58 protein-coding genes, 4 tRNA genes and 1 rRNA gene (1 of these 63 running past the window's edge) are annotated in these 50,940 nt (G+C 56.8%); 55 read left to right on the top strand and 8 right to left on the bottom strand.

Features of this window, described 5'->3' with window-relative positions; translation table 11 throughout:
- The first annotated feature begins 1 nt into the window (after position 1).
- From rrf to bfr, 50 genes are all read left to right on the top strand, one after another.
- A 5S ribosomal RNA gene (gene rrf / locus AACW30_RS28680) occupies positions 2-117 on the top strand.
- A 231-nt stretch (positions 118-348) separates the two neighbouring features.
- Positions 349-1,308 (top strand): bifunctional biotin--[acetyl-CoA-carboxylase] ligase/biotin operon repressor BirA, encoded by a 960-nt coding sequence (gene birA, locus AACW30_RS28675; protein WP_124418574.1) that lies wholly within the window; start codon positions 349-351, stop codon positions 1,306-1,308.
- Positions 1,298-2,047 (top strand): pantothenate kinase, encoded by a 750-nt coding sequence (locus AACW30_RS28670; protein ID WP_200623972.1) that lies wholly within the window; start codon positions 1,298-1,300, stop codon positions 2,045-2,047. The genes birA and AACW30_RS28670 overlap by 11 nt, the downstream gene beginning before the upstream one ends.
- An 8-nt stretch (positions 2,048-2,055) precedes the next feature.
- A complete protein-coding gene (locus tag AACW30_RS28665) occupies positions 2,056-2,502 on the top strand; it encodes a hypothetical protein (RefSeq protein ID WP_200623971.1) in 447 nt (148 codons plus the stop codon).
- A gap of 142 nt (positions 2,503-2,644) precedes the next feature.
- Positions 2,645-2,729 (top strand) — tRNA-Tyr (locus tag AACW30_RS28660).
- A 24-nt stretch (positions 2,730-2,753) separates the two neighbouring features.
- A tRNA-Gly gene (locus AACW30_RS28655) sits at positions 2,754-2,827 on the top strand.
- A gap of 26 nt (positions 2,828-2,853) precedes the next feature.
- Positions 2,854-2,929: transfer RNA gene (locus AACW30_RS28650), tRNA-Thr, on the top strand.
- 161 nt (positions 2,930-3,090) lie between these two features.
- Positions 3,091-3,166: transfer RNA gene (locus AACW30_RS28645), tRNA-Trp, on the top strand.
- Positions 3,167-3,211: 45 nt separating this feature from the next.
- Positions 3,212-3,580: a preprotein translocase subunit SecE gene (gene secE / locus AACW30_RS28640; RefSeq protein ID WP_003194658.1), complete on the top strand. Its 369-nt coding sequence runs from the start codon at positions 3,212-3,214 to the stop codon at positions 3,578-3,580.
- A 9-nt stretch (positions 3,581-3,589) separates the two neighbouring features.
- Positions 3,590-4,123: a transcription termination/antitermination protein NusG gene (nusG, locus tag AACW30_RS28635; protein WP_003176436.1), complete on the top strand. Its 534-nt coding sequence runs from the start codon at positions 3,590-3,592 to the stop codon at positions 4,121-4,123.
- 117 nt (positions 4,124-4,240) lie between these two features.
- Entirely contained in the window at positions 4,241-4,672 is a 432-nt protein-coding gene (rplK, locus tag AACW30_RS28630; RefSeq protein WP_003176435.1) for a 50S ribosomal protein L11, read from the top strand.
- Positions 4,672-5,367, top strand: a complete 696-nt coding sequence (gene rplA / locus AACW30_RS28625; protein ID WP_003232403.1) for a 50S ribosomal protein L1 — start codon at positions 4,672-4,674, stop codon at positions 5,365-5,367. Before rplK ends, rplA begins: the two co-directional genes overlap by 1 nt.
- A 199-nt stretch (positions 5,368-5,566) precedes the next feature.
- Positions 5,567-6,067, top strand: a complete 501-nt coding sequence (gene rplJ, locus AACW30_RS28620; protein ID WP_010174464.1) for a 50S ribosomal protein L10 — start codon at positions 5,567-5,569, stop codon at positions 6,065-6,067.
- Positions 6,068-6,145: 78 nt separating this feature from the next.
- Positions 6,146-6,511, top strand: coding sequence for a 50S ribosomal protein L7/L12 (rplL, locus tag AACW30_RS28615; RefSeq protein WP_010566858.1), 366 nt, complete (start codon positions 6,146-6,148; stop codon positions 6,509-6,511).
- 220 nt (positions 6,512-6,731) lie between these two features.
- The gene (rpoB, locus tag AACW30_RS28610; protein ID WP_053258275.1) at positions 6,732-10,805 is read left to right on the top strand and encodes a DNA-directed RNA polymerase subunit beta; all 4,074 of its coding nucleotides are present in this window, start codon (positions 6,732-6,734) and stop codon (positions 10,803-10,805) included.
- Positions 10,806-10,869: 64 nt separating this feature from the next.
- Positions 10,870-15,069, top strand: coding sequence for a DNA-directed RNA polymerase subunit beta' (gene rpoC / locus AACW30_RS28605; RefSeq protein WP_015886137.1), 4,200 nt, complete (start codon positions 10,870-10,872; stop codon positions 15,067-15,069).
- Positions 15,070-15,286: 217 nt separating this feature from the next.
- On the top strand, positions 15,287-15,658 hold the full coding sequence (gene rpsL, locus AACW30_RS28600; protein WP_002555494.1) for a 30S ribosomal protein S12: 372 nt from the start codon (positions 15,287-15,289) through the stop codon (positions 15,656-15,658).
- A gap of 118 nt (positions 15,659-15,776) precedes the next feature.
- Complete coding sequence (rpsG, locus tag AACW30_RS28595; RefSeq protein ID WP_002555493.1) at positions 15,777-16,247, top strand: 30S ribosomal protein S7; 471 nt, start codon at positions 15,777-15,779, stop codon at positions 16,245-16,247.
- 30 nt (positions 16,248-16,277) lie between these two features.
- Complete coding sequence (fusA, locus tag AACW30_RS28590; RefSeq protein WP_106580215.1) at positions 16,278-18,383, top strand: elongation factor G; 2,106 nt, start codon at positions 16,278-16,280, stop codon at positions 18,381-18,383.
- Positions 18,384-18,413: 30 nt separating this feature from the next.
- Positions 18,414-19,607 carry an elongation factor Tu gene (gene tuf / locus AACW30_RS28585; protein ID WP_003176426.1) on the top strand — a complete coding sequence of 398 codons (1,194 nt, stop codon included), beginning with the start codon at positions 18,414-18,416 and terminating at the stop codon, positions 19,605-19,607.
- Positions 19,608-19,766: 159 nt separating this feature from the next.
- Positions 19,767-20,078 (top strand): 30S ribosomal protein S10, encoded by a 312-nt coding sequence (gene rpsJ, locus AACW30_RS28580; protein ID WP_003186070.1) that lies wholly within the window; start codon positions 19,767-19,769, stop codon positions 20,076-20,078.
- An 81-nt stretch (positions 20,079-20,159) separates the two neighbouring features.
- Complete coding sequence (gene rplC / locus AACW30_RS28575; RefSeq protein WP_003194649.1) at positions 20,160-20,795, top strand: 50S ribosomal protein L3; 636 nt, start codon at positions 20,160-20,162, stop codon at positions 20,793-20,795.
- A 12-nt stretch (positions 20,796-20,807) separates the two neighbouring features.
- On the top strand, positions 20,808-21,410 hold the full coding sequence (rplD, locus tag AACW30_RS28570) for a 50S ribosomal protein L4 (RefSeq protein ID WP_017135963.1): 603 nt from the start codon (positions 20,808-20,810) through the stop codon (positions 21,408-21,410).
- Positions 21,407-21,706, top strand: a complete 300-nt coding sequence (gene rplW, locus AACW30_RS28565) for a 50S ribosomal protein L23 (protein WP_002555488.1) — start codon at positions 21,407-21,409, stop codon at positions 21,704-21,706. The genes rplD and rplW overlap by 4 nt, the downstream gene beginning before the upstream one ends.
- 14 nt (positions 21,707-21,720) lie before the next feature.
- Positions 21,721-22,545: a 50S ribosomal protein L2 gene (gene rplB / locus AACW30_RS28560; protein WP_003210080.1), complete on the top strand. Its 825-nt coding sequence runs from the start codon at positions 21,721-21,723 to the stop codon at positions 22,543-22,545.
- A 16-nt stretch (positions 22,546-22,561) separates the two neighbouring features.
- Positions 22,562-22,837, top strand: coding sequence for a 30S ribosomal protein S19 (gene rpsS, locus AACW30_RS28555; protein WP_002555486.1), 276 nt, complete (start codon positions 22,562-22,564; stop codon positions 22,835-22,837).
- Between the two features lie 11 nt (positions 22,838-22,848).
- Positions 22,849-23,181 (top strand): 50S ribosomal protein L22, encoded by a 333-nt coding sequence (gene rplV / locus AACW30_RS28550; RefSeq protein ID WP_003103908.1) that lies wholly within the window; start codon positions 22,849-22,851, stop codon positions 23,179-23,181.
- A gap of 13 nt (positions 23,182-23,194) precedes the next feature.
- Entirely contained in the window at positions 23,195-23,881 is a 687-nt protein-coding gene (gene rpsC / locus AACW30_RS28545; RefSeq protein ID WP_003176422.1) for a 30S ribosomal protein S3, read from the top strand.
- A 12-nt stretch (positions 23,882-23,893) separates the two neighbouring features.
- Entirely contained in the window at positions 23,894-24,307 is a 414-nt protein-coding gene (gene rplP, locus AACW30_RS28540) for a 50S ribosomal protein L16 (RefSeq protein WP_003232424.1), read from the top strand.
- Positions 24,307-24,498: a 50S ribosomal protein L29 gene (rpmC, locus tag AACW30_RS28535; protein ID WP_002555481.1), complete on the top strand. Its 192-nt coding sequence runs from the start codon at positions 24,307-24,309 to the stop codon at positions 24,496-24,498. The genes rplP and rpmC overlap by 1 nt, the downstream gene beginning before the upstream one ends.
- Before the next feature lie 2 nt (positions 24,499-24,500).
- Positions 24,501-24,767: a 30S ribosomal protein S17 gene (gene rpsQ, locus AACW30_RS28530; protein WP_003176419.1), complete on the top strand. Its 267-nt coding sequence runs from the start codon at positions 24,501-24,503 to the stop codon at positions 24,765-24,767.
- A gap of 23 nt (positions 24,768-24,790) precedes the next feature.
- Positions 24,791-25,159 (top strand): 50S ribosomal protein L14, encoded by a 369-nt coding sequence (gene rplN / locus AACW30_RS28525; protein WP_002555479.1) that lies wholly within the window; start codon positions 24,791-24,793, stop codon positions 25,157-25,159.
- Positions 25,160-25,170: 11 nt separating this feature from the next.
- Complete coding sequence (rplX, locus tag AACW30_RS28520) at positions 25,171-25,485, top strand: 50S ribosomal protein L24 (RefSeq protein WP_007896770.1); 315 nt, start codon at positions 25,171-25,173, stop codon at positions 25,483-25,485.
- Positions 25,486-25,507: 22 nt separating this feature from the next.
- Positions 25,508-26,047: a 50S ribosomal protein L5 gene (rplE, locus tag AACW30_RS28515; protein WP_003194642.1), complete on the top strand. Its 540-nt coding sequence runs from the start codon at positions 25,508-25,510 to the stop codon at positions 26,045-26,047.
- Between the two features lie 13 nt (positions 26,048-26,060).
- Entirely contained in the window at positions 26,061-26,366 is a 306-nt protein-coding gene (gene rpsN, locus AACW30_RS28510) for a 30S ribosomal protein S14 (RefSeq protein WP_003176414.1), read from the top strand.
- A gap of 208 nt (positions 26,367-26,574) precedes the next feature.
- Positions 26,575-26,967, top strand: a complete 393-nt coding sequence (rpsH, locus tag AACW30_RS28505; RefSeq protein WP_010566853.1) for a 30S ribosomal protein S8 — start codon at positions 26,575-26,577, stop codon at positions 26,965-26,967.
- Positions 26,968-26,979: 12 nt separating this feature from the next.
- Positions 26,980-27,513 (top strand): 50S ribosomal protein L6, encoded by a 534-nt coding sequence (gene rplF / locus AACW30_RS28500; protein WP_003176412.1) that lies wholly within the window; start codon positions 26,980-26,982, stop codon positions 27,511-27,513.
- A 10-nt stretch (positions 27,514-27,523) separates the two neighbouring features.
- The gene (gene rplR, locus AACW30_RS28495) at positions 27,524-27,874 is read left to right on the top strand and encodes a 50S ribosomal protein L18 (protein ID WP_003186037.1); all 351 of its coding nucleotides are present in this window, start codon (positions 27,524-27,526) and stop codon (positions 27,872-27,874) included.
- A 3-nt stretch (positions 27,875-27,877) separates the two neighbouring features.
- Positions 27,878-28,378 carry a 30S ribosomal protein S5 gene (gene rpsE, locus AACW30_RS28490; RefSeq protein ID WP_003176409.1) on the top strand — a complete coding sequence of 167 codons (501 nt, stop codon included), beginning with the start codon at positions 27,878-27,880 and terminating at the stop codon, positions 28,376-28,378.
- Between the two features lie 2 nt (positions 28,379-28,380).
- On the top strand, positions 28,381-28,557 hold the full coding sequence (rpmD, locus tag AACW30_RS28485; RefSeq protein ID WP_003176408.1) for a 50S ribosomal protein L30: 177 nt from the start codon (positions 28,381-28,383) through the stop codon (positions 28,555-28,557).
- Positions 28,558-28,560: 3 nt separating this feature from the next.
- Complete coding sequence (rplO, locus tag AACW30_RS28480; protein ID WP_003176407.1) at positions 28,561-28,998, top strand: 50S ribosomal protein L15; 438 nt, start codon at positions 28,561-28,563, stop codon at positions 28,996-28,998.
- Positions 28,999-30,327, top strand: coding sequence for a preprotein translocase subunit SecY (gene secY, locus AACW30_RS28475; RefSeq protein WP_016969470.1), 1,329 nt, complete (start codon positions 28,999-29,001; stop codon positions 30,325-30,327).
- A 27-nt stretch (positions 30,328-30,354) separates the two neighbouring features.
- Positions 30,355-30,471 (top strand): 50S ribosomal protein L36, encoded by a 117-nt coding sequence (gene rpmJ, locus AACW30_RS28470; RefSeq protein WP_002555468.1) that lies wholly within the window; start codon positions 30,355-30,357, stop codon positions 30,469-30,471.
- A gap of 129 nt (positions 30,472-30,600) precedes the next feature.
- The gene (gene rpsM / locus AACW30_RS28465; RefSeq protein WP_024077676.1) at positions 30,601-30,957 is read left to right on the top strand and encodes a 30S ribosomal protein S13; all 357 of its coding nucleotides are present in this window, start codon (positions 30,601-30,603) and stop codon (positions 30,955-30,957) included.
- Positions 30,958-30,987: 30 nt separating this feature from the next.
- Complete coding sequence (rpsK, locus tag AACW30_RS28460) at positions 30,988-31,377, top strand: 30S ribosomal protein S11 (protein ID WP_002555466.1); 390 nt, start codon at positions 30,988-30,990, stop codon at positions 31,375-31,377.
- An 18-nt stretch (positions 31,378-31,395) separates the two neighbouring features.
- Positions 31,396-32,016, top strand: a complete 621-nt coding sequence (gene rpsD / locus AACW30_RS28455) for a 30S ribosomal protein S4 (RefSeq protein ID WP_003210056.1) — start codon at positions 31,396-31,398, stop codon at positions 32,014-32,016.
- Positions 32,017-32,038: 22 nt separating this feature from the next.
- Positions 32,039-33,040 (top strand): DNA-directed RNA polymerase subunit alpha, encoded by a 1,002-nt coding sequence (locus AACW30_RS28450; RefSeq protein ID WP_003176403.1) that lies wholly within the window; start codon positions 32,039-32,041, stop codon positions 33,038-33,040.
- 41 nt (positions 33,041-33,081) lie between these two features.
- Complete coding sequence (gene rplQ / locus AACW30_RS28445; RefSeq protein ID WP_003176402.1) at positions 33,082-33,468, top strand: 50S ribosomal protein L17; 387 nt, start codon at positions 33,082-33,084, stop codon at positions 33,466-33,468.
- 240 nt (positions 33,469-33,708) lie between these two features.
- A complete protein-coding gene (locus tag AACW30_RS28440) occupies positions 33,709-35,157 on the top strand; it encodes a catalase (protein ID WP_200623970.1) in 1,449 nt (482 codons plus the stop codon).
- A 155-nt stretch (positions 35,158-35,312) separates the two neighbouring features.
- Positions 35,313-35,777: a bacterioferritin gene (gene bfr, locus AACW30_RS28435; RefSeq protein WP_015886133.1), complete on the top strand. Its 465-nt coding sequence runs from the start codon at positions 35,313-35,315 to the stop codon at positions 35,775-35,777.
- A 65-nt stretch (positions 35,778-35,842) separates the two neighbouring features.
- Here the strand turns inward: bfr and uvrA are convergent, their stop codons facing one another.
- Positions 35,843-38,677: an excinuclease ABC subunit UvrA gene (gene uvrA / locus AACW30_RS28430; protein ID WP_119742783.1), complete on the bottom strand. Its 2,835-nt coding sequence runs from the start codon at positions 38,675-38,677 to the stop codon at positions 35,843-35,845.
- 178 nt (positions 38,678-38,855) lie between these two features.
- On the opposite strand from uvrA, the gene AACW30_RS28425 reads away from it, so the two are divergent.
- Positions 38,856-40,250 carry an MFS transporter gene (locus AACW30_RS28425; protein ID WP_106580217.1) on the top strand — a complete coding sequence of 465 codons (1,395 nt, stop codon included), beginning with the start codon at positions 38,856-38,858 and terminating at the stop codon, positions 40,248-40,250.
- Between the two features lie 9 nt (positions 40,251-40,259).
- Entirely contained in the window at positions 40,260-40,787 is a 528-nt protein-coding gene (locus AACW30_RS28420; RefSeq protein ID WP_010467282.1) for a single-stranded DNA-binding protein, read from the top strand.
- 412 nt (positions 40,788-41,199) lie between these two features.
- Here the strand turns inward: AACW30_RS28420 and AACW30_RS28415 are convergent, their stop codons facing one another.
- Complete coding sequence (locus AACW30_RS28415) at positions 41,200-42,108, bottom strand: LysR family transcriptional regulator (protein ID WP_200623969.1); 909 nt, start codon at positions 42,106-42,108, stop codon at positions 41,200-41,202.
- 102 nt (positions 42,109-42,210) lie between these two features.
- Here AACW30_RS28415 and tam point away from each other — a divergent pair, with 102 nt between their 5' ends.
- On the top strand, positions 42,211-42,972 hold the full coding sequence (gene tam, locus AACW30_RS28410) for a trans-aconitate 2-methyltransferase (protein ID WP_200623968.1): 762 nt from the start codon (positions 42,211-42,213) through the stop codon (positions 42,970-42,972).
- A gap of 21 nt (positions 42,973-42,993) precedes the next feature.
- Here the strand turns inward: tam and AACW30_RS28405 are convergent, their stop codons facing one another.
- Positions 42,994-43,557 (bottom strand): cysteine hydrolase family protein, encoded by a 564-nt coding sequence (locus AACW30_RS28405; protein ID WP_200623967.1) that lies wholly within the window; start codon positions 43,555-43,557, stop codon positions 42,994-42,996.
- Positions 43,558-43,796: 239 nt separating this feature from the next.
- Here AACW30_RS28405 and AACW30_RS28400 point away from each other — a divergent pair, with 239 nt between their 5' ends.
- The gene (locus AACW30_RS28400; RefSeq protein ID WP_200623966.1) at positions 43,797-44,906 is read left to right on the top strand and encodes a DUF3182 family protein; all 1,110 of its coding nucleotides are present in this window, start codon (positions 43,797-43,799) and stop codon (positions 44,904-44,906) included.
- On the top strand, positions 44,896-45,651 hold the full coding sequence (locus tag AACW30_RS28395) for an alpha/beta hydrolase family protein (RefSeq protein ID WP_106580222.1): 756 nt from the start codon (positions 44,896-44,898) through the stop codon (positions 45,649-45,651). Before AACW30_RS28400 ends, AACW30_RS28395 begins: the two co-directional genes overlap by 11 nt.
- A gap of 110 nt (positions 45,652-45,761) precedes the next feature.
- Here AACW30_RS28395 and AACW30_RS28390 read toward each other — a convergent pair whose 3' ends face one another.
- The 5 genes from AACW30_RS28390 to AACW30_RS28370 all read right to left on the bottom strand — a co-directional run.
- Positions 45,762-46,718: a lysylphosphatidylglycerol synthase domain-containing protein gene (locus tag AACW30_RS28390; protein WP_106580223.1), complete on the bottom strand. Its 957-nt coding sequence runs from the start codon at positions 46,716-46,718 to the stop codon at positions 45,762-45,764.
- A complete protein-coding gene (clsB, locus tag AACW30_RS28385; RefSeq protein ID WP_200623965.1) occupies positions 46,708-47,970 on the bottom strand; it encodes a cardiolipin synthase ClsB in 1,263 nt (420 codons plus the stop codon). The genes AACW30_RS28390 and clsB overlap by 11 nt, the downstream gene beginning before the upstream one ends.
- Positions 47,967-48,743 (bottom strand): endonuclease/exonuclease/phosphatase family protein, encoded by a 777-nt coding sequence (locus AACW30_RS28380; protein ID WP_169367705.1) that lies wholly within the window; start codon positions 48,741-48,743, stop codon positions 47,967-47,969. The genes clsB and AACW30_RS28380 overlap by 4 nt, the downstream gene beginning before the upstream one ends.
- Positions 48,740-49,666 carry a DUF72 domain-containing protein gene (locus AACW30_RS28375; protein WP_200623964.1) on the bottom strand — a complete coding sequence of 309 codons (927 nt, stop codon included), beginning with the start codon at positions 49,664-49,666 and terminating at the stop codon, positions 48,740-48,742. Before AACW30_RS28375 ends, AACW30_RS28380 begins: the two co-directional genes overlap by 4 nt.
- Positions 49,667-49,878: 212 nt before the next feature.
- A protein-coding gene (locus AACW30_RS28370) for an MFS transporter (protein ID WP_119741382.1) crosses the window boundary here: on the bottom strand, positions 49,879-50,940 show its 3' portion. It continues 141 nt past the right edge of the window; the window shows 1,062 of its 1,203 coding nt (coding positions 142-1,203); its start codon lies off the right edge, out of view; the stop codon is at positions 49,879-49,881.

The raw sequence follows: 50,940 nt of genomic DNA, 5'->3' as shown, positions 1-50,940 counted from the left end.
TCTTGACGACCATAGAGCATTGGAACCACCTGATCCCATCCCGAACTCAGCAGTGAAACGATGCATCGCCGATGGTAGTGTGGGGTTTCCCCATGTGAGAGTAGGTCATCGTCAAGATTAAATTCCAGAGCCCCTGTTTGCTAACGCAAACAGGGGCTTTGTTTTTGGCGGTCGAAAAGTGCAGGTATGAAGGCATCGCGATGCGCCAACGATAATGTGTGCTTTCCTGATAGGCCCAGCTCCCAAGCTCCCCGCTACCTCCGGGCCATGGGCGCTAAATCCCGGCCTTTCTATGCAATGGCCTTGCGCATGGCTATCATGCGTGCCTCATTGTGAGGCGATACTTGCATGCTGACGTTGTTAGAACTTCTGAAAGATGGCCGATTTCATTCCGGAGAAGCGCTGGGTGCCGCCCTGGGTGTCAGCCGCAGTGCTGTTTGGAAGCAGCTCCAGCACCTTGAGGCAGAGCTGAATTTGCCCATTCATAAAATTCGCGGCAAGGGGTACCAGTTGGCTTCGCCGCTGGTGTTTCTGAGCAAGGAAGAGATTGCGGTGAATGCCGCTTCTTTGGCATGGCCCGTCCACATCTCTGACTCTATCGACTCCACTAATGCTGAAGCCTTGCGTCTTGTCGACGCAGGTGTTGCTGCGCCATTTCTGGTGCTTGCTGAGCAGCAGACGGCCGGCAGGGGGAGGCGGGGCCGCACGTGGGTGAGTCCATTCGCTCAGAATGTCTACTACAGCCTTGTATTGCGCATCGAGGGTGGGCTGCGGCAGCTGGAGGGTCTTAGTCTTGTAGTGGGATTGGCGGTCATGCAAGCGCTGCGTGATTCTGGTGTGCAGGGCGCGGCCCTGAAGTGGCCAAACGACGTCCTTGTAGGGCGCAAGAAAATTGCCGGCATCTTGCTTGAGTTGGTGGGTGACCCTGCAGACATCTGTCACGTGGTGATCGGGATAGGCATTAACGTGAACATGCAGCAAGCTGCCGAGGTAGATCAGCAGTGGACCTCAGTGCAATTGGAAACAGGTGCGCCCGTCGATCGTAATTACTTGGTTGCGCAGCTAAGCCTGCAGCTGCAAAGCCACTTGGAGCGCCATAAGGCCTTTGGCTTTAGTGCGTTGCAGGAGGAGTGGGAGCGAAATCATTTGTGGCAGGGTAGGGCTGTGACTCTCATTGCAGGCGTCAATCAGATTGATGGGATTGTGCTGGGGATTGATCACCAGGGCGCGCTGCGTCTGAATGTCGATGGTGTTGAGAAAATATATAGCGGTGGTGAGTTAAGCCTGAGGCTGCGCGATGATTCTTGAGCTCGACTGTGGAAATAGCTTTATCAAGTGGCGGGTGCTCGATGCGCGGAGCATTAGCGCCTGCGCAGAGGGTGTTGTCGGTTCAGATCTCGCATTAATAGAAAGTCTGACCGCAATTCCGGGTCTGCTGCTCACGCGATGCCGTCTGGTGAGCGTTCGTGCTTCAGAGGAAACGGGAAAGTTGGTTGAGGCATTGCAGGAGGCATTTGGTGTCACAGTGGCCTGCGCTGCCTCAGCGAGAGAAATGGCGGGAGTGCGCAACGGTTATGAAGAGTACGAGCGCCTCGGGCTTGATCGCTGGTTAGCAATGCTTGGCGGTTTCAAGTTGGCGCCGGGTGCTTGCTTGGTGCTCGACTTCGGTACCGCCGCGACTGCGGACTTTATCGCTGCTGACGGTGAGCATCTAGGAGGCTTTATATGCCCTGGAATGCCCCTGATGCGCAGTCAGCTGCGAACACACACCCGCAAGATTCGCTACGACGATGCCGCAGCAGAGCAGGCCATGGAGCATCTTTCCCCAGGTCGAACCACCGTTGAGGCCGTTGAGCGTGGCTGCACGCTCATGCTTCGGGGGTTTGTATTAACCCAGCTTGAGTTGGCTCGGCGTTATTGGGGGGAAGATTTCACCGTCTTCCTGACGGGCGGGGATGCTGACCTGGTCTCGGATGCCGTACCACAGGCTCGCTTTGTTCCGGATCTGGTCTTTGTGGGACTGGCGATGGCGTGCCCTTTGTACTGAGGTTTTTTATGCGTTGGCTGTTTTTGCTCTTGCTCGTTCTCAATGCCTTCTATTACATCTGGCATCAACAAGAGGCGCCGTTGCGCGCTAAGGACGTTACGCCTCTGAGCCTCTATCGCGGCTCTCAGCAGGACATCCGGCTGTTGAGTGAGTCTTCTGATTCGGTTGTCCGCCGTGACCGGGCAAGCGCCCCTGAGCCGCAAAATACATGCTTGTACATAGGTGGCTTTGCTGATCAGCGACAAGCGCAGTTGCTTGAGCAGCGTCTCATGAGCCTGGATATAAAGGTCAAGGTGCAACTGCTCAATGTACCTGGCACTACCGGCTATTGGCTGCGCGTGTCCCCTGAAAGCAGGCGACTGGCCGATGATCTGCCCTTTGAAAACCTTGCTAAGGAATTCAATGAGTTAAAACATAAAATAATGTTGTGCGAAGGCGTTGCAAGTGTCGAATAGTTTGCATAGAATGGCGCCCGCTTCGCAGTGAAGACCTTCACGGTCTACAGCGTGAAGCGAAGGTCAACGCAGCTAACCTCATATTTTTAATGAGAAAATGCTTGACAGAAGGCCGGCGTGATGTAGAATGCCGGCTCGCTTAGGAGGGGTTCCCGAGCGGCCAAAGGGATCAGACTGTAAATCTGACGTCTACGACTTCGAAGGTTCGAATCCTTCCCCCTCCACCATTTTTAGCGTGAGCTGCAAGCTCCGCGGGTATAGTTTAGTGGTAGAACCTCAGCCTTCCAAGCTGATGATGCGGGTTCGATTCCCGCTACCCGCTCCAAGTTTGCAGGTTGTGCACGGTGTTTTGCTCTTGTAGCTCAGTTGGTAGAGCACACCCTTGGTAAGGGTGAGGTCAGCGGTTCAAATCCGCTCAAGAGCTCCATATAACAAGGCAGATATGAAAATATCTGCCTTTGTTTTAACAGCTGACTCGGCTTGATAGTGTTCTGCCTGGCGTGAATGTCGGGTGATTTCAAGTCTCTAGGGGTTGGTTGTTGTAAAGTCTTTTTCAGGCCTGCATAATGGTCGGCCTGATTTTGTTTTAGGTCAGTAGCTCAATTGGCAGAGCGACGGTCTCCAAAACCGTAGGTTGGGGGTTCGATTCCCTCCTGACCTGCCAGATTCACGTGGTGTGTCTGGCTTTCTTTTCACAGGATCTTCATAGATGACTCCTAAGGCTGAAGCTCAAAGCTCTCGTTTCGATCTGGTCAAGTGGCTTGCTGTAGTCGCATTGGTGGTCGTAGGCGTTGTTGGCAATCAGTACTATTCTGCTTCGCCGATCCTGTACCGCGTACTCGCTTTGCTTGCCCTTGCTGCTGTAGCTGCCTTTGTAGGCCTGCAGACTGCCAAAGGCAAGTCTTTCGCAGTCCTGGTAAAGGAAGCTCGCACAGAAATCCGTAAAGTCGTTTGGCCGACTCGCCAAGAAACCACGCAGACCACGTTGATTGTTGTGGCTGTTGTTCTGGTTATGGCGTTGCTGTTGTGGGGGCTTGATTCCCTGCTCGGCTGGCTTGTTTCCTTGATTGTTGGCTAAGGGTGTCCCGTGGCTAAGCGTTGGTACGTTGTGCATGCTTACTCGGGTTACGAGAAGCATGTCATGCGCTCTTTGCTAGAGCGCGTAAAGCTGGCAGGCATGGAAGATGGCTTCGGCGAAATTCTGGTTCCCACTGAAGAAGTGGTTGAAATGCGGAATGGCCAAAAGCGTAAAAGCGAACGCAAGTTCTTCCCTGGCTACGTGCTGGTTCAGATGGACATGAATGAAGGTACTTGGCACTTGGTCAAGGACACTCCTCGTGTCATGGGTTTCATCGGCGGTACTGCTGATAAGCCTGCTCCGATCACCGACAAAGAAGCAGAAGCGATTCTGCGTCGTGTTGCTGACGGCAGCGACAAACCTAAGCCGAAGACGTTGTTCGAGCCGGGTGAGGTTGTTCGTGTCACAGATGGTCCGTTTGCTGATTTCAACGGCACTGTCGAAGAAGTTAACTACGAAAAGAGCCGGATCCAAGTGGCGGTGCTCATTTTCGGTCGCTCTACTCCGGTAGAGCTGGAGTTCAGCCAGGTCGAAAAGGTCTAGCTGAGCAAGCATCCCAACCCCGCAGCCATAGGCTGTGGGGTTTTGTCGTCACTGGGATAAACGCGCAAGTAACCGGGGAGCCTTTCGAGGCGTTTGAACCCGTAATTGGAGTGCCTCATGGCCAAGAAGATTACCGCTTACATCAAGCTGCAAGTGAAGGCCGCTCAGGCCAACCCAAGTCCACCTGTCGGCCCGGCTCTGGGTCAGCACGGCGTGAACATCATGGAATTCTGCAAGGCCTTCAACGCCCGTACTCAGGGTCTTGAGCCAGGTCTGCCGACTCCAGTGATCATCACTGTATACAGCGACCGTAGCTTCACTTTCGAAACCAAGTCGACCCCGGCTTCGGTTTTGCTGAAGAAGGCTGCAGGTCTGACTAGCGGTTCCGCTCGTCCTAACACCGTTAAGGTTGGCACCGTAACTCGTGCTCAGCTGGAAGAAATCGCGAAAACCAAAAACGCGGATCTGACTGCAGCTGATATGGATGCAGCCGTGCGTACCATCGCCGGTTCTGCTCGTAGCATGGGCCTTAACGTGGAGGGTGTGTAATGGCTAAGCTGACCAAGCGCCAAAAGGCTATCGCCGGCAAAATCGAAGCAGGCAAGGCCTACAACTTTGTAGACGCTGCTGCCCTGCTGACCGAGCTGTCGACTGTCAAGTTCAGCGAGTCCGTTGACGTTGCTGTAAACCTGGGTGTTGACCCACGTAAATCCGACCAGGTCGTTCGTAGCGCTACTGTGCTGCCACACGGTACTGGCAAGACTGTACGTGTTGCTGTCTTCACCCAAGGCCCGGCAGCTGAAGCTGCTCTGGCCGCCGGCGCCGACCGCGTTGGCATGGACGACCTGGCTGCCGAAATGAAAGGCGGCGACCTGAACTACGACGTAGTTATTGCCTCCCCGGATGCAATGCGCGTTGTAGGTCAGTTGGGTCAGATCCTCGGTCCACGTGGTCTGATGCCTAACCCTAAAGTCGGCACCGTAACGCCAGACGTAGCTACCGCGGTTAAAAACGCCAAGGCTGGTCAGGTTCGTTATCGCACCGACAAAAACGGCATCATTCACACCTCCGTTGGCAAAGTCGGCTTCGATGCCGTCAAGCTGAAGGAAAACGTTGAAGCCCTGATCGCTGATCTGAAGCGTATCAAGCCAGCTTCCTCGAAAGGTATCTACGTTAAGCGCGTTACCCTGAGCACCACTATGGGCCCAGGTCTGGTCATCGACCAAGGCTCGCTGGACGTATAAGACACAAGTTGGCGCGAGCGATCGCGCTGATTGAAAAAATTGGGGTCCCTGCCTGGCGGGGGCTATCCAAGACCGTAGGCGGCGCAAGTCTTAAACCACAAGCCTACGCAGATGGTGCTCCCGGTTCCTTACCGAATCAGACACCAAAACGACATCCGGCTTCGGCCAGATGAAACGGTAACAAGCAGGAGTTAAACCCGTGGCAATTAATCTCGAAGACAAGAAGGCCATCGTCGCTGAAGTCAACGAGGCTGCCAAAGCTGCTCTGTCCGCTGTCGTGGCTGATGCCCGTGGTGTGACAGTAGGCGCTATGACCGGACTCCGTAAAGAGGCTCGTGAAGCTGGCGTATACGTACGTGTTGTACGTAACACCCTGCTCAAGCGCGCTGTTGCTGACACTGAATACAGTGTCCTCAACGACGTGTTCACCGGCCCGACTCTGATCGCGTTCTCCAAAGAACATCCAGGCGCTGCTGCCCGTTTGTTCAAGGAATTCGCCAAGAGTCAGGATAAGTTCGAGATCAAGGCAGCTGCGTTCGAGGGCAAGTTCCTCGCAGCTAACCAAATCGACGTACTGGCAACACTGCCGACCCGTAACGAAGCTATTTCGCAGCTGATGAGCGTGATTCAAGGCGCTACCAGCAAGCTGGCTCGTACTCTGGCTGCAGTTCGCGAGCAAAAAGAAGCTGCCGCAGCCTAAGGCTGAGCACCTCCTTTCGCGTATTTTTGTTTATTTCGATGGCCGCGTAGGCCGTCCCCCAATTTAGGAAATACAGTAATGTCTATCTCCCAAGAAGATATCCTCAACGCCGTAGCTGAAATGTCGGTTCTGCAGGTTGTTGAGCTGATCAAAGCTTTCGAAGAAAAATTCGGCGTTTCCGCTGCCGCTGCTTCCGCTGGCCCAGCTGTTGCTGCTGTTGCTGCTGAAGAGCAAACCGAATTCAACGTCATGCTGCTGGAAGCTGGCGAGAAGAAAGTAAACGTGATCAAGGCAGTTCGTGAACTGACCGGTCTGGGCCTGAAAGAAGCCAAGGCTGTAGTTGACGGCGCTCCTGCCCAGGTTCTGGAAGCAGTGTCCAAAGACGCAGCTGACAAAGCCAAAGCAGTGCTGGAAGAAGCAGGCGCTAAAGTCGAGCTGAAGTAAGCATCGACCTTGCGTCTCCAGCCCAAGCGTTAAGCTGAAGGCTGATGGCTGGTGGCTCTTGCCACCGGCCTTTTTCCGTTCTTGGCTGTCGACTCGGTCGCCGCCACTAACGCGCTGTAGCCACCCGATGCGGTGGTGCAAACCATGGGGTTTGCGAGATTTTCTGGCTGCTCCCGTCGGGAGGGGCCAAACAAGCAGGTGACCAAGCTGGGGAACGCTGATGGCTTACTCATATACTGAGAAAAAACGTATCCGCAAGGACTTTAGCAAGTTGCCGGACGTCATGGATGTCCCGTACCTTCTGGCTATCCAGCTGGATTCGTATCGTGAATTCTTGCAAGCGGGAGCGACTAAAGATCAGTTCCGCGACGTGGGCCTGCATGCGGCCTTCAAATCCGTTTTCCCGATCATCAGCTACTCCGGCAATGCTGCGCTGGAGTACGTCGGTTATCGCCTGGGCGAACCGGCATTTGATGTCAAAGAATGCGTGTTGCGCGGTGTTACGTACGCCGTACCTTTGCGGGTAAAAGTCCGTCTGATCATTTTCGACAAAGAATCGTCGAACAAAGCGATCAAGGACATCAAAGAGCAAGAAGTCTACATGGGCGAAATCCCATTGATGACTGAAAACGGTACCTTCGTTATTAACGGTACCGAGCGCGTTATCGTTTCCCAGCTGCACCGTTCCCCGGGCGTGTTCTTTGACCACGACCGCGGCAAGACGCACAGCTCCGGTAAGCTCCTGTACTCCGCGCGGATCATTCCGTACCGCGGTTCGTGGTTGGACTTCGAGTTCGACCCGAAAGACTGCGTGTTCGTGCGTATCGACCGTCGTCGCAAGCTGCCGGCCTCGGTACTGCTGCGCGCGCTCGGCTATACCACCGAGCAAGTGCTGGATGCCTTCTACACCACCAACGTGTTCAGCCTGAAGGATGAAACCCTCAGCCTGGAACTGATTGCTTCGCGTCTGCGTGGTGAAATTGCTGTCCTGGATATCCAGGATGAAAACGGCAAGGTCATCGTTGAAGCCGGCCGCCGTATTACTGCGCGCCACATCAACCAGATCGAAAAAGCCGGTATCAAGTCGCTGGACGTGCCTTTGGACTACGTCCTGGGTCGCACCACCGCCAAGGTCATCGTTCACCCGGCGACAGGTGAAATCCTGGCTGAGTGCAACACCGAGCTGAACACCGAGATCCTGGCAAAAATCGCCAAGGCCCAGGTTGTTCGCATCGAGACGCTGTACACCAACGACATCGACTGCGGTCCGTTCATCTCCGACACACTGAAGATCGACTCCACCAGCAACCAATTGGAAGCGCTGGTCGAGATCTATCGCATGATGCGTCCTGGTGAGCCACCAACCAAAGACGCTGCCGAGACCCTGTTCAACAACCTGTTCTTCAGCCCTGAGCGCTATGACCTGTCTGCGGTCGGCCGGATGAAGTTCAACCGTCGTATCGGTCGTACCGAGATCGAAGGTTCGGGCGTGTTGTGCAAGGAAGACATCGTCGCGGTACTGAAGACTCTGGTCGACATCCGTAACGGTAAAGGCATCGTCGATGACATCGACCACCTGGGTAACCGTCGTGTTCGCTGCGTAGGCGAAATGGCTGAGAACCAGTTCCGCGTTGGCCTGGTACGTGTAGAGCGTGCGGTCAAAGAGCGTCTGTCGATGGCTGAAAGCGAAGGCCTGATGCCGCAAGACCTGATCAACGCCAAGCCAGTGGCTGCGGCGGTGAAAGAGTTCTTCGGTTCCAGCCAGCTCTCGCAGTTCATGGACCAGAACAACCCGCTCTCCGAGATCACCCACAAGCGCCGTGTTTCCGCACTGGGCCCGGGCGGTTTGACGCGTGAGCGTGCAGGCTTTGAAGTTCGTGACGTTCACCCGACGCACTACGGTCGTGTTTGCCCGATCGAAACGCCGGAAGGTCCGAACATCGGTCTGATCAACTCCCTGGCCGCTTATGCGCGCACTAACCAGTACGGTTTCCTCGAGAGCCCGTACCGCGTAGTGAAAGACGCTCTGGTCACCGACGAGATCGTGTTCCTGTCCGCCATCGAAGAAGCTGATCACGTGATCGCTCAGGCTTCGGCCACGATGAACGACAAGAAAGTCCTGATCGACGAGCTGGTAGCTGTTCGTCACTTGAACGAGTTCACCGTTAAGGCGCCGGAAGACGTCACCTTGATGGACGTTTCGCCCAAGCAGGTAGTTTCTGTTGCAGCGTCGCTGATCCCGTTCCTGGAACACGATGACGCCAACCGTGCGTTGATGGGTTCCAACATGCAGCGTCAAGCTGTACCGACTCTGCGTGCTGACAAGCCGCTGGTAGGTACCGGCATGGAGCGTAACGTAGCGCGTGACTCCGGCGTTTGCGTCGTGGCTCGTCGTGGCGGCGTGATTGACTCTGTTGATGCCAGCCGTATCGTGGTTCGTGTTGCCGATGACGAAGTTGAAACTGGCGAAGCCGGTGTCGACATCTACAACCTGACCAAATACACCCGCTCGAACCAGAACACCTGCATCAACCAGCGTCCGCTGGTGAGCAAGGGTGATCGCGTTCAGCGTAGCGACATCATGGCCGACGGCCCGTCCACCGACATGGGTGAACTGGCTCTGGGTCAGAACATGCGCATCGCGTTCATGGCATGGAACGGCTTCAACTTCGAAGACTCCATCTGCCTGTCCGAGCGTGTTGTTCAAGAAGACCGTTTCACCACGATCCACATTCAGGAACTGACCTGTGTGGCACGTGACACCAAGCTTGGGCCAGAGGAAATCACTGCAGACATCCCGAACGTGGGTGAAGCTGCACTGAACAAACTGGACGAAGCCGGTATCGTTTACGTAGGTGCTGAAGTTGGCGCAGGCGACATCCTGGTCGGTAAGGTCACTCCGAAAGGCGAGACCCAACTGACGCCGGAAGAGAAGCTGTTGCGTGCCATCTTCGGTGAAAAAGCCAGCGACGTTAAAGACACCTCCCTGCGTGTACCTACCGGTACCAAGGGTACTGTCATCGACGTACAGGTCTTCACCCGTGACGGCGTCGAGCGTGATGCTCGTGCACTGTCTATCGAGAAGACTCAACTCGACGAGATCCGCAAGGATCTGAACGAAGAGTTCCGTATCGTTGAAGGCGCGACCTTCGAACGTCTGCGTTCCGCTCTGGTAGGCCACAAGGCCGAAGGCGGCGCAGGTCTGAAGAAAGGTCAGGACATCACCGACGAAATCCTCGACGGTCTTGAGCACGGCCAGTGGTTCAAACTGCGCATGGCTGAAGATGCTCTGAACGAGCAGCTCGAGAAGGCTCAGGCCTACATCGTTGATCGTCGCCGTCTGCTGGACGACAAGTTCGAAGACAAGAAGCGCAAACTGCAGCAGGGCGATGACCTGGCTCCAGGCGTGCTGAAAATCGTCAAGGTTTACCTGGCAATCCGTCGCCGCATCCAGCCGGGCGACAAGATGGCCGGTCGTCACGGTAACAAAGGTGTGGTCTCCGTGATCATGCCGGTTGAAGACATGCCGCACGATGCCAATGGCACCCCGGTCGACGTCGTCCTCAACCCGTTGGGCGTACCTTCGCGTATGAACGTTGGTCAGATCCTTGAAACCCACCTGGGCCTCGCGGCCAAAGGTCTGGGCGAGAAGATCAACCGTATGATCGAAGAGCAGCGCAAGGTCGCAGACCTGCGTAAGTTCCTGCACGAGATCTACAACGAGATCGGCGGTCGCAACGAAGAGCTGGACACCTTCTCCGACCAGGAAATCCTGGACCTGGCGAAGAACCTGCGCGGCGGCGTTCCAATGGCTACCCCGGTGTTCGACGGTGCCAAGGAAAGCGAAATCAAGGCCATGCTGAAACTGGCAGACCTGCCAGAAAGCGGCCAGATGCAGCTGTTCGACGGCCGTACCGGCAATAAGTTTGAGCGCCCGGTTACTGTTGGCTACATGTACATGCTGAAGCTGAACCACTTGGTAGACGACAAGATGCACGCTCGTTCTACCGGTTCGTACAGCCTGGTTACCCAGCAGCCGCTGGGTGGTAAGGCTCAGTTCGGTGGTCAGCGTTTCGGGGAGATGGAGGTCTGGGCACTGGAAGCATACGGTGCTGCTTACACTCTGCAAGAAATGCTCACAGTGAAGTCGGACGATGTGAACGGTCGGACCAAGATGTACAAAAACATCGTGGACGGCGATCACCGTATGGAGCCGGGCATGCCCGAGTCCTTCAACGTGTTGATCAAAGAAATTCGTTCCCTCGGCATCGATATCGATCTGGAAACCGAATAACACGTGACGCGAATCGAGAGCGGGGCTGTTTAGCCCGCTCTCTGCTCCGCCAGGAGGAAAGGCCTTGAAAGACCTACTGAATTTGCTGAAAAACCAGGGTCAAGTCGAAGAGTTCGACGCCATCCGTATTGGATTGGCATCGCCTGAGATGATCCGTTCGTGGTCGTTCGGTGAAGTTAAAAAGCCGGAAACCATTAACTACCGTACGTTCAAACCTGAGCGTGACGGCCTGTTCTGCGCCAAGATCTTTGGCCCGGTAAAGGATTACGAGTGCCTGTGCGGTAAGTACAAGCGCTTGAAGCACCGTGGTGTGATCTGCGAGAAGTGCGGCGTTGAAGTTGCGCTGGCTAAAGTTCGTCGTGAGCGCATGGCGCACATCGAGCTGGCGTCGCCGGTTGCCCACATCTGGTTCCTGAAATCGCTGCCGTCCCGTATCGGCTTGCTGATGGACATGACCCTGCGTGATATCGAACGCGTTCTCTATTTCGAGAGCTATGTCGTTATCGATCCAGGCATGACCACCCTTGAAAAAGGTCAGCTGCTGAACGACGAGCAGTACTTCGAAGCGCTGGAAGAGTTCGGCGACGATTTCGATGCCCGCATGGGTGCCGAAGCTGTCCGTGAACTGCTGCACGCGATCGACCTGGAACACGAGATTGGCCGTCTGCGTGAAGAAATTCCGCAAACCAACTCCGAAACCAAAATCAAGAAACTGTCCAAGCGTCTGAAGTTGATGGAAGCCTTCCAGGGTTCCGGCAACTTGCCAGAATGGATGGTGCTGACCGTTCTGCCGGTTCTGCCGCCAGACCTGCGTCCGCTGGTACCGTTGGATGGCGGTCGCTTCGCGACTTCCGACCTCAACGACCTGTACCGCCGTGTGATCAACCGTAACAACCGCTTGAAGCGTTTGCTCGATCTGTCCGCTCCGGACATCATCGTGCGCAACGAAAAGCGTATGTTGCAAGAAGCTGTCGACGCCTTGCTCGACAACGGTCGTCGTGGCCGCGCTATCACCGGTTCGAACAAGCGTCCTCTGAAATCCTTGGCTGACATGATCAAGGGTAAGCAAGGTCGTTTCCGTCAGAACTTGCTCGGTAAGCGTGTTGACTACTCCGGTCGTTCGGTAATTACCGTAGGCCCGACCCTGCGTCTGCACCAGTGCGGTCTGCCTAAGAAGATGGCACTTGAACTGTTCAAGCCATTCATCTTCGGCAAGCTGGAAATGCGCGGTCTCGCGACCACCATCAAAGCGGCCAAGAAAATGGTCGAGCGCGAACTGCCAGAGGTTTGGGACGTTCTCGCTGAAGTGATCCGCGAACACCCGGTTCTCCTCAACCGTGCACCGACCCTTCACCGTCTGGGTATCCAGGCGTTTGAACCGGTACTGATCGAAGGTAAGGCTATCCAGCTGCACCCTCTGGTCTGTGCTGCGTACAACGCCGACTTCGACGGCGACCAAATGGCCGTGCACGTACCGCTGACACTGGAAGCTCAGTTGGAAGCGCGTGCGTTGATGATGTCGACCAACAACATTCTGTCGCCAGCCAACGGTGAGCCAATCATCGTTCCGTCTCAGGACGTTGTATTGGGTCTGTATTACATGACCCGTGAAGCGATCAACGCCAAAGGCGAAGGTCGTGTGTTCGCTGACCTGCAGGAAGTTGACCGTGTGTTCCGTGCCGGCGAAGCCGCACTGCACGCCAAGGTCAAAGTGCGGATCAACGAAACCGTCAACGACCGTGACGGCGGCAGCGTGACCAACACCCGTATCGTCGACACCACTGTCGGCCGTGCGCTGTTGTATCAAGTTGTGCCAAAAGGCCTGTCGTACGACGTCGTCAACCTGCCAATGAAGAAAAAGGCGATCTCCAAGCTGATCAACCAGTGCTACCGCGTGGTTGGTTTGAAAGAGACCGTGATCTTCGCTGACCAGTTGATGTACACCGGTTTTGCTTACTCGACTATTTCCGGCGTTTCCATCGGTGTTAACGACTTCGTTATCCCGGATGAAAAAGCTCAGATCATCGGTGCTGCTACCGATGAAGTGAAAGAAATCGAGAGCCAGTACGCCTCCGGCCTGGTAACTCAGGGCGAGAAGTACAACAAAGTGATCGACCTTTGGTCCAAGGCCAACGACGAAGTGTCGAAGGCGATGATGGCAAACCTCTCGAAAGAGAAGGTTATCGACCGTCATGGCGTAGAAGTCGATCAAGAGTCGTTCAACTCGATGTACATGATGGCCGACTCGGGCGCACGGGGTTCTGCTGCGCAGATCCGTCAGCTCGCCGGTATGCGTGGCCTGATGGCCAAGCCGGATGGTTCCATCATCGAGACGCCGATTACTGCGAACTTCCGTGAAGGTTTGAGCGTACTTCAGTACTTCATCTCCACTCACGGTGCTCGTAAGGGTCTTGCGGATACCGCGTTGAAAACCGCTAACTCCGGTTACCTGACGCGTCGTCTGGTAGACGTTGCACAAGACTTGGTTGTGACTGAAGTTGACTGCGGCACCGAACACGGTCTGCTGATGACTCCGCACATCGAAGGCGGCGACGTTGTAGAGCCGTTGGGTGAGCGCGTACTGGGTCGAGTAATCGCCCGTGACGTATTCAAGCCAGGTACCGAGGAAATTATCGTTCCTGCCGGCACTCTGGTAGACGAGAAGTGGGTCGAGTTCATCGAACTCAACAGCATCGACGAAGTGATTGTTCGCTCGCCGATCAGCTGCGAAACCCGCTACGGCATTTGCGCCAAGTGCTACGGCCGTGACTTGGCTCGTGGTCACCAGGTGAACATCGGTGAAGCGGTCGGCGTTATCGCTGCCCAGTCCATCGGTGAGCCGGGTACCCAGCTGACCATGCGTACGTTCCACATCGGTGGTGCGGCAAGCCGGACCTCCGCAGCCGACAGCGTTCAGGTGAAGAATGGCGGTACCGTCCGTCTGCACAACCTGAAACACGTTGAGCGAGTGGATGGCCACCTGGTTGCTGTATCCCGTTCCGGTGAGCTGGCAATCGCTGATGACTACGGTCGTGAGCGTGAGCGTTACAAGCTGCCGTACGGTGCTGTGATCTCGGTTAAAGAAGGTGACAAGGTCGACGCTGGCGCAATCGTGGCCAAGTGGGATCCGCACACTCACCCAATCGTTACCGAAATGAAAGGTACCGTGACCTACGTGGGCATGGAAGAAGGCATCACGATCAAGCGTCAGACTGACGAATTGACCGGTATGACCAACATTGAAGTACTCGACGCGAAAGATCGTCCAGCTGCCGGTAAGGACATCCGTCCTGCCGTGAAGATGGTCGATGACAACGGCAAGGACTTGTTGCTGCCAGGCACTGACGTAATCGCTCAGTACTTCCTGCCAGCCAACGCCCTGGTCGGTGTAGCGGATGGTGCGAAGATCGCGATCGGTGATGTTATCGCGCGTATCCCGCAAGAAACTTCGAAGACCCGTGACATCACCGGTGGTCTGCCGCGTGTTGCCGACTTGTTCGAAGCTCGTCGTCCGAAAGAAGCGTCGATTCTGGCTGAAGTCAGCGGCACCATCGCGTTCGGTAAAGAGACCAAGGGCAAGCGCCGTCTGGTTATTACTCCGAACGACGGTAGCGATCCGTATGAAGAGCTGATTCCGAAGTGGCGTCACCTGAACGTCTTCGAAGGCGAGCAGGTAAACCGCGGCGAAGTTATCTCCGACGGCCCGAGCGATCCACACGACATCCTGCGTTTGCTGGGTGTGAGTGCGCTGGCCAAGTACATCGTTAACGAGATCCAGGACGTTTACCGTCTGCAAGGCGTGAAGATCAACGATAAGCACATCGAGACCATCCTGCGTCAGATGCTGCGTAAAGTTGAAATCGCTGAATCCGGCGATTCCAGTTTCATCAAGGGCGACCAGATGGAACTGACTCACGTATTGGTAGAAAACGAACGTCTGGGCGCGGAAGACAAATTTGTCTCCAAGTTCACTCGTGTGTTGCTGGGTATCACCAAGGCGTCGTTGTCCACTGAGTCGTTCATCTCGGCGGCCTCCTTCCAGGAGACCACTCGCGTACTGACCGAAGCAGCGGTAACCGGCAAGCGCGATTACCTGCGCGGCCTGAAAGAGAACGTGGTCGTGGGTCGTTTGATCCCGGCAGGTACCGGTTTGGCTTACCACAGCGAGCGCAAACGCCGCCGTGATGCTGACAAGCCGCTGCGCGTAAGCGCCAGTGAAGTGGAAGCTGCACTGACCGAAGCGCTGAACTCAAGCGGTAACTGAGTTCTGCGGTAAATAAGTCTGGGCCCTGGCAGCCCCCATTCGTCGGATCGAGGCAATTTTGCCCCGGTTCGATGAGAGGGGAGGTCGGGGCCTTGCCTTGACTGGGGGCAAGATCCTCTTTAGACTCTTGTACCCCTAAATTTGGCGGGAATTCGTTCCTGCCATTTTGCTTTTCTTGCAAGACAATAGCGTCGCAAGACAACAGTGGAGCTAGTAGATGGCAACTATCAACCAGCTGGTACGTCAGCCGCGTAAGCGTATCGTCGAGAAATCCGACGTACCTGCGCTGCAGAACTGCCCGCAACGTCGTGGCGTATGCACTCGCGTGTATACCACTACGCCGAAAAAACCTAACTCGGCACTGCGTAAAGTATGCCGTGTGCGCCTGACCAACGGTTTCGAGGTTTCCTCGTACATCGGCGGTGAAGGCCACAACCTGCAAGAGCACAGCGTGGTACTGATCCGCGGCGGTCGTGTAAAAGACTTGCCAGGTGTTCGTTACCACACCGTACGCGGCTCCTTGGATACTTCCGGCGTTAAAGGTCGTAACCAGGGTCGTTCGAAGTACGGTACCAAGAAGCCTAAGTAGTAGCGGCTTTTTGTAAAACTGAATCATCTTATTTTCTGAGTCGATAAGAGTAAGGTCGGAGGCGTCCCGAAAGGGCACTGATTCCGAGCGAACCTGAAGACCGTTTGAGGGCTTATCCATGCCAAGAAGACGCGTAGCAGCCAAGCGCGAAGTGCTTGACGATCCAAAATACGGAAGCCAAATTCTGGCCAAGTTCATGAACCACGTGATGGAAAGCGGCAAGAAAGCCGTTGCCGAGCGTATCGTTTATGGCGCGCTGGAAAAGGTTAAAGAACGCAAGAACAGCGACCCCCTGGAAATCTTCGAGAAAGCTCTCGACGCCATCGCTCCGCTGGTCGAAGTGAAGTCGCGCCGTGTAGGCGGTGCTACTTACCAGGTTCCGGTCGAAGTTCGTCCGTCCCGTCGTAACGCTCTGGCAATGCGCTGGTTGGTAGACTTCGCCCGTAAGCGCGGCGAGAAGTCTATGGCTCTGCGTTTGGCTGGCGAACTGTTGGACGCTGCTGAAGGTAAAGGTGCTGCTGTTAAGAAGCGTGAAGACGTGCACCGTATGGCTGAAGCTAACAAAGCTTTCTCGCACTACCGCTTCTAATCTTAGCTTCACTAATTTTGCGAGGGCTTTATGGCTCGTACTACTCCGATTAGCCGCTACCGTAACATCGGTATCGTTGCTCACGTGGATGCTGGTAAAACCACCACCACCGAGCGCGTACTGTTTTACACCGGCAAAAGTCACAAAATGGGCGAGGTGCATGACGGCGCCGCGACCACAGACTGGATGGTTCAGGAGCAGGAGCGTGGTATTACCATTACTTCTGCTGCTATTACCGCCTTCTGGAAAGGTTCCGAGAAGCAGTACAAAGACGAGCACCGCTTCAACGTAATCGATACCCCAGGCCACGTAGACTTCACCATTGAAGTTGAGCGTTCCCTGCGTGTACTCGACGGCGCTGTCGTTGTGTTCTGCGGTACCTCGGGTGTTGAGCCTCAGTCGGAAACCGTATGGCGTCAAGCCAACAAATACGGCGTTCCACGTCTTGTTTACGTAAACAAGATGGACCGTGCTGGCGCTAACTTCCTGCGCGTGATCGGTCAGATCAAGCAGCGTCTGGGTCATACTCCGGTGCCAATCCAATTGGCTATCGGTTCCGAAGACAACTTCCAAGGTCAGATCGACCTGATCAACATGGAAGCTGTTTACTGGAATGATTCCGACAAAGGTATGGTTCCTGTTCGTAAGCCTATCCCTGCAGAACTGCAGGAACTGGCTGACGAGTGGCGCAACAACATGGTTGAGGCTGCTGCCGAAGCCAGCGAAGAGCTGATGAACAAGTACCTCGAAGGTGAAGAGCTCACCAACGCGGAAATCAAGGCCGCTCTGCGTCAGCGTACTATCGCTGGTGAAATCGTCCTGGCTGTTTGCGGTTCCTCGTTCAAGAACAAGGGTGTTCCCCTGGTTCTCGATGCTGTGATCGACTACCTGCCTGCTCCAACTGACATTCCTGCTATCAAGGGTACCAACCCTGATAACGAGGAAGAAGAAATGGAGCGTCATGCAGACGACAGCGAGCCGTTCTCGGCCCTGGCGTTCAAGATCGCTACCGACCCATTCGTGGGTACCTTGACCTTCGTCCGCGTTTACTCGGGCGTGTTGGCATCCGGCGACGGCGTGATCAACTCGGTTAAAGGTAAGAAAGAGCGCGTGGGTCGTATGGTGCAAATGCACGCAAACGCCCGTGAAGAGATCAAGGAAGTACGCGCTGGTGACATCGCGGCCCTGATCGGCATGAAGGACGTCACCACGGGTGAGACTTTGTGCGACGCTGCTAAGCCAATCATCCTGGTTCGCATGGACTTCCCGGAGCCGGTTATTTCGGTTGCCGTAGAGCCTAAGACCAAGGATGACCAGGAAAAAATGGGTATCGCTCTGGGCAAACTTGCTCAGGAAGATCCATCTTTCCGCGTCAAGACTGATGAAGAGACTGGTCAAACGATCATCTCCGGCATGGGCGAGCTGCACCTGGACATCCTGGTTGACCGGATGCGCCGTGAGTTCAACGTCGAAGCCAACATCGGTAAGCCTCAGGTTTCCTATCGTGAGCGCATCACGAAGAACTGTGAAATCGAAGGCAAGTTCGTTCGTCAGTCCGGCGGTCGTGGTCAGTTCGGTCACTGCTGGATCCGTTTTGCTCCTGCTGACGAAGGTCAGGAAGGTCTGCAATTCGTGAACGAAGTAGTTGGTGGTGTTGTTCCTAAGGAATACATCCCGGCTATCCAGAAGGGTATCGAAGAGCAGATGAAGAACGGTGTTGTTGCCGGCTATCCGCTGATCGGCCTGAAAGCAACCGTTTTTGACGGTTCTTACCACGACGTCGACTCCAACGAGATGGCGTTTAAGGTGGCTGCTTCCATGGCAACCAAGCAACTGGCCCAGAAGGGCGGTGGTGAGTTGCTTGAGCCAATCATGGCGGTAGAAGTTGTTACACCTGAAGACTATATGGGTGATGTCATGGGCGACCTTAACCGTCGTCGCGGCATGATCTTGGGTATGGAAGACACGGTTTCCGGCAAGGTGATTCGCGCCGAGGTTCCGTTGGGTGAGATGTTCGGTTATGCGACCGACGTTCGCTCCATGTCTCAGGGTCGCGCAAGCTACTCTATGGAATTCAAAAAATACAACACAGCTCCGGCGCACATCGCTGAAACTGTATCCAAAAAACAAGGCTGATTCAGTCCTTTAGGCAAGGAGTTAATTGTCGTGGCTAAAGAAAAATTTGATCGTTCCCTACCGCACGTCAACGTTGGCACCATCGGTCACGTTGACCACGGTAAAACCACTCTGACTGCTGCTCTGACTCGCGTTTGCTCCGAAGTATTCGGTTCCGCAATCGTTGATTTCGATAAAATCGACAGCGCACCAGAAGAGAAAGCTCGTGGTATCACCATCAACACCGCGCACGTTGAATACAACTCGCTGATCCGTCACTACGCTCACGTTGACTGCCCAGGTCACGCTGACTATGTGAAGAACATGATCACCGGTGCTGCCCAGATGGACGGCGCAATTCTGGTTTGCTCGGCCGCTGATGGTCCGATGCCACAAACCCGTGAGCACATCCTGCTGTCCCGTCAGGTAGGCGTTCCGTACATCGTGGTTTACCTGAACAAGGCTGACCTGGTAGACGACGCTGAGCTGCTGGAACTGGTTGAGATGGAAGTGCGCGATCTGCTGAGCACTTACGACTTCCCAGGCGACGACACTCCGATCATCATCGGTTCTGCTCGTATGGCTCTGGAAGGCAAAGACGATAACGAAATGGGCACCACGTCCGTTCGTAAACTGGTTGAAACTCTGGACAGCTACATCCCAGATCCAGTTCGTGTTATCGACAAGCCGTTCCTGATGCCAATCGAAGACGTATTCTCGATCTCCGGTCGCGGTACTGTTGTAACTGGTCGTATCGAGCGCGGTATCGTTAAGGTTCAAGATCCACTGGAAATCGTTGGTCTGCGTGACACTACCGTCACCACCTGCACCGGTGTTGAAATGTTCCGTAAGCTGCTCGACGAAGGTCGTGCTGGCGAGAACTGCGGCGTTCTGCTGCGTGGTACCAAGCGTGACGACGTTGAGCGTGGCCAGGTTCTGGTTAAGCCAGGTTCGGTTAAGCCGCACACCAAGTTCGAAGCTGAAGTGTACGTGCTGAGCAAAGAAGAAGGCGGTCGTCACACTCCGTTCTTCAAAGGCTACCGTCCACAGTTCTACTTCCGTACTACTGACGTGACTGGTAACTGCGAACTGCCGGAAGGCGTTGAAATGGTTATGCCAGGCGACAACATCAAAATGGTTGTTACCCTGATCAAAACCATCGCAATGGAAGACGGTCTGCGCTTCGCTATCCGTGAAGGCGGCCGTACCGTTGGTGCTGGCGTTGTAGCTAAAATCATCGAGTAATTATCTCTTCCGAGATAGCCTTGATGTTTTGAAGAGGCCCCCGCTCAGCGGGGGCCTTTTTTATTGGGTTGACACCTATCTGGGCCGTCTATAGAATTGCGCCTCCTTTTAACGGGCGTATTGCGCTCGCTGGGAATAGCAGCCGGAGTCTGAAATCCAATGCAAAATCAGCAAATCCGTATCAGGTTGAAGGCTTTTGACCATCGCCTGATCGACCAATCCACCCAGGAAATCGTGGAAACCGCGAAACGTACTGGTGCTCAAGTGCGTGGTCCAATTCCACTGCCTACCCGTAAAGAGCGGTTCACCGTTCTGGTCTCCCCGCACGTCAACAAAGACGCGCGTGACCAGTACGAGATCCGTACTCATAAGCGCGTACTGGACATCGTCCAGCCAACGGATAAAACCGTTGATGCACTTATGAAGCTCGATCTGGCGGCCGGTGTGGAAGTACAGATCAGCCTCGGCTAAGACTTGGGTCTTAGTCGTGTAACGCTCTGAAATGGGCGGCCATAGCGGGTGAAAGCCCCGTACACTCATGAGGTTTACAACATGACTATTGGTGTAGTCGGTCGTAAATGCGGTATGACCCGTATTTTCACCGAAGAAGGTGTCTCCATTCCGGTCACGGTCATTGAGATCGAACCGAATCGCGTCACCCAGTTCAAAACTGAAGAAACCGATGGCTATCGTGCAGTGCAAGTCACTGTCGGCGAGCGTCGTGCTTCGCGCGTGACTGCTGCTCAAGCAGGTCACTTCGCTAAAGCAAACGTTGCAGCTGGTCGCACTGTTATGGAGTTCCGTCTCGAAGACGGCGACTACCAGGCTGGCGATCTGATCAATGCTGAAATCTTCGCCGCTGGTCAACTGGTTGATGTAACCGGTCAGTCCAAAGGTAAAGGCTTCCAGGGTACGATCAAGCGTTGGAATTTCCGTGGTCAAGACAACACTCACGGTAACTCCGTTTCCCACCGCGTCCCGGGCTCTATTGGCCAGTGCCAGACTCCTGGTCGTGTATTCAAGGGCAAAAAAATGTCCGGTCATATGGGCGCTGAGCGCGTGACCGTGCAGTCCCTCGAAGTAGTGCGCGTCGACGCTGAACGCAATCTGTTGTTGGTCAAGGGTGCTGTTCCTGGCGCTACTGGCGGCAACCTGGTTGTACGTCCAGCGGCCAAGGCTCGCGGTTAAGGGGAAGCTGACATGCAATTAAATGTAAATGACGCTCAAGCGATCGAAGTTTCCGAACTGACATTTGGCGGCGAATTCAACGAGACGCTGGTTCACCAAGCAGTCGTGGCCTACATGGCCGGCGGCCGTCAAGGTAGCAAGCAGCAAAAGACCCGTTCCGACGTACGTGGTGGCGGTAAGCGCCCTTGGCGTCAGAAAGGTACTGGCCGTGCTCGTGCCGGTACTATCCGTAGCCCAATCTGGCGTGGCGGCGGTACCACTTTCGCAGCTCGTCCTCAGGATCACACTCAGAAGCTCAACAAGAAGATGTATCGCGCAGCACTGCGCTCCATCCTTGCTGAACTCGTGCGTACTGATCGTCTGGTCGTGGTTCAGGACTTCGCTGTTGAAAGTCCAAAAACCAAAGATCTGCTGGGCAAACTGAACAACATGAGCCTGACCGACGTTTTGATCGTGTCCGAAGCTGTTGATCAGAACCTGTACCTGGCTGCTCGTAACCTGCCTCACGTTGATGTACGTGACGTGCAAGGTTCCGATCCAGTTAGTCTGATCGCATACGACAAGGTGTTGATCACCGTGTCGGCCGTGAAGAAATTCGAGGAGCTGCTGGGATGAACCAGGAACGCGTATTTAAAGTTCTGCTTGGCCCGCACGTTTCCGAAAAGGCTACGGTTCTGGCTGACAAGAAAGGCCAGTTCGTTTTCAAGGTTGCAACTGACGCAACCAAGCTGGAAATCAAGAAGGCCGTCGAAAGCCTGTTCAGCGTGAAAGTTGAGCGTGTTACTACCCTGAATGTTCTGGGTAAGAGCAAGCGCACTGCTCGCGGTCTGGGCAAGCGTAATGACTGGAAGAAGGCAGTTATCTCCCTTCAGCCAGGCCAAGATCTCGATTTCAGCAGCAGTGCTGAGTAAGGAAGGGGTGCATCATGGCAATCGTTAAATGCAAACCGACTTCCCCTGGCCGCCGTTTTGTGGTCAAGGTGGTCAACCAGGAGCTGCATAAAGGCGCTCCTCACGCACCGCTGCTCGAGAAGAAATCGAAGACTGGTGGTCGTAACAACAATGGTCGTATTACCACTCGTCACATCGGTGGTGGCCATAAGCAGCATTATCGTCTGGTCGACTTCCGTCGCAACGACAAAGATGGCATCGCTGCCACTGTCGAGCGTATCGAATACGATCCAAACCGTACTGCTCACATCGCTCTGCTGCTGTACGCAGATGGCGAGCGTCGCTACATCATCGCCCCTAAAGGCGTGAGCGCTGGCGACCAGCTGATCGCAGGTGCTCTGGCACCGATCAAGCCGGGCAACGCTCTGCAACTGCGCAACATTCCAGTTGGTAGCACCGTACACGGCATCGAATTGAAGCCAGGTAAAGGCGCGCAAATCGCTCGTTCCGCTGGTGCTTCGGCTCAGCTGATCGCTCGTGAAGGTGTCTACGTGACCCTGCGTCTGCGTTCTGGTGAGATGCGTAAAGTGCTGGCTGAATGCCGCGCGACCCTGGGTGAAGTCTCGAACTCCGAGCACAGCCTGCGTTCGCTGGGTAAAGCTGGTGCCAAACGCTGGCGTGGCGTTCGCCCAACCGTTCGTGGTGTTGCCATGAACCCGGTTGACCACCCACACGGTGGTGGTGAAGGTCGTACCTCTGGTGGTCGTCATCCGGTATCGCCATGGGGCTTCCCGACTAAGGGCGCGAAGACTCGTGGTAATAAGCGTACCGACAAAATGATCGTCCGTCGTCGCAAGTAAATAGAGGGATACGACAGTGCCACGTTCTCTGAAAAAAGGTCCTTTTATTGATCTTCACCTACTGAAGAAGATCGAAGTGGCGGCGGAAAAGAACGATCGCAAACCAGTTAAAACCTGGTCGCGTCGTTCGATGATCCTGCCACAAATGGTCGGTCTGACCATCGCAGTACACAACGGTCGTCAACACGTCCCAGTTCTCGTTAACGAAGACATGGTCGGCCACAAACTAGGCGAGTTTGCCGGTACCCGCACTTATCGTGGGCACGTGGCAGACAAGAAAGCCAAGCGTTAAGGGGTAAGGAAATGGAAGTAGCCGCTAAGTTGTCGGGCGCTCGAATCTCCGCCCAGAAAGCCCGCTTGGTCGCCGACCAGATCCGCGGGAAGAAGGTGGGCGAAGCGCTCAACCTGTTGGCTTTCAGCAGTAAGAAAGCCGCCGAGATCATGAAGAAAGTGCTGGAGTCGGCCGTAGCCAACGCCGAGCATAACGAAGGCGCAGACGTTGATGACCTGAAGGTCAGCACCGTTTTCGTCAACGAAGGGCGTTCGCTGAAGCGCATCATGCCACGTGCCAAAGGCCGTGCTGATCGCATCGTCAAGCGGTCTTGCCATATCACTGTCAAGGTTGCTGACAAGTAACGGAGTCGAAGAGATGGGTCAGAAAGTACATCCCATTGGCATTCGCCTGGGAATCGTCAAGGAGCACACCTCCGTCTGGTACGCAGACGGTCGGACTTATGCGGACTATTTGTTCGCTGATCTGAAGGTGCGTGAGTATCTCCAAGACAAACTAAAAAGCGCGTCCGTAAGCCGTATCGATATCCATCGTCCGGCACAAACTGCACGTATCACCATCCACACCGCTCGTCCAGGTATCGTTATCGGGAAGAAAGGTGAAGATGTTGAGAAACTGCGTCAGGACCTGACCAAGCAAATGGGTGTGCCTGTGCACATCAATATCGAAGAGATCCGCAAGCCGGAGCTCGACGGTATGCTGGTTGCGCAGAGCGTAGCTCAGCAGCTGGAGCGTCGCGTAATGTTCCGTCGCGCTATGAAGCGCGCCGTGCAGAACGCCATGCGCATTGGTGCCAAAGGCATCAAAATCCAAGTGAGCGGTCGTCTCGGCGGTGCTGAAATCGCACGTACTGAATGGTATCGCGAAGGTCGTGTGCCACTGCACACCCTGCGTGCCGACATCGACTATGCCAACTACGAAGCTCACACCACTTACGGTGTGATCGGTGTAAAGGTTTGGATCTTCAAAGGCGAAGTAATTGGTGGTCGCCAAGAAGAACTGAAACCACAAGCACCAGCGCCTCGTAAAAAAGCTGCTAAGTAAGGGGTACGCCAAATGTTGCAACCTAAGCGTACGAAGTTCCGCAAGCAGATGACAGGCCACAACCGTGGTCTGGCACAGCGCGGTAGCAAAGTCAGCTTCGGCGAGTTCGCGCTGAAGTCTGTAGCTCGTGGTCGTCTCACCGCTCGTCAGATCGAGTCAGCGCGTCGTGCTCTGACCCGTCACGTAAAACGTGGCGGCAAGATCTGGATCCGTGTATTCCCGGACAAGCCGATCTCCAAAAAGCCTCTCGAGGTTCGGATGGGTAAAGGTAAGGGTAACGTGGAATACTGGGTAGCCCAGATTCAGCCAGGCAAAGTCCTGTATGAAATCGAGGGTGTAACTGAAGAGCTGGCGCGTGAGGCTTTTGCCCTGGCTGCTGCAAAGCTGCCGCTCGCCACCGCCTTTGTTAAACGGACGGTGATGTGATGAAAGCGAATGAACTTCGTGAAAAATCCGCACAGCAGCTGAACGAGCAACTGCTCGGCTTGCTGCGCGACCAGTTCAATCTGCGTATGCAGAAAGCAACTGGCCAGTTGGGGCAGTCTCATCTGCTCTCGCAAGTTAAGCGTGACATCGCTCGCGTGAAGACTGTGCTCAACCAGCAGGCAGGTAAGTGATCATGGCTGAAGCCGAAAAGACTGTCCGTACGCTGACTGGCCGTGTTGTCAGCGACAAGATGGACAAAACCATCACCGTTTTGATCGAGCGTCGCGTTAAGCACCCGATCTACGGTAAATATGTTAAGCGTTCGACTAAGCTGCACGCGCACGACGAAACCAATCAGTGCCACATCGGCGACAAAGTCACTATTCGTGAAACTCGTCCGCTGGCCAAGACCAAGTCTTGGGCACTGGTTGATGTTCTCGAACGCGCTGTGGAAGTCTAAGGACTAGGGGTCGGAGAAATTATATGATTCAGACTCAATCCATGCTCGATGTGGCCGATAACAGCGGCGCTCGCCGTGTTATGTGCATCAAGGTGCTGGGTGGCTCCCATCGTCGTTACGCTGGTATCGGTGACATCATCAAGGTTACCGTCAAGGAAGCAATTCCTCGCGGTAAAGTGAAAAAAGGCCAAGTGATGACTGCTGTTGTAGTCCGCACTCGTCACGGCGTACGCCGTGCAGATGGCTCCATTATCCGCTTTGATGGCAACGCTGCTGTTCTTCTGAACAACAAGCAAGAGCCGATCGGCACCCGTATCTTTGGGCCAGTGACCCGTGAACTTCGTACTGAGAAGTTCATGAAGATCGTCTCGCTCGCCCCAGAAGTGCTGTAAGGAGATCCGACATGCAAAAGATTCGTCGTGACGACGAGATCATCGTGATCGCCGGCAAAGACAAAGGTAAGCGCGGTAAGGTGCTGAAGGTTCTTGCTGATGACCGTCTGGTCGTTGGTGGTCTGAACCTGGTCAAGCGTCATACCAAGCCTAACCCGATGTCGGGCGTACAGGGCGGTATCGTCGAGAAAGAAGCGCCACTGCACGCTTCTAACGTCGCCATCTTCAATGGCGAAACCAACAAGGCTGATCGTGTTGGTTTCAAAGTAGAAGACGGTAAGAAAATTCGTGTCTTCAAGTCGACCCAAAAAGCGGTTGATGCTTGAACACTGCTAGGTAGATAAGACCATGGCACGACTACAAGAGATTTACCGGAAGGAAATCGCCCCCAAGCTTAAGGAAGAACTTAAGCTCGGGAACGTGATGGAAGTTCCGCGCGTTACCAAAATCACCCTGAACATGGGTCTGGGCGAAGCGATCGGCGACAAAAAAGTCATCGAGCACGCTGTTGCTGACCTGGAAAAGATCACCGGTCAAAAAGTCGTTGTGACTTACGCTCGGAAATCCATCGCTGGCTTTAAAGTCCGTGAAGGTTGGCCGATCGGCGTCAAAGTGACTCTGCGCCGTGAGCGTATGTACGAATTCCTGGATCGTCTGCTGTCGATCTCCCTGCCTCGGGTCCGCGACTTCCGCGGCCTGAATGCCAAGTCCTTCGATGGTCGTGGTAACTACAGCATGGGCGTGAAAGAGCAGATCATCTTCCCGGAAATCGACTACGACAAGATCGATGCTCTCCGCGGTCTGGACATCACCCTGACCACCACTGCCAAGAACGATGATGAAGGTCGCGCCCTGTTGCGTGCTTTCAAATTCCCGTTCCGCAACTGATTGGAGTAGGACCATGGCCAAGATGAGCATGAAAAACCGCGAGCTGAAGCGTCAGCTCACGGTTGCCAAGTACGCCAAGAAGCGTGCAGCACTGAAAGCAATCATCGTTGATCTGAACGCAAGTCCAGAAGCACGTTGGGAAGCTACAGTTGCTCTGCAGAAGCAGCCACGTGACGCAAGCGCTTCGCGCATGCGTAACCGCTGCCGCCTGACCGGTCGTCCACACGGCGTTTACCGCAAGTTCGGCCTCGGCCGTAACAAACTGCGTGAAGCGGCAATGCGTGGTGACGTACCAGGTCTGGTTAAAGCCAGCTGGTAAGTACTTTCGACGTCCAGGTGGCCTGCATCGCAAGATACTGACCACCGGTGACCTTGAATCTGGAACAAGCCCCTTTTGGGGCTTGTTTCATTTCCGGAGTGTGTCTAGAATATCCGGCTCGCCTGAGCCCGTGTTTTCTATGCTCGGAGATTCTCGGCGACATATGTAGCCGCAAGGCTAATTTTTTTGTATTAGGAGCGTCTAGCCCATGAGTATGCAGGACCCGTTAGCGGACATGCTAACTCGTATCCGTAATGCCCAGATGGCTGAAAAGTCCGTCGTAAGCATGCCATCTTCCAAGTTGAAGGTAGCTGTTGCCAAAGTCCTGAAAGACGAAGGCTACATTGCGGGTTATCAGATCAGCAGCGAAACAAAACCACTGCTGTCCATCGAGCTGAAGTACTTCGAAGGCCGTTCGGTCATCGAGGAAGTGAAGCGCGTTAGCCGTCCAGGCCTGCGTCAGTACAAGTCCGCTGAAGATCTGCCGAAAGTTCGTGGCGGTCTGGGCGTGTCTATCGTCTCCACCAACAAAGGTGTGATGACGGATCGTGCTGCGCGCGCTGCCGGTGTCGGCGGCGAAGTTCTTTGCACTGTGTTCTAAGGGGGGATAAGCATGTCTCGCGTCGCTAAGAACCCCGTTAAGCTGCCAGCCGGTGTCGAAGTAAAATTCGCAGGCCAACAGCTTTCGGTGAAGGGTGCCAAGGGCACTCTTGAACTGAACATCCATTCGTCCGTTGAGATCGTTGAAGAAGCTGGTGAGCTGCGTTTCGCTGCTCGCAATGGCGATCAACAAACTCGCGCAATGGCCGGTACCACGCGTGCGTTGGTAAACAACATGGTCCAAGGCGTAAGCCAAGGCTTCGAGCGCAAGCTCCAGCTGGTCGGTGTTGGTTACAAAGCGCAAGCAAAAGGCACGGTTTTGAACCTGGCCCTTGGCTTCTCGCACCCAGTGGATTACGAACTGCCGGAAGGCATCACCGCTGAGACCCCTAGCCAGACCGATATCCTGATCAAGGGTATTGATAAGCAGCTGGTAGGTCAGGTGGCCGCTGAGATCCGCGACTTCCGTCCACCAGAGCCGTACAAAGGCAAAGGTGTGCGCTACGCGGACGAAGTCGTCCGTCGTAAAGAAGCCAAGAAGAAGTAGGGCATAGCAAATGACCGACAAAAAAGTTACTCGACTGCGTCGCGCTCGCAAAGCACGCCTGAAAATGCACGAACTCGAAGTCGTGCGTCTCTGCGTGTTCCGCTCGTCGCAGCACATCTACGCCCAGGTCATCTCGGCCGACGGCAACAAAGTCCTGGCAAGCGCCTCGACTTTGGATAAAGAACTGCGTGATGGTGCCACTGGCAACATCGACGCGGCCACAAAGGTTGGCCAGCTGGTCGCTACGCGTGCTAAGGCCGCTGGCGTCTCGCAAGTGGCTTTCGACCGCTCTGGCTTCAAGTACCACGGTCGCGTGAAAGCGCTGGCTGATGCTGCTCGTGAAGCTGGGCTGGAGTTCTAAGTTATGTCAAATAACGACCAAAAGCGCGACGAAGGCTACATTGAGAAGCTGGTTCAAGTTAACCGCGTAGCCAAAACCGTTAAAGGCGGCCGTATCTTCACTTTCACCGCGTTGACCGTGGTTGGTGATGGTAAAGGGCGCGTTGGCTTCGGCCGTGGCAAGTCACGTGAAGTGCCTGCTGCGATCCAGAAGGCAATGGAAGCTGCTCGTCGCAACATGATCCAAGTTGATCTGAACGGCACCACTCTGCAGTACGCAATGAAGTCCGCTCACGGCGCTTCGAAGGTGTACATGCAGCCTGCTTCTGAAGGTACCGGTATCATCGCTGGCGGCGCTATGCGTGCTGTCCTCGAAGTTGCTGGCGTTCAGAACGTTCTGGCCAAGTGCTACGGCTCGACCAACCCGGTAAACGTGGTTCACGCCACTTTCAAAGGTTTGAAAGCTATGCAATCTCCTGAGTCCATCGCTGCCAAGCGTGGTCTGACTGTCAAGGAGATCTTCTGATCATGGCTACCGTTAAAGTAACGCTGATCAAAAGCATGACCGGCCGCATTCCTAACCACAAACTGTGCGTTAAGGGTTTGGGTCTGCGTCGCATCGGTCACACTGTAGAAGTCCAGGATACTCCCGAGAATCGCGGGATGATCAACAAGGCTTACTACATGCTGCGTGTAGAGGGTTAATCGATGAAACTCAATGATCTGAGTCCAGCGCCGGGTTCCCGTCGCGAAAAGCATCGTCCGGGCCGTGGTATCGGTAGCGGTTTGGGTAAGACTGGTGGCCGTGGCCACAAAGGTCAAACCTCCCGCTCCGGTGGCACCATCGCTCCAGGCTTTGAAGGCGGCCAACAGCCGCTGCATCGTCGCCTGCCTAAGTTCGGTTTCGTTTCCCTGAAGGCCATGGACCGCGCAGAAGTGCGTCTGTCCGAGCTGGCTAAAGTGGAAGGCGACATCGTTACTGTGCAGACCCTGAAAGATGCCAACGTGATCAACGTCAACGTACAGCGTGTGAAAATCATGCTGTCCGGTGAAGTGACTCGCGCTGTCACTATCGGCAAGGGAATCGGCGCCACCAAAGGTGCGCGTTCGGCTATCGAAGCAGCTGGCGGCAAGTTCGAGGAATAAATGGCTAAGCAAGGTGCTCTCTCAGCGCTCGGCAAAGGCGGTATGTCTGAACTCTGGGCTCGTCTGCGTTTTCTGTTCCTGGCGATTATCGTCTACCGAATAGGCGCACACATCCCGGTTCCAGGTATCAACCCGGACCGACTCGCAGACCTGTTTCGACAGAATGAGGGGACCATTCTTAGCTTGTTCAACATGTTTTCCGGCGGCGCGCTGGAACGGATGAGCATTTTTGCACTGGGGATCATGCCGTACATTTCGGCATCGATCATCATGCAACTGATGACCGCCGTCAGCCCGCAGTTGGAGCAGTTGAAGAAGGAAGGTGAAGCTGGCCGTCGCAAGATTAGCCAGTACACCCGCTACGGCACTGTCGTCCTTGCCCTGGTTCAAGCTATCGGCATGTCCGTTGGCCTGGCAGGGCAGGGCGTTGCGTTCACTGGTGACTTTGGCTTCTATTTCGTCGCGGTATCCACTTTTGTGGCTGGTGCGATGTTCATGATGTGGCTGGGTGAGCAGATTACTGAGCGTGGTGTTGGTAACGGTATCTCGATGTTGATTTTCGCAGGTATCGTCGCCGGTCTTCCGAGAGCAATTGGGCAGTCTTTCGAGTCTGCACGTCAGGGTGATATCAATATCTTCGCTCTGGTTGCTATCGGTCTGCTGGCAGTAGCGATTATCGGTTTTGTGGTGTTCATTGAGCGTGGTCAGCGTCGTATTGCTGTTCACTACGCCAAGCGTCAGCAGGGCCGTAAGGTCTTCGCTGCGCAGACCAGCCACTTGCCGCTGAAAGTGAATATGGCCGGTGTTATTCCGGCAATTTTCGCGAGCAGCATTTTGCTGTTTCCGGCTTCGTTGGGTACCTGGTTTGGTCAGTCTGAAAACATGGGCTGGCTGCAGGACCTCTCTCAGTCGATCGCTCCTGGTCAGCCGTTGAATATTCTGCTGTTTAGTGCAGGGATTATTTTCTTCTGCTTCTTCTATACGGCGTTGATGTTCAATCCGAAAGACGTAGCGGAAAACCTGAAGAAGTCCGGTGCCTTTATTCCGGGTATTCGTCCAGGTGAGCAGTCTGCGCGCTACATTGATGGCGTTCTGACTCGTTTGACCCTGTTCGGTGCTCTATATATGACGGCCGTGTGCTTGTTGCCCCAGTTCCTGGTGGTTGCAGCAAACGTTCCGTTCTACCTTGGCGGGACCTCGTTGCTGATCGTGGTCGTGGTTGTGATGGACTTCATGTCCCAAGTACAATCGCACCTCGTTTCGCACCAGTACGAATCCCTGATGAAGAAAGCCAACCTGAAGGGTTACGGCAGCGGCATGTTGCGCTGAGTACCCATAAGGTTCGAGGAGTTGGTGATGAAAGTTCGTGCATCGGTGAAAAAGCTGTGCCGTAACTGCAAGATTATTCGCCGCGAAGGTGTTGTTCGAGTAATTTGCAGCGCGGAACCGCGTCACAAACAGCGCCAAGGCTGAGTGTGATCCGCTTGAAGCCCGGCAGCTAGTGCGCTGCCGGGTTGATTATTTGTTATTACAGCGATATTATCTCGCGCCCTATTTCTTGGCTTCCGGGGCGTAGGTAGCTGTCAATTGGAGTCCCACTGAATGGCCCGTATTGCAGGCGTTAACATTCCAGATAACAAGCACACTGTTATCTCGCTGACCTACATCTATGGTGTTGGTCGCACTACTGCGCAGAAAATTTGCGCAGTTGCTGGGGTAAACCCAGCCGCTAAGATCAAGGATCTGAGCGACGAGCAGATTGAATTGCTGCGTGGCGAAGTGGCGAAGTTCACCACTGAAGGTGACCTGCGTCGCGAAATCAACATGAAAATCAAGCGTTTGATGGACCTCGGTTGCTATCGCGGTCTGCGTCATCGTCGTGGTCTTCCAGTACGCGGTCAGCGTACCAAGACTAACGCGCGTACCCGTAAAGGTCCGCGTAAGCCGATCCGCAAGTAATCGCCCCAGCGAATCGACAGGAAAATTATCATGGCAAAACCTGCTGCTCGTCCTCGTAAAAAAGTTAAAAAGACAGTGGTTGATGGCATCGCCCACATCCATGCATCTTTTAACAACACCATCGTGACCATCACCGACCGTCAAGGTAACGCGCTGTCTTGGGCTACCTCTGGTGGTTCGGGTTTCCGCGGTTCCCGCAAGTCCACCCCGTTTGCTGCTCAAGTAGCTGCTGAACGTGCTGGTCAAGCTGCGCTGGAATACGGCCTGAAAAACCTCGACGTCAACGTCAAAGGTCCAGGTCCAGGTCGTGAGTCTGCTGTCCGTGCTTTGAACGGCTGTGGCTATAAGATCGCCAGCATCACCGACGTGACGCCAATCCCGCACAACGGGTGCCGTCCGCCGAAGAAGCGCCGCGTGTAATCCAGGAGATTGTAAAGAATGGCTCGTTACATTGGTCCAAAATGCAAACTCGCTCGTCGCGAAGGCACCGATCTCTTCCTGAAGAGCGGCGTGCGCGCGATCGAATCGAAGTGCAACATTGAAGCAGCACCTGGTATCCACGGCCAACGCCGCGGTCGCCAGTCCGATTACGGCACCCAACTGCGTGAAAAGCAGAAGGTCCGTCGTATTTATGGCGTTCTCGAGCGTCAGTTCAGCGGCTACTACAAAGAAGCTGCTGGCAAGAAAGGTGCAACCGGTGAAAACCTGCTGCAACTGCTCGAATGCCGTCTGGACAACGTTGTATACCGTATGGGCTTTGGTTCGACTCGTGCCGAATCCCGTCAGCTGGTATCGCACAAATCCGTCAGCGTAAACGGCCAAACCGTTAACGTCCCGTCTTACCAGGTTCGTGCTGGTGACGTGGTCGCGATTCGCGAGAAAGCAAAAAACCAACTTCGCATTGTCCAAGCTCTCGATCTGTGTGCCCAACGTGGCCGCGTAGAATGGGTAGAAGTAGACACTGAGAAGAAGTCGGGCGTTTTCAAGAACGTTCCTGCTCGCAGTGATCTGTCCGCCGACATCAACGAAAGCCTGATTGTCGAGCTCTACTCCAAGTAAGGGCTAGAAAATAGGTGCATCCATGCAGATTTCGGTAAATGAGTTCCTGACACCCCGCCACATTGATGTGCAGGTTGTCAGTCCAACCCGCGCCAAGATCACTCTCGAGCCTCTCGAGCGTGGTTTTGGCCACACCCTGGGCAACGCGCTGCGCCGCATCCTGTTGTCCTCAATGCCCGGCTGTGCAGTAGTCGAGGCCGAGATTGACGGTGTGCTCCACGAGTACAGCGCCATCGAAGGTGTACAGGAAGACGTAATTGAAATCCTGTTGAACCTTAAAGGTCTGGCTATCAAGCTGCACGGCCGTGACGAAGTTACGCTGACCTTGTCGAAGAAGGGTTCGGGGGTGGTTACCGCTGCCGATATTCAGCTGGATCATGATGTCGAGATCGTTAACCCCGATCACGTAATCGCTAACCTGGCGTCTAACGGCGCCCTGAACATGAAGCTCACCGTAGCTCGTGGTCGTGGTTATGAACCGGCCGACTCGCGTCAGAGCGATGAAGACGAAAGCCGCAGCATTGGTCGCTTGCAGCTTGACTCTTCGTTCAGCCCGGTTCGCCGTATCGCATACGTGGTGGAAAACGCCCGTGTCGAACAGCGTACTAACCTGGACAAGCTGGTTATTGATCTGGAAACCAACGGTACTCTGGATCCTGAAGAGGCTATCCGCCGCGCTGCAACCATTCTGCAACAGCAGTTGGCTGCGTTCGTCGACCTCAAAGGTGACAGCGAACCAGTGGTAATCGAGCAGGAAGACGAGATCGATCCGATCCTGCTTCGCCCGGTTGACGATCTGGAACTGACTGTACGTTCGGCTAACTGCCTTAAGGCGGAAAACATTTACTACATCGGTGACCTGATTCAGCGTACCGAAGTAGAACTGTTGAAGACTCCGAACCTGGGCAAGAAATCCTTGACTGAAATCAAGGACGTTCTGGCCTCCCGCGGTCTGTCCCTCGGCATGCGCCTCGACAACTGGCCGCCTGCAAGTCTTAAGAAGGACGACAAGGCGACTGCCTGATCGTCGTAATCACCGAACGTGAGTTTGGTAAGGAATGAACCATGCGTCATCGTAAAAGTGGTCGTCACCTGAGCCGTACCAGCTCGCACCGCAAGGCCATGTTCCAAAACATGGCGGTGTCGCTGTTCGAGCACGAGCTGATCAAAACTACACTGCCGAAAGCTAAAGAACTGCGTCGCGTTGCTGAGCCGCTGATCACTTTGGCCAAGACAGACAGCCTGGCTAACCGCCGTCTGGCTTTCGACCGTACTCGTTCGAAAGCTATCGTTGGTAAGCTCTTCAACGACCTGGGCAAGCGTTACGCTACCCGTGAGGGTGGCTACCTGCGCATCCTCAAGTGCGGTTTCCGCGCTGGCGACAACGCGCCTATGGCGTACGTCGAGTTGGTTGATCGTGCTACTGCCGGCGAAGCTGTATCCGCCGAGTAAGACGACAGTCTGCAACGAAGAACCGGGCCTAGTGCCCGGTTTTTTGTGTGCGTCTAAAAAACAGCCGTATTTCCTACGTCGCTGCCCGTGCTGCTATTAAGCCATCGCCGTTTGCGCGGCTGGCTCATTAGTTATTCTCTATCAAAGACCATGATTTAATGCATTTGATGGAGTCATCTTGATAGTCAATACTTCCTCCAAGCCGATTAGCCGGCAGTTCCGAGTCTGACCTGAGGAAGATTGAGCATGAGTAAAGTCCTTACGACCGCCAGCGGTGCGCCCGTTGCCGATAACCAGAATTCCCGTACCGCCGGCCCGCGCGGTCCTTTGCTGCTCGACGATTTCCACCTGATCGAGAAGCTTGCACACTTCAACCGTGAAAACATTCCTGAGCGCCGCGTGCACGCCAAAGGCTCGGGTGCTTACGGTACCTTCACCGTTACTCAAGACATCACTCAGTACACCAGTGCAAAGCTGTTCGAGTCCGTCGGAAAACAAACACCGACCTTCCTGCGGTTCTCCACTGTCGGCGGCGAGCGCGGTTCGGCCGACACTGAGCGCGACCCCCGTGGTTTCGCCCTGAAGTTCTACACCGAGGAAGGTAACTGGGACATCGTGGGCAACAACACGCCCGTATTCTTCATCCGTGACCCGCTGAAATTCCCAGACTTTATCCACACCCAAAAACGCTTGCCGCAAAGCAATTTGAAAAGTGCGCAGATGATGTGGGATTTCTGGTCGCACTCTCCAGAAGCGTTGCACCAAGTCACCATCCTCTTCTCGGATCGCGGCATTCCTGACGGCTACCGTCACATGCACGGCTTCGGCAGTCACACTTATAGCCTGATCAATGCTCGTGGTGAGCGTCACTGGGTTAAGTGGCACTACAAGACCAAGCAAGGGATCAAGAACCTGGCGCCAGCTGAAGCCGCGCGCCTGGCCGGTACAGATCCTGATTACGCACAGCGTGATTTGTTCGGTGCGATTGAGCGCGGAGACTTCCCGAAATGGCGTGTCTGCATTCAGATCATGACTGAAGCCCAAGCTAACGCTCACTACGAGAACCCCTTCGATGTGACTAAAACCTGGTCGCAGAAAGAGTTTCCCCTTATCGAAGTCGGCGAGTTGGAGCTCAACCGTAACCCGCAGAACTACTTTGCTGAAGTTGAGCAGGCCGCGTTTGGCCCAAGCAACATGGTGCCGGGTGTCGGCCTGTCGCCAGACCGCATGCTGCAAGGCCGTGTATTCGCGTACGCCGATGCTCACCGCTACCGCGTGGGTACCAATCACCAGCAATTGCCGGTGAACGCCCCACGCAACCCGGTAAACAGCTACCAACGTGATGGTTCGATGGCCTTCGGCAGCAATGGTGGCGCAGCGCCTAACTATGAGCCAAACAGCTACGCTGATGCGCCCAAACAAGCGCCACAGTATGCAGAACCCGCCTTGGCCTTGAGCGGTGCCGCTGATCGCTACGATCACCGTGAGGACACTGACTACTACAGCCATGCCGGCGCACTGTTTCGTTTGATGGACGATAGTCAGAAAGCCCTGCTGGTCAGCAACATTGCCGGTGCAATGGCCGGCGTCACCAGCGATGTGGTGCAGCGCCAGCTGCAGCACTTCTTCAAAGCTGACCCGGCTTATGGAGACGCAATCGCAAAGGCATTGGGTGTAACGCTTAGTTAAGTCTAAACGATAAGCAGAACCGCCCTCATTTGGGCGGTTTTTGCGTTATTTCAGCTACTTTTCTCCGGAAATCTTCACTTTTCTGCCGTTGGTCCCGTGACCTTCGGGTCATCATGGTTCAAACTACAGACTTTCAAGCAGGGAGATGTAGGGCGATGCAAGGTCACCCCGACGTAATCGATTACCTCAACACGTTGCTGACGGGCGAACTGGCAGCTCGTGACCAATATTTCATCCATTCGCGCATGTACGAAGACTGGGGCTTTACCGAGCTCTACGAGCGTATCAACCACGAAATGGAAGAAGAAGCACAGCACGCTGACGCGCTGATGCGCCGCATCCTGATGCTCGAAGGCACGCCACGTATGCGCCCCGACGACCTGGATGTGGGTACCACGGTGCCTGACATGCTCGCAGCCGATCTTCGCCTTGAGTACAAGGTGCGAGCCGCACTCTGCAAGGGCATCGAGCTCTGTGAGCAGCACAATGACTACGTGACCCGCGAAATTCTCCGTGTGCAGCTTAACGACACCGAAGAAGATCACACCTACTGGCTGGAAAAGCAGTTGGGCCTGATCAAGCTGGTTGGCCTGGAGAATTACCTGCAATCGCAGTTCTGATTCCCGGCTACAAAAAAGCCCCTGTCACCGCAAAGTGACAGGGGCTTTTTAATGCGCCCGAAAAATCAGGCTTTATCGCGTGCCAGCAACGGCTTCAAGTAATAACCGGTATGTGACTGCGGCATCTCGGAAACCTGCTCCGGTGTGCCCACCGCAATGATCTGGCCGCCCTTGGAGCCGCCTTCCGGCCCCAGGTCCACCAGCCAGTCGGCAGTCTTGATCACATCCAGGTTGTGCTCGATAACCACCACTGTGTTGCCGTGGTCACGCAAGCGGTGCAGTACGTCCAGCAATTGCTGGATATCGGCGAAGTGCAGACCCGTGGTCGGCTCATCGAGGATATACAGAGTCTTGCCAGTATCGCGCTTGGACAGCTCACGAGACAGCTTCACCCGCTGCGCCTCGCCGCCGGACAAGGTAGTCGCCGATTGCCCCAGCTTGATGTACGACAGGCCCACATCCATCAACGTTTGTAGCTTGCGCGCCAACGCTGGAACCGCGTCGAAGAACACCCGAGCTTCCTCGATGGTCATCTCCAGGGTTTCGTGGATGCTTTTGCCCTTGTACTTGATCTCCAGGGTTTCGCGGTTATAACGCTTGCTCTTGCACACGTCACACGGCACGTAGATGTCCGGCAGAAAGTGCATCTCTACCTTGATCAGGCCATCGCCCTGGCACGCTTCGCAGCGCCCGCCCTTGACGTTGAACGAGAACCGGCCCGGCCCATAACCCCGCGAGCGGGATTCCGGTACGCCAGCAAACAGCTCGCGGATTGGGGTGAACAAGCCGGTATAGGTCGCCGGGTTGGAGCGTGGTGTACGGCCGATCGGGCTTTGGTCGATGTCGACGACTTTGTCCAGATGCTCCAGGCCCTTGATGCTGTCGTGCGCGGCTGCTTCCAGCGTGGTCGCGCCGTTCAAGGCGGTGGCACTCAGCGGGAACAGCGTGTTGTTGATCAGTGTCGACTTGCCCGAGCCGGATACACCGGTCACGCAGGTCAAAAGACCCAGCGGAATTTCCAGGTCGACGTTGCGCAAGTTGTTACCGCGTGCGCCCTTCAGGTGCAGCGCCATTTTCTTGTTGCGTGGCGTACGTTTGGCCGGTACTTCAATCTTCACGCGGCCAGACAGGTACTTGCCGGTCAAAGAGTCCGGGTGGGCCATCACCTCGGCAGGCGTGCCCTCGGCAACAATATGGCCACCGTGCACACCCGCACCCGGGCCGATGTCGACCACGTAGTCCGCCAGGCGAATCGCATCTTCGTCGTGCTCGACTACGATCACGGTGTTGCCGATATCCCGCAGGTGCTTCAGGGTTCCCAGCAGGCGGTCATTGTCCCGTTGGTGCAAGCCAATCGACGGTTCATCGAGGATGTACAACACGCCCACGAGGCCAGCACCAATCTGGCTGGCCAAGCGAATCCGCTGAGCTTCACCGCCAGACAACGTATCTGCACTGCGATCCAGCGACAGGTAGTCCAGGCCAACGTTAACCAGGAACTGCAGGCGCTCACGGATTTCCTTGAGGATCTTGTCCGCAATTTCCCCACGGCGGCCGGTCAGCTTGAGTACACCAAAATATTCACAGGCATCGCCAATCGGCAGGTTGGTCACGGCCGGCAGTGTCTTCTCGCCCACCCACACATGCCGCGCCTCGCGACGCAGACGCGTGCCGCGGCAATCCGGGCAAGGCTGAGTGCTGAGGAATTTGGCCAGCTCTTCACGCACGCTTGCCGACTCAGTCTCGCGGTAACGACGCTCCAGGTTCGGCACGATGCCTTCGAATGGGTGCGAGCGTTTGACGATATCGCCACGGTCGTTCAGGTACTTGAAGTCGACATTCTGCGAGCCGCTGCCGTGCAGGATGACCTTCTGCTGCTCGGCCGGCAGCTGGTTGAACGGCACTTCCAGGCTGAATTTATAGTGCGAGGCCAATGACCCCAGCATCTGGAAGTAGTAGACGTTGCGCCTGTCCCAGCCGCGAATCGCGCCCTCCGCCAAAGTCAGCTCACCGTTGACCAGGCGCTTGATGTCGAAGAACTGTTTAACGCCCAGGCCATCGCAGGTCGGGCACGCGCCGGCCGGGTTGTTGAAGGAAAACAGCTTGGGTTCCAGCTCGCTGATGGCATGGCCGCAGATCGGGCAGGCAAAGCGCGCGGAGAAGATAACCTCTTCACCCGGTTCGTCGTCCATCGGCGCGACTAGCGCAATACCATCCGCCAGCTTCAGCGCGGTCTCGAACGATTCGGCCAGGCGCTGCTGCAAGTCGGCGCGCACTTTGAAGCGGTCGACCACCACATCAATGGAATGCTTCTTCTGCTTGTCGAGCTTCGGCGCTTCATCCAGCTCATACAGCTTGCCGTTGATGCGCGCGCGCACAAAACCTTGCGCACGCAGCTCTTCGAAGACCGAAAGGTGTTCGCCTTTGCGCTCGCGAATCACCGGCGCCAGCAGCATCAGCTTGGCGCCTTCCGGCTGGGCCAGCACCAGGTCGACCATCTGGCTGACGGTCTGGGCTTCCAGGGGAATATCGTGGTCCGGGCAGCGCGGAATACCCACACGCGCATACAGCAGACGCAGGTAGTCGTAGATTTCGGTGATGGTGCCCACGGTAGAGCGCGGGTTATGGGAGGTCGACTTCTGCTCGATGGAAATTGCCGGCGACAGGCCTTCAATAGTGTCGACGTCAGGCTTTTCCATCATCGACAGGAATTGCCGGGCATAGGCCGACAGCGATTCCACGTAGCGACGCTGACCTTCGGCATACAGCGTGTCGAACGCCAGGGACGATTTGCCGGAGCCGGACAGGCCGGTGATGACGATCAGTTTGTCCCGGGGCAGGGTCAGGTCGATGTTCTTCAGGTTGTGGGTTCTAGCCCCACGAATCAGGATCTTGTCCAAGATGGCCTCGCACGGCGGGCGTAAATAATGCAGGAGTATACGGCTAAAGACTGGATGAATATACACTGTCAAAGTGCCGGTTGCAGCCTTACATGAAAGCTGCGCGGCAAAGCGCCGCATATACCCTCTCAATCGATGGGACTGGTAGAATCGCCGCCGGTTCACACGAGGTTTTTCCATGCACGATCCCCACAGCGAACGCATGAGTAGCGGCGAGACCCGAGCAGCAAGCGGTCTGGCCCTGGTGTTCGCCTTCCGTATGCTTGGCATGTTTATGGTGTTGCCGGTGCTGGCGACCTATGGAATGGATCTCGCAGGCGCGACTCCCGCCCTGATCGGCCTGGCGATTGGCGCCTATGGCCTGACCCAGGCGCTTTTCCAGATTCCGTTCGGGATTATTTCCGACCGCATCGGCCGTCGCCCGGTGATTTACCTGGGTCTCATCGTGTTCGCGCTCGGCAGCGTGCTTGCCGCGCAGTCGGATTCGATCTGGGGCGTGATCGCCGGGCGCGTGCTGCAGGGCGCCGGCGCAATTTCCGCAGCCGTCATGGCGCTGCTCTCGGACTTGACCCGCGAACAACATCGCACCAAGGCCATGGCCATGATCGGCATGACCATCGGCCTGTCGTTCGCGGTGGCCATGGTGGTGGGTCCATTGCTGACGCGCGCCTTTGGTTTGCACGGGCTGTTTCTGGCCACGGGCGGCATGGCGTTGTTCGGGATCGTGATCGTGGCCTTCATGGTGCCGCGCTCCACCGGCACCTTGCAGCACCGTGAGTCCGGCGTCGCACGCAAGGCATTGTTGCCGACGCTCAAGCACCCGGACCTGCTCCGTCTGGATTTAGGTATCTTCGTGTTGCACGCGATGCTGATGTGCAGCTTCGTCGCACTGCCCCTGGCTCTGGTCGAAAAAGCCGGCCTGCCCAAGGAGCAGCACTGGTGGGTCTACCTGACCGCCTTGCTGATTTCGTTCTTCGCCATGATCCCGTTCATCATCTACGGCGAGAAGAAACGCAAAATGAAACGAGTTCTCCTGGGCGCCGTCGCGACATTGATGCTCACTGAGCTATTCTTCTGGGAGTTCGGCGACAGCCTGCGGGCGCTGGTAATCGGTACGGTGGTGTTCTTCACCGCGTTCAACCTGCTGGAGGCTTCGCTGCCTTCGCTGATCAGTAAAGTTTCACCGGCCGGTGGCAAGGGCACGGCGATGGGGGTTTATTCCACCAGCCAGTTCCTCGGCTCTGCGCTTGGCGGCATCATGGGCGGCTGGATGTTCCAGCATGGCGGTTTGTCGGTTGTGTTCCTGGGATGCGCAGGTCTGGCTGCCCTCTGGCTAGCCTTTGCTGTTACCATGCGCGAACCTCCCTATGTGACGAGCCTGCGTTTGCCGTTATCGCCAGAAGCGATCCGCGAAGCCGGTCTGGTTGAGCGCCTTAAGGCCGTCGCTGGGGTTACGGATGCTGTGGTTATTGCTGAAGAAGCCGCCATCTACATCAAATTGGACACCGAATTATTGGATCGCGCGACGCTCGAGCAACTGGTCAACCCAGTGCCGACAGCGCGCCCAGCTTAGGAGAACGTTATGGCCCGTGGGGTTAACAAAGTCATATTGGTCGGTACATGCGGCCAGGATCCCGAAGTTCGCTACTTGCCTAACGGTAACGCCGTGACCAACCTGAGTCTGGCGACCAGCGAACAGTGGACTGACAAGCAGACCGGCCAGAAGGTCGAGAAAACCGAATGGCACCGCGTGTCGATGTTCGGCAAGGTTGCAGAGATCGCCGGCGAGTACCTGCGTAAAGGTTCGCAGGTTTACATCGAAGGCAAACTGCAAACCCGCGAGTGGGAAAAAGACGGCATCAAGCGTTACACCACTGAAATTGTGGTCGACATGCAAGGCACCATGCAACTGCTCGGCGGCCGTCCACAGCAGGGCGACCAACAAGGCGGGGGCAACAACTACCAGCAGTCCGCTCCGGCCCCACGCCAGCAGGCTCCGCGTCCGCAGCAGTCGGCACCGCAGCAGTCGCGTCAGGCGCCACCTCCACAACAGGCCGCTCCACAGCCTGCTCCGGATTTCGACAGCTTTGATGACGATATCCCGTTCTAATCGGTAACGTCTTCGCTCAAAGCCCCGCGAGCCATGCTCTCGGGGCTTTTTCTTTGCCTACAGAAACTGCGGTGCCTCTCGGAAATGGGCGCGGGACGCTCAAATGCCACTAGCACCGATCGGCTGTCATACCGCGTTAGATGACTGACGTGCGCGCCAGAGCCCGGTTCGTACTCAGGCCTATCGATCAACACAACCATGGATGAACACTGTGTCGAACACGCTTCTTGCTTCGCCTGCCCAAGCAAAAATGGCTGACCCCAACCGTGCTGACGCCCATGCCCAATGGCAGCCTGGGCGAAGAACTCCCCTCAACGGCGAACCGTACATGAGTAAGTGGCCGCGCGTGAAACCCGCGGCCCTCAACAACTGATCCCAAGCTGCCTGGCGGCAAAGGTTCTGCCGCCAACGCTCAGGCATCCTTCGCGGCGGCGCTGACCACCATCTGCTTGAAGCGCTGCAACACCGCCGAGCCGTCACCGACCCGCGTCGCCAAATGCAATGGCGCCACCAGGCTTTGGCAGTCCGTCAGTTCGCGATAAACAATGCCATCCCCCCGTAACCGCTGCATGGACGCTGGCACGATGGAGACGCCAAGGCCCGCCGCCACCAGGCTCAATGTCGCGGTCATGCGCGGCGCTTCCTGGACCACCTGCGGGCTGAAACCCGCTTCACGGCAGGCCACCAGAATCGCGTCATACAAACCCAGACCGACGCGACGCCGATAAAGCACGAAGGCTTCGGTGGCCAGTGCCGCCAGGGGCAGGGGAGTTACCGCGTCGTTTGCCAGCGGGTGATCGGTAGGCAGCGCCAGCAGCATCGGCTCCACCAGAATGGGCTGGTCCTGCAACGTTTGACTGCCGCTGAGCGGCGAGCGGATAAACGCTGCGTCGAGTCTTTCATGGGCCAGCGCGTCCAGCAGCTCGCCGGTACCCGCTTCTTCCAGGGCCACCGAGACACCGACAAACGTTTCGCGAAACACGCGCAAAACGCTGGGCACGAACGGGTGCAATGCCGCCGAACTGGTAAAACCGATAGCCAGCCGGCCACGCTCACCGCGGGCGGCGCGCCGCACGATATCGGCGATACCATCGGCCCGCGCCAAGACTTCTCGTGCTTCATCCAGCAACGCCAAGCCGGCAGTCGTGGGGCGCACGCCGCGCGGCAGGCGCTCCATCAATGTCACGCCTAGCTCGGCCTCAAGGCTTTGCAACATTCGGGTCAGCGGCGGTTGTTGCATGCCCAAGCGTTGCGCCGCGCGAGTGATATAGCCTTCCTCGGCAATCGCCACGAAGGCTCTGAGTTGGCGAAGTTCCAGCATAGGGATACTTTCAAGGTATGGGAGGTCGCCAATCCTGGCATTTGTTCTCATGGCTCACAAGATTTAGGCTGTGGCCACTCTCGAAAAAGAAGGAAAGCCGTGATGACCTGGTCAGCCAAGCAGTACACGATGTTTGAACAGCAGCGCACCCGTCCGGTTCGTGACCTGGTCGCGGCCATTCCAGATCGCCCGGTAAACACGGCGGTGGACCTCGGTTGTGGCCCCGGTAATTCCACCGAAGTGCTGGCCGAACGTTTCCCGCAGGCGCATGTCACCGGCATGGACAGTTCCGGCGACATGCTGATCGACGCACGCAAACGCCTGCCGGCGCTGAATTTCGAATTGGCCGACATCGGCACCTGGGAACCGGCACAGCCATGTGATGTGATTCTGGCCAACGCTTCGCTGCAATGGTTGCCGGACCACGCCACGCTGTATCCGCACCTGGTCAGCCAACTGACGCCTGGCGGTACGCTGGCGGTGCAGACACCGGATAACCTCGACGAACCAGCCCACCGGCTGGCGCGCGAAGTCGCTGCCCAGGGCCCATGGGCGGCGAAGATCGGTTCGGTCAAACACAATGAACGGCACACGGCGAGCTATTACTACGAGCTGTTGAGCAAGCACTGCAGCACTGTCGATGTGTGGCGCACCACCTACCTGCACCCGCTGGCGGATCACGGCGCCGTGGTGGAATGGTTCAAGGGGTCGGCATTACGGCCCTTCCTCGCACCGTTGACCGAGCGCGAAAAAGTCGCCTTCCTGCATGAATATCAGACGCGGATTACCCAGGCGTATCCAGCACTGGGCGATGGCACTGTGTTGCTGCCGTTCCCTCGCCTTTTCATCATCGCGACCCGTTAACGCTCGTTACACAAGTGGCGGTCATGCCGCTGCCGCTTGTGCCTTCAAGTACTCCGCCGTCGACACCACGTCCGCGTAGGCAAAAGCCAGTGAAGCCATATAGGTCCCATGCACTTGGGCTGCCGGAATCACTTGCCCGTTAAATTCCAGGTCCCGTGTCGCACACGCGTCATGCAACAGCGTGACCTTGTAGCCCAGGTCCGCCGCAGCCCGCACCACGGCGTCGATGCACATGTGGCTCATGTTGCCCACCACAACCACTTCGGTGATGGCCCGTTGCTCCAGCAACGCCCGCAGATCCGTCCCGCGAAATGCATTCACGACGTGCTTGAGCACCACCGGTTCATTCGCCTCGTTCACGGTCTTGGCATGCAAGTGCGCGCCCTCGGAACCCGGTGTAAAGAAGGGTGCGTCCTCGGAGGTGAACTCATGGCGAACGTGAATCACCGCGTCGCCCGCCTGGCGAAAGGCCTGCAGCACCTGCGCGGCCTTGTTGGCCGCCGCGTCCACGCCGTCGAGCGGCCACTTGCCCCCAGGGAAGTAGTCGTTCTGAATGTCGATCAGGATGAGCGCTTGCTTGGCCATGGGTGATGTCTCGTTGCAGAGTGAAGGGCCCCGTATCTTAGCTGCCGCCAGCCGCAGTGGCTGAGGGAATCGTGCAGAACGCCGCCTGTTCAACCGCCTGTCGTGCAGAATAAGACAGGCCAACTGCCATCGCTTTTTAAGCAACTGATTGATTTAAAGACGCTCTTTCCTGAAATCGTCTTGGCCTGATCCCTGCAACCATGGGTGTACACACATGGCGGGATAGCTAAGGGGGACGCATGACCCCGACTCAACGCAAGAAGCTGGTGGTTGCTCATTCCACGCGAGCGGGCGCGCCGCAGCACGAGGTTGAAACCAACCGGGCGCTGGCGCGGTGGCTGGCACAGATTCTGGGGCTGAAATTCGGCGGCAGTTACGACCCGCAGCAACATGCCGGGCGTGACGTGTATGTGCTGCAAACGCAAACCCTGGTGGGCGCCGCCCAGGCGCTGGCGCTGCAGGTAAAAGGCCCAGAGGATGTGTGGGGCGGTTACGTCGACTACGATTTCATCTGCACCAAGGCCATCACTCATGGCCTGCTGAGCCCCGAAGCGACGGCGCCGCAAGGCTGGTTGTCGGCGTTTGCCGAGCGGGTGCGCCCGGTCGTCCTCGATGGCCTTAGCGTCTTTGCCCTTAAAGACGCATTGCCCGCCGCCACGCGCTTGCTCTACAGCGGGCCGATCCGCCTGAAGCCTGTGCATGCGTGCGCCGGTCGGGGACAGGAAGTTATCCACAGCCTCGATGAGTTCGAAGCGCTGCTGGCGCGACCCGACGTGGCGACGCTGTTTACGGAAGGCGTGGTGCTTGAGCAGGACTTGCACGAGGTGATCACCCATAGCGTGGGCCAGAGTTTTATCGGCGAACACGTCATCAGCTACTGCGGCCAGCAGTACCTCACTGAAGACGGGCAGGGCGAAGCGGTCTACGGCGGCTCCGACTTACTCGTCGTGCCTGGCCACTACGCCGACCTGTTGAAGCTCGACCTGCCCGACGACGTGCGTGAGGCCATCGAACAAGCCCAGGTTTTCGACACGGCCGCCGATGAGGCCTACCCTGGTTTCTACGCTTCGCGCCGCAACTACGACATTGCCCAAGGCCTGGACAGTGACGGCCAACGCCGCAGCGGCGTGCTCGAACAATCCTGGCGCATGGGCGGCGCCAGCAGCGCGGAAGTCGCGGCGCTGCAAAGCTTCATCAATAACCCGAGCCTGCGTGCCATCCACGTTTCATCGGTGGAAACCTACGTGGACCAACCGCTGCCGGCGGACGCCATCGAGGTGTACCGCGGCCCTGCAGACAACAGCGACTTTCTTCTCAAGTACGTGACGGTTAAATCTTATGACGGCTAGAAGTGAAAGCATTGCGATCGACATCGACGACGAGCAAATGAGCGGGACATTCCTGAGCCCCAAATCCAAAGTGCCAGGCGTGTTGTTTGTGCACGGTTGGGGCGGTAGCCAGGAGCGCGACCTTGAGCGCGCCAAAGGCATTGCCGGCCTGGGCTGTGTATGCCTGACTTTTGATTTGCGCGGCCACGCCGGCACCGGTATTCCGTTGTCGCGCGTTACCCGCGAAGACAACCTGCGCGACCTGCTGGCGGCCTACGACCGCTTGCTGTCGCACCCGGCCATCGACACCTCGGCCGTGGCGGTGGTGGGCACCAGCTACGGCGGTTACCTGGCGGCGATCCTCACCTCATTGCGCCCGGTGCGCTGGCTGGCGCTGCGCGTGCCGGCGCTGTACCGCGACCAGGAATGGCTCAAGCCCAAACGCGATCTGGATAAGGTCGACCTGATGGATTACCGCAGCACCCTGGTGCACGCCGAAACCAACCGCGCCCTGCATGCCTGCGCGAAATTCACCGGCGATGTGCTGATTGTCGAGTCGGAAACCGACGACCATGTGCCCCACGCCACCATCATGAGTTACCGCGCGGCGTGCCAGCAGACTCACTCCTTGACCCACCGCATCATCGACGGCGCCGACCACTCGTTGAGCGACCCGGTGTCGCAGCAGGCCTACACCTCAATCCTGGTGGACTGGATTACCGAGATGGTGGTGGGCGAACGGTTGAGCATCATCCAGGCCCGATAAAGCGTTGCCCCCTCAAGCGCTATCACGGGCAAGCCCGGCTCCCACAGTGAAATGCATTCCAACTGTGGGAGCGGGCTTGCCCGCGATGGCGCAGGTCCTGCCAACCTGCATCAAGCCGGTGTCTTTTTAACCCGTAACGCCTTGGCCTTGGCCTCCACCGCGAGGTACATCACCAACGCAATCACCAGCGGCAAAATAAAGTACACCGCCCGATAGGCAATCAACCCGGCCAGCAAACTCCCGCGCGACGCCTCATGCTGCAGCAAGCCAATAAACACCGCCTCCAACACCCCAAGCCCCGCTGGAATATGCGTAACCACACCGGCAATCGCGCTGATCAGCAACACCCCCAGCACCAGTGGATAGTCCAACTTGGCCGGCAACAAGGTAAAAATCACCGCTGCCATCAACGACCAGTTCAACGCGCCCAGGGCCAACTGCAAACACGCCATGCGCAACGACGGCAGATTGATCTCGATGCCCTTGATCGACCACGCACGCTTCTTCGAGAACCGGCACGCCGCCAAGTAGCCGAGGCTGGCCAACACCAGCACCACGCCAATGCCCTGCAACGCCAGGGTGCTGACTTTCCACCCGGGCGGCATCGTCACCAAACCGCTGCTGAACACCACACCGGCCAGCGCCATATAGCCGAACCAATTGGTGGCCAGGCTCAGCCCAAGGATCTTGGCGATATTGCCGGTGCTCACCCCAAGCCGCGAATACAGCCGGTAACGCATGGCAATCCCGCCGACCCACGCGCTCAGGTTAAGGTTGAACGCGTAGCTGATGATCCCCACCGGCAGGATTTGCTTCCAACCCAGCGGTTGGCGAATGTAAGTGCGGCCGATGAGGTCGAAACTGGCGTAGACGAGAAAACTGCACAGGGTCAGCGCGCTGGCGATCAGCAACGTGCGCAGCTTGAAGTCGCCGAGCGTCTGCAGCACTTCGCTCCAGTCGATGCGCCGTGCCAGCAGGGTGAACAGCGCGATCAACACCAGGAAGAAGACAACGGTCAGCGGCTTCTTCCAGCGTTTGAGTCGTGAACCACCGGCTTCAGAGGTCATGGGCCTGGCTCTCGAAGGGTTTCAAACGCGGTTTGTGCGCGGGCAGCCAGCCCGTCAGCACGGGGAAGTGGCGCATCACATGAAACACCAAAAAACCCACGGTCAACCGCCATAGCCACAGGCGGGGCTTGCGGTTTTCCGGCATGGTCCGGCAGTGCTCGCGGGCGAGCAGTTCCAGGCGTTCGTACAGCTGCTGGTTGAACGCGCGGTCGCGAATCAACACATTGGCTTCCAGGTTCAGGGACAGGCTCAATGGGTCCAGGTTGCTTGAGCCTACGGTGCTCCACTCGTCATCCACCAACGCGACTTTGCCGTGTAGCGGGCGCTGGCAATACTCATGGATCACCACGCCGTCCTTGAGCAAATAGTCATAGAGCATGCGCGCCGCCAGCTTGGCCAACAGCACGTCGGGCTGGCCTTGCATGATCAGTTGCACGTGCACGCCACGGCGCGCGGCATTGCGAATCTCGCGCAGCAGGCGGTAGCCGGGGAAGAAGTAGGCGTTGGCTATCACCACGCGTTTTTGCGCCTTGCTCAAGGCGTGGATATAGGCCTCTTCGATATCGTCGCGGTGCTGCACGTTGTCGCGGTAAATCAGGCGAACCAGACCTTCCTCATTGGCCGTTGTCCACAGGGACGGTCGTTGCTGGCGTCGTCGCCAGCCCCGCCGCGTGCGCACCTGGCGGCCGCTTTGGGCGAGGGCAAAATGATGCAGGTCGGCGACCGCAGGGCCGGTCACTCGCACGGCGTAATCCTGCTTGGCTTCGGGGCCGAAATCGCCCAGATGGTCGGCAGAAAAATTGATCCCGCCGATAAACGCCACGGTGGCGTCCACCACCACGATCTTGCGGTGCAGGCGACGGAACCAGTTGGTGCGAATCCCCAGCATTTTCGACGCCGGGTCAAACATCTGCACCAGCACGCCAGCCTCGGCCAGCTCACCCAGAAACGCCGGGCTCAGCTCGCCGCAGCCAAACCCGTCGAGGCTGACCACCACCTTGACGCCGCGCTGCGCCGCCTCAATCAAGATGCCTTTGAGCTCATGGCCGACCTTGTCTTCGAACAGAATAAAGGTCTCCAGCAAAATCTCCCGCTGGGCCTCGCGCATCGCTTCAAACACCCTGGGGAAGTAAGCCTCGCCGTTCTCCAGCAACTCAAGACGGTTGCCGCTCTGCCAGCCGTAATCGACATCACGCGCCTTGGCGTCATCTGGCGGCTGGTCGGTGGCAATGTGCTCTACCGCGACGGTCATAACTCGATCTCCACCGACAACGGCACATGGTCTGACAGATGCGACCACGGCCGGGTAGTCAGTACCTTGGGGTTGTGAATTTTCAGGTTGCGCACATAGATGCGGTCCAGCGGTAACAGCGGCAGGCGCGCCGGAAACGTGCGCGCGGGCTTACCAGTGGCTTCAACAAACACTTCTCTGAGACCGCTCTGGCTCAGGTCGGCCTTTTGGCGCCAGTCGTTGAAATCACCGGCCACCACCAGCGGCGCGTCGGCCGGGATTTCGCTGATGCGCTGTTCCAGCAAACGCAATTGCTGCTGACGATGCACCTCGCGCAGGCCCAAGTGCATGCAGATCGCATGCACCTCTTGGCCGGTGCCTGGCAGGCGCAATACGCAATGCAGCAGCCCGCGGCTTTCATGGCCGCTTTGCGAGATGTCGAGGTTGTCGTAGCGCACGATCTGGAATTTGGACAGCAACGCGTTGCCGTGGTCGCCGTGCGGGTAGACCGCGTTGCGCCCGTAAGCGAACTGCGGCCAGATGCTGTCGGCCAGGAACTCGTATTGCGGCATCTTCGGCCAGTCCTGGTAGCGCTGGGGATGGCGTTCGTGAGTGCCGTGGATTTCCTGCAAGAACACCATGTCGGCGCCCACGCTGCGCACCGCTTCACGCAGTTCGGGCAGGATGAAGCGTCGATTCAGCGCGGTGAAACCCTTGTGGATATTCACCGTCAGCACTTTGAAGCGCGTGATGGCGGTAGTGGGCGTGGCGGGGATCAATTCCGGATGGGTCATGGCAGCACCCCGGGTGCTGGCAACGTGCCGGGCTCGGTGGCCAAGTGTTTATCCAGCTCGAAGCGCTGCAACAGTTGGCGCGCATCGAAGGGCGCGCGCACTTTGATGTCGTTGTCGAAATAGCAAAAAATATCGCGTTGCTTGCGCGCGCGTGGCGTGTGTTTCGGGTCGACCAAATGCGCATCCTCCGGCTGTTTGCCCTGGCGCCAGCGATCGATGCGGTCACCCCAACGCTTGATCGCCTCGGCGGTGTAGCCGCTGGCGTAGAGCTTTTTGTCACCGTGCAGGCGCAGGTACAGGAAGTTGGCGGTGACGTCTTCGATATACGGCCACTTGCCGGCGGTATCGGCGACCACCAGTGCCACACCGTGCTTGTCCAGCATCTGCACAAACTCCGGTACTGCGAAACTCTTGTGGCGAATTTCCACCGCATGACGCAGCGGCTTTTTGCCATGGGCTTGCATGCTCGCCTTGCCGTTCAGGCGCGGCTCGTGCTCGCGGGCGAGGGCGGCGGCCTGTTGAGTTTCGGTGGGGAGTTGTTGAAGAAAGGCTTCAAACAGCGGCGGGTCGAATGTGAAGCTGGGCGGGAATTGCCAGAGGATCGGCCCGAGCTTTTCTTTCAGTTCCAGCACCCCGGAAGCAAAGAAATTGGCCATCGGCTTGTGCACATCGCGCAAGCGCAGAATGTGGGTGATGTAGCGCGGTGCCTTCACGCTGAACACGAAATGCTCAGGCGTGTCGGCGTACCACTCGGCATAACGCTTGGGTGTTTGCAGGGCGTAGAACGAGCCGTTGATTTCGATGCTGTTGACGGCGCGTGACGCAAATTGCAATTCGCGTTTCTGGGTCAGGCCCTCGGGGTAGAAATCCCCCCGCCAGGGCGTGTAGCGCCAGCCGGAAATGCCGATGTAAATCGCCGCCATGATTACTCCCGTGGATGTAGGGCCAAGTGACCTCCGTTTTGGGATGACTGCGGTTTTTGTCGGAAAGTTTCGCCGTTCCTACAGACGGTACAAGGTAAGGAATGTGGGAGCGTGCTGCCTGCGATAGCGATGGGGCCGGCGCTGAATGCGACGCTGGCGTACCGCAATCGCAGGCAAGCCAGCGTCCACATTGGATGTGCGTCGGGGCCGAATCAGTGTCCGACTGCCGTGCGCGTCGAGCTGTCGGCATACACCGGCCCCAACCGGTCCAATCGGCCACTCCACGCCGTCAGCGCCAGGGCCACCAACACCACTGAGCCGCCGATCCACGCGGTATGGATCAAGCCCATGTGCGCCACGATCAAGCCCCCGGCCCAGGCGCCGCCGGCGATTCCGAGGTTGAACGCCGCAATGTTCAAGCCCGACGCCACATCCACCGCCTGCGGGGTGTGATGTTCAGCCTGGCGCACCACGTACACCTGCAGGCCCGGCACATTGCCGAAGGCAACCGCGCCCCACACCAGCACGGTGGCCAGCGCCAGCCAGGGGTTGCTGGCGGTCAGGGTAAGGATGAACAGCACCGCCGCGAGCAGGGCGAAGATGATTTTCAACGCGCTGATCGGGCCGCGTTTATCGGCCAGCTTGCCGCCCCAGATATTCCCCGCCGCCACCGAGATGCCGTACACCAGCAGCACCAGGCTGACGGTGCCGGCGCTGAAGCCGGAAATGTCCTGAAGGATCGGCGCCAGAAAGGTAAACGCGATGAACGAGCCGCCGTAGCCGATGGCGGTCATGGCGTACACAAGCAGCAAGCGCGGCTGCTTGAGCACTTGCAGTTGTTGCAGCAACGAGGCGGGTTTGCTGTGGGCGATGCTGTTCGGCACATAGATCAGGCTGCCGATAAACGCGATCACCCCCAGGGCCGAGACGGCGAGGAACGTTTCCCGCCAGCCGAAGTGCTGGCCGATAAACGTGCCCAGCGGCACGCCGGTGACCAGTGCAACGGTCAAGCCGGTAAACATGATCGCAATCGCGCTGGCAGCTTTTTCCTTGGGCACCAGGCTGGTGGCGATGGTCGAGCCAATCGAGAAAAACACCCCGTGGGCCAGGCCGGTGACGATCCGCGCCAGCACCAGCGATTCATAACTCGGCGCCTGCCAGGCCAACAGGTTGCCGAGGGTGAACAGCACCATCAGCGACAACAGCAGCAGTTTGCGCGGCACTTTGCCGGTGAGGGCGGTGAGCACCGGCGCGCCAATGGCCACGCCCAAGGC

This window comes from Pseudomonas sp. MF6747, assembly GCF_963890955.1.
Classification (GTDB): Bacteria; Pseudomonadota; Gammaproteobacteria; order Pseudomonadales; family Pseudomonadaceae; genus Aquipseudomonas.
Note: the sequence above shows the minus strand (reverse complement) of the source record. Positions and strands in the feature narration are given on the sequence as shown.

Excerpts from the sequence above, each read along its gene's own strand:
- birA (WP_124418574.1), top strand. The coding sequence starts at position 349 with ATGCTGACGTTGTTAGAACTTCTGAAAGATGGCCGATTTCATTCCGGA.
- AACW30_RS28670 (WP_200623972.1), top strand. The coding sequence starts at position 1,298 with ATGATTCTTGAGCTCGACTGTGGAAATAGCTTTATCAAGTGGCGGGTG.
- AACW30_RS28665 (WP_200623971.1), top strand. The coding sequence starts at position 2,056 with ATGCGTTGGCTGTTTTTGCTCTTGCTCGTTCTCAATGCCTTCTATTAC.
- secE (WP_003194658.1), top strand. The coding sequence starts at position 3,212 with ATGACTCCTAAGGCTGAAGCTCAAAGCTCTCGTTTCGATCTGGTCAAG.
- rplK (WP_003176435.1), top strand. The coding sequence starts at position 4,241 with ATGGCCAAGAAGATTACCGCTTACATCAAGCTGCAAGTGAAGGCCGCT.
- rplA (WP_003232403.1), top strand. The coding sequence starts at position 4,672 with ATGGCTAAGCTGACCAAGCGCCAAAAGGCTATCGCCGGCAAAATCGAA.
- rplL (WP_010566858.1), top strand. The coding sequence starts at position 6,146 with ATGTCTATCTCCCAAGAAGATATCCTCAACGCCGTAGCTGAAATGTCG.
- rpoB (WP_053258275.1), top strand. The coding sequence starts at position 6,732 with ATGGCTTACTCATATACTGAGAAAAAACGTATCCGCAAGGACTTTAGC.
- rpsL (WP_002555494.1), top strand. The coding sequence starts at position 15,287 with ATGGCAACTATCAACCAGCTGGTACGTCAGCCGCGTAAGCGTATCGTC.
- rpsG (WP_002555493.1), top strand. The coding sequence starts at position 15,777 with ATGCCAAGAAGACGCGTAGCAGCCAAGCGCGAAGTGCTTGACGATCCA.
- fusA (WP_106580215.1), top strand. The coding sequence starts at position 16,278 with ATGGCTCGTACTACTCCGATTAGCCGCTACCGTAACATCGGTATCGTT.
- rpsJ (WP_003186070.1), top strand. The coding sequence starts at position 19,767 with ATGCAAAATCAGCAAATCCGTATCAGGTTGAAGGCTTTTGACCATCGC.
- rplC (WP_003194649.1), top strand. The coding sequence starts at position 20,160 with ATGACTATTGGTGTAGTCGGTCGTAAATGCGGTATGACCCGTATTTTC.
- rplD (WP_017135963.1), top strand. The coding sequence starts at position 20,808 with ATGCAATTAAATGTAAATGACGCTCAAGCGATCGAAGTTTCCGAACTG.
- rplW (WP_002555488.1), top strand. The coding sequence starts at position 21,407 with ATGAACCAGGAACGCGTATTTAAAGTTCTGCTTGGCCCGCACGTTTCC.
- rplB (WP_003210080.1), top strand. The coding sequence starts at position 21,721 with ATGGCAATCGTTAAATGCAAACCGACTTCCCCTGGCCGCCGTTTTGTG.
- rplV (WP_003103908.1), top strand. The coding sequence starts at position 22,849 with ATGGAAGTAGCCGCTAAGTTGTCGGGCGCTCGAATCTCCGCCCAGAAA.
- rpsC (WP_003176422.1), top strand. The coding sequence starts at position 23,195 with ATGGGTCAGAAAGTACATCCCATTGGCATTCGCCTGGGAATCGTCAAG.
- rplP (WP_003232424.1), top strand. The coding sequence starts at position 23,894 with ATGTTGCAACCTAAGCGTACGAAGTTCCGCAAGCAGATGACAGGCCAC.
- rpmC (WP_002555481.1), top strand. The coding sequence starts at position 24,307 with ATGAAAGCGAATGAACTTCGTGAAAAATCCGCACAGCAGCTGAACGAG.
- rpsQ (WP_003176419.1), top strand. The coding sequence starts at position 24,501 with ATGGCTGAAGCCGAAAAGACTGTCCGTACGCTGACTGGCCGTGTTGTC.
- rplN (WP_002555479.1), top strand. The coding sequence starts at position 24,791 with ATGATTCAGACTCAATCCATGCTCGATGTGGCCGATAACAGCGGCGCT.
- rplX (WP_007896770.1), top strand. The coding sequence starts at position 25,171 with ATGCAAAAGATTCGTCGTGACGACGAGATCATCGTGATCGCCGGCAAA.
- rplE (WP_003194642.1), top strand. The coding sequence starts at position 25,508 with ATGGCACGACTACAAGAGATTTACCGGAAGGAAATCGCCCCCAAGCTT.
- rpsN (WP_003176414.1), top strand. The coding sequence starts at position 26,061 with ATGGCCAAGATGAGCATGAAAAACCGCGAGCTGAAGCGTCAGCTCACG.
- rpsH (WP_010566853.1), top strand. The coding sequence starts at position 26,575 with ATGAGTATGCAGGACCCGTTAGCGGACATGCTAACTCGTATCCGTAAT.
- rplF (WP_003176412.1), top strand. The coding sequence starts at position 26,980 with ATGTCTCGCGTCGCTAAGAACCCCGTTAAGCTGCCAGCCGGTGTCGAA.
- rplR (WP_003186037.1), top strand. The coding sequence starts at position 27,524 with ATGACCGACAAAAAAGTTACTCGACTGCGTCGCGCTCGCAAAGCACGC.
- rpsE (WP_003176409.1), top strand. The coding sequence starts at position 27,878 with ATGTCAAATAACGACCAAAAGCGCGACGAAGGCTACATTGAGAAGCTG.
- rpmD (WP_003176408.1), top strand. The coding sequence starts at position 28,381 with ATGGCTACCGTTAAAGTAACGCTGATCAAAAGCATGACCGGCCGCATT.
- rplO (WP_003176407.1), top strand. The coding sequence starts at position 28,561 with ATGAAACTCAATGATCTGAGTCCAGCGCCGGGTTCCCGTCGCGAAAAG.
- secY (WP_016969470.1), top strand. The coding sequence starts at position 28,999 with ATGGCTAAGCAAGGTGCTCTCTCAGCGCTCGGCAAAGGCGGTATGTCT.
- rpmJ (WP_002555468.1), top strand. The coding sequence starts at position 30,355 with ATGAAAGTTCGTGCATCGGTGAAAAAGCTGTGCCGTAACTGCAAGATT.
- rpsM (WP_024077676.1), top strand. The coding sequence starts at position 30,601 with ATGGCCCGTATTGCAGGCGTTAACATTCCAGATAACAAGCACACTGTT.
- rpsK (WP_002555466.1), top strand. The coding sequence starts at position 30,988 with ATGGCAAAACCTGCTGCTCGTCCTCGTAAAAAAGTTAAAAAGACAGTG.
- rpsD (WP_003210056.1), top strand. The coding sequence starts at position 31,396 with ATGGCTCGTTACATTGGTCCAAAATGCAAACTCGCTCGTCGCGAAGGC.
- AACW30_RS28450 (WP_003176403.1), top strand. The coding sequence starts at position 32,039 with ATGCAGATTTCGGTAAATGAGTTCCTGACACCCCGCCACATTGATGTG.
- rplQ (WP_003176402.1), top strand. The coding sequence starts at position 33,082 with ATGCGTCATCGTAAAAGTGGTCGTCACCTGAGCCGTACCAGCTCGCAC.
- bfr (WP_015886133.1), top strand. The coding sequence starts at position 35,313 with ATGCAAGGTCACCCCGACGTAATCGATTACCTCAACACGTTGCTGACG.
- AACW30_RS28425 (WP_106580217.1), top strand. The coding sequence starts at position 38,856 with ATGCACGATCCCCACAGCGAACGCATGAGTAGCGGCGAGACCCGAGCA.
- AACW30_RS28420 (WP_010467282.1), top strand. The coding sequence starts at position 40,260 with ATGGCCCGTGGGGTTAACAAAGTCATATTGGTCGGTACATGCGGCCAG.
- AACW30_RS28415 (WP_200623969.1), bottom strand. The coding sequence starts at position 42,108 with ATGCTGGAACTTCGCCAACTCAGAGCCTTCGTGGCGATTGCCGAGGAA.
- tam (WP_200623968.1), top strand. The coding sequence starts at position 42,211 with ATGACCTGGTCAGCCAAGCAGTACACGATGTTTGAACAGCAGCGCACC.
- AACW30_RS28405 (WP_200623967.1), bottom strand. The coding sequence starts at position 43,557 with ATGGCCAAGCAAGCGCTCATCCTGATCGACATTCAGAACGACTACTTC.
- AACW30_RS28400 (WP_200623966.1), top strand. The coding sequence starts at position 43,797 with ATGACCCCGACTCAACGCAAGAAGCTGGTGGTTGCTCATTCCACGCGA.
- AACW30_RS28395 (WP_106580222.1), top strand. The coding sequence starts at position 44,896 with ATGACGGCTAGAAGTGAAAGCATTGCGATCGACATCGACGACGAGCAA.
- AACW30_RS28390 (WP_106580223.1), bottom strand. The coding sequence starts at position 46,718 with ATGACCTCTGAAGCCGGTGGTTCACGACTCAAACGCTGGAAGAAGCCG.
- clsB (WP_200623965.1), bottom strand. The coding sequence starts at position 47,970 with ATGACCGTCGCGGTAGAGCACATTGCCACCGACCAGCCGCCAGATGAC.
- AACW30_RS28380 (WP_169367705.1), bottom strand. The coding sequence starts at position 48,743 with ATGACCCATCCGGAATTGATCCCCGCCACGCCCACTACCGCCATCACG.
- AACW30_RS28375 (WP_200623964.1), bottom strand. The coding sequence starts at position 49,666 with ATGGCGGCGATTTACATCGGCATTTCCGGCTGGCGCTACACGCCCTGG.